This window comes from Aeromonas sp. TW 6 (assembly GCF_013168745.1).
In the GTDB taxonomy this organism is placed as follows: Bacteria; Pseudomonadota; Gammaproteobacteria; order Enterobacterales; family Aeromonadaceae; genus Aeromonas; species Aeromonas caviae.
In genome coordinates this window covers 56,340-101,878 of sequence record NZ_JABERS010000013.1, presented here as the reverse complement: position 1 = coordinate 101,878, position 45,539 = coordinate 56,340, and the positions used below count along the sequence as shown (strand labels likewise).

Here is a 45,539-nt window from a genome sequence, read left to right as displayed (position 1 = left end):
CAGAAGTGAAACGCTGTAGCGCCGATGGTAGTGTGGCATTCGCCATGAGAGAGTAGGACACTGCCAGGCACCCAATACAAGAAACCCCGCTCACTCGAGCGGGGTTTTTTATTGCCTGAAATTCAGCCCTCACTGGAGGGCAAGCGGGCACTATGGTGCTGTTCGTCGTTCACTTGTTGCCTGTACCGGAAAAAGTTGCGCCTGCTCTGGCCGCATTGAACCCACATGTTGGCTCTCTCCGTTTTCATCATTTTTCGCGTAATAACCCAGTCGGATCCGTTCTGTCTAAACCCGCCGCCCGCGCTGCGATTGGGGTTGTATCTGAATCATAACTCGGTAGAGTAAGGGGCATTCCGGGTTTGCCCGTGCCATGGTTTCGGTTTCTTTTTCTGGTATGGGACTCTCCGCCTGTTTTTATTCACCTTCACTCAGTGGTACCGATATGGAACAAGTAAACAAGTCAACCTTCAACGATGTGCTGGAATATGTGCGTATGTCCCGTCGTCAGAACAAGCTCAAGCGTGAAATCGCGGACAACGAGAAAAAGATCCGTGACAACCAGAAGCGGGTACTGTTGCTCGACAACCTGAGTGACTATATCAAGCCCGGCATGAGCATTGACGAGGTTCAGGCCATCATCGCCAACATGCGGACCGATTATGAAGAGCGCGTAGATGACCATATCATCAAAAATGCTGAGCTTTCCAAGGAGCGCAAGGAGCTGAGTACCAAGCTGAAGAGTATGAGCACCAGCAAATAATACCGCCCCGCTCTCGTCAACACCGGCCTCTGGCCGGTGTTTCATTTTCATGCCGCAGCTCGGATCTCTTGCCGCGTTGCAACAATCGGCTTCCCATTTTCACAATCGCCCTGTTAACATCGCTGCAAAGCGGTCAATAGATTTCAAGCCCTTGACTTGAAACGACTAAGCTTGATTGAAAGACAATAAATTGCGCAACCATGGTGGGGCTGATATGGGCGCATCAAAACAGACGGATTCAAATAAAGTGGCATCTCAGGATTCATCCGTACCTAATGCGGACGGGCAACAACAGCGTAAACGCCGACCCTGGTGGCGCTGGTTGTTCTGTTTTATCTTCTTGCTTTGCCTGGCTGCCGTGGTCGCCCTGGTGGGTTATGAAATGAAGACCTCCCGACTGCAGTCACAGGAGATCTCCCGCTATGCGGCCACCCTGACCTATCAGCTCGAACCCGGCCCCAGCAAGCAAATTGCCTTCCCCGACGACGGCCCGTTCGACAAGCGACTCGGTTATGTGCTGATGCCCATGATCCAGGAACGTCTCGTTCAGCGTGGCTACCAGGTGAGCGAACAGGTCCGTTTTTCCGATGCGCTCTACAACTACGCCAGCCACGGTTTCTTCGTGCCTTATACCGAGAAGGTCCAGGCAGGATTGACACTCTATGACTGCCGTGCCGAGCCTTTCTACCAGTACAAGTATCCGACTCATTACTATCCGGATTTCAATGCCATACCGCCCCTGGTCATCCAGTCTCTGCTGTTTATCGAGAACCGTGAACTCCTGAGCAACAAGGAACCGCTGGCCAACCCGGCCGTAGACTGGCCGCGATTTGCCAAGGCGGCGCTGTCTCAGGTGGGCAAGGCGCTGGATATGCAGGATCAATCTGCTGGCGGCAGCACTCTGGCGACCCAGGTGGAGAAGTATCGTCATTCTCCCGATGGACTGACCGTTTCGCCGACCGAGAAGATCCGCCAGATGGTCTCGGCCAGCGTTCGTGCCTATCGGCTGGGGCCCGAGACCCTGGAGGCCCGCAAGCTGGTTGCCTGGGCCTACCTCAACTCGGTCCCGCTCTCTGCAGCGCCCGGTTATGGCGAGGTGCACGGTCTCGGTGATGGCCTCTGGGTCTGGTTTGGCGCCAATGTTGATGAGGTGAATCGACTGCTGGATCCCGCTCGCAACCAGGATTCTACCCTGGCCGAGCAGGGGCTTGCCTTGCGCCAGGTTGTCTCCCTGATGATCGCCCACCGCCGTCCTTCCTATTACCTGGCGCAGGGTAGAGAAGCACTGTCTACCCTGACAGACAGCTATCTGCGACTCTTCGTGCAGGAGGGAATGATCACGCCCCCCCTGATGGAGTCGGCTCTCAAGGCCAAGCTGGTCTTCCGCGATTTCCTGCAGGCACCTGCCATCACTCGAGTCAACAACAACAAGGGACTGCAGGTGGCTCGCACTCGTCTCAGTCGTCAGCTCGGGGTGCAGCTTTATGATTTGGACCGCATGGATCTGACGGCCAACACCACCCTCAATATGCCGCTGCAGAACGAGGTGTCACGGTATCTGCAGCAACTGGCAGACCCTGCATTCGCAGCCCAGGTGGGTCTGTTTGGTGAGCGCCTGCTCTCGCCGGAGAAGACGGGTGATGTGAAGTACAGCTTTACCCTGTTCGAGAAGACGCCGGAAGGGGTCAAGGTGAGGGTGCAGACCGACAACACGGACCAGCCGTTCGACATCAATGAGGGTAGCAAGCTTGAACTGGGATCCACCGCCAAGTTGCGGGTACTGACGACCTATCTCGAAATTGTCACCGAGTTGCATGACAGCTACGGCAATATGCCGGTGGAGAGCCTGCGAAAGATCGAAGTGTCCGATCAGGACAACATCAGCCGCTGGGCCATCGCCTATCTGATGAGTGCCAAGGACAGAAGCCTGCCGGTGATGCTGGAGGCCGCACTGGACCGCAAGTATTCCGCGAGTCCCTATGAAGGCTTCTTTACCGGCGGTGGCATGCACACCTTCAACAACTTCCGCAAGGAAGACAACGGTCGCATCCCGCCCATTCGCGATGCGCTGCGGGAATCCATCAACCTGCCCTTCGTGCGCTTGATGCGGGACATCGTCCGCTACAGCCTCTACAAGGAGGGAAATCGTGCCCAGTTGTTGAAAGATGACAGGGATCCTCGCCGTACCGAGTATCTCGCCAAGTTTGCCGACAAGGAGGGGCAGACCTATCTGCTGAGGTTCTGGCGCAAATATCGTGGCAAGAGTGCAGAAGAGCAGCTCGATACCTTCCTCGATGGTCTCAAACCCAGCGCGGTGCGTCTCGCCGCGGTGCATCGCTATCTGATGCCGGAAGCCTCCCAGGCCGACTTTGCCGCTTTCCTGGCCAAGCGCCTGCCGCGGGAGAAATTGACCGAGAAGCGCATAGAGCAGCTCTATACCAATTACGGCCCCGGCAAATATTCTCTGCCGGATCAAGGTTATATCGCACGGGTGCATCCACTCGAGCTGTGGTTGCTTGCCTATCTCAAGGAGTTTGACAAGGCCACCTTTACCGAGGCGGTAACCGCCAGCCGTGACGAGCGTCAGGAGGTCTACAGCTGGCTGTTCAAGACCCGTCATCGCAGTGCCCGGGACAGCCGGATCCGCACCATGCTGGAGGTTGAGGCCTTCCTCGACATCCATCAGCGCTGGGCTCGCCTGGGTTACCCCTTCGATCACCTGGTTCCGTCCCTGGCGACTGCACTGGGCAGCTCGGGCGATCGTCCTGCTGCATTGGCCGAGCTGATGGGGATCATCCAGAACGGCGGCATTCGTGCACCGACCCTGCGCATCGAGCACCTCTCCTTTGCCAAGGGGACCCCCTTCGCCACCGTCTTTGAGCCGGCGAACACCCAGGGGGAACGGGTGATGCCTGCCGAGGTGGCCAACGCCTTGCGCAATGCACTCTCCAAGGTGGTGGAAGGGGGGACGGCGCGGCGCATCGCCGGGGCCTTCGCCTTGCAGGATGGTACTGTCCTGGCCCTGGGGGGCAAGACGGGGACCGGGGACAACCGGATCGAGACGGTCGGTCGCTACGGTAATGTGACCAGTTCACTGGCTCGCAACCGGACTGCGACTTTCGTCTTCTACATCGGGGATGATCACTTCGGCACGCTGACGGCTTATGTGCCCGGCAGCCAGTCCGACAAGTTCCGCTTCACGTCGGCGCTACCTGTACAGGTGCTCAAGGGGATGGCCCCCCTGCTGGTCCCCTATCTGCAACCCGCTACTCACACCCAGTGCATGGCGGGCAGCTGAGCGGAAATCGTATGAAAAAACGGGGCCATTTCGGCCCCGTTTGATTGTGTACTGCACGCCGCCATGAGGCGGACGTGAGTCATCACTTACAACAGATCTTCAATTTCACCGCGCAGGTACTGGTACATCTCGCGATAGGCTACCGGCGGCTTGTTCAGCTCCCGCTCCTTGTTGGCGGTGCGGATCAGCTGACGCAGCTTCTGGCGATCCAGCTCGTGGAACTGGGACATCAGCTCGTTGAGGGCGCTGTCGCCTTCGGTGATCAGCCGCTCGCGCCACTGTTCGAGGCGGTGCAGGCGGGCGTTCACGGTGGAGTGACGCATCTTGATGATGGAGAGGGCCTCTTCAATGGGGGCCACATCGCGGCTACGCATCAGACGGCCGATGAACTGGAGATGGCGACGGAAGGACTCATCCTTCTTCGGCTTGAGCTTGCGACCCAGCTCGACCGCTTCGGCGAGCTCTTCATCCAGGGGGATCTTCTCCAGCTCGCTGTGACTCAGGGAGACGATCTCTTCCCCCATCTTCTGCAAGGCCTCGGCATCACGCTTGAGCTGGCTCTTGCTGGGGCCCCAGTCTTCCCACTCGTTGTCGTCTTGATATTGACTCATCGGTCTCTGTATTCCTGTCATTCACGTTTGGCGGATATGTTACCAGCTTCTCCCGCTGGGCGCAGGGGTCTGATATGCTTAGCCCCTTTCCTTCCCTTCATACAGATGTGAGTTATGGACCAGCAAGATCAAATCCGCCAGGATCAATCCCATCTCGAGGCCGTGGTCGCCGAGGCCCTTGAGATAGCGAAAGGGCTGGGCGCCGGGCTTGCCGAAGTCTCCATCAGCAAACAGACCGGCCTCTCGGTGAACACCCGGGGCTGCGAGCTGGAAAGCATCGAATTCAACAAGGATGGCGCACTCGGCATCGCCGTCTATCGCGACGGTTGCAAGGGTTCCTCCTCCACCACGGATCTGACCAAGCCGGCCATTCGCGCCGCCGTGGAAGCGGCCATGGAGATCGCCCGCCACACCTCTCCCGATGACTGCGCCGGTCTTGCGGATGCGGATCTGCTGGCCTGGGATGCCCCGGACCTGCAACTGTGCCACCAAATCGAGCTGGATCCCCAGCGTGGCATCGCGTTGGCCATCGAGTGCGAGCGGCTGGCCCTGGGGCGTGATGCTCGCATCAAGCACTCCGACGGAGCCAGTTTCTCCAGCCACCTGGGCGTCAAGGTCTATGGCAACAGCCACGGCTTCGTCAAAGGCTATGCTGCATCGCGCAACTCCCTGAGCTGCGTACTGATCGGCGAGCAGGATGGCGACATGCAGCGCGACTACGGCTACTCCTCCAGCCGCTCCCTGGACGGGCTGTGGAGCCCCCAGCGCATCGCTGACGAGGCGGTGGAGCGCACTGTTTCCCGCCTGGGGGCTCGCAAGATCAGCACCCGCCATGCCCCTGTGCTGTTCCACCCTGATACCGCTGCCGGCCTGTGGGGCCATCTGGTGATGGCCATCAGCGGGGGGAACCTCTATCGCAAGTCGAGCTTCCTGCTGGACAAACTGGGCAAGCAGATCCTGCCCGAGTGGCTCACCATCCAGGAGTTCCCCCACTTGCCGGGAGGACTTGCCAGCTCCCCGTTCGACGGGGAAGGGGTTCGCACCCGCGACATGGACATCATCCGCAACGGCGAGCTGATGAGCTGGCTGCTCACCTCCTACTCCGCCCGCAAACTGGGCCTGACCACCACGGGCCACGCCGGGGGTATCCATAACTGGCAGGTTTCCAATACCGGCCAGGACTTCCAGGGCATGCTCAAGGAGATGGGTACCGGCCTGCTGGTGACCGAGCTGATGGGGCAGGGGGTCAACATCGTCAATGGTGATTACTCCCGCGGCGCAGCCGGTTTCTGGGTTGAAAATGGCGAGATCCTCTATCCGGTGGAGGAGATCACCATTGCAGGCAATCTGGCCGACATGTTCAGCCATATCGTGGCGGTGGGCAGTGATGAGGATGAGCGTTCCAGCCTCAAGACCGGCTCCGTACTGGTCGAGCAGATGAAACTGGCGGGGCACTGATCCCCTCCGTCCGATCTGGAATATGGTGTCTAGTCCTGAGATAGGTCTACACATTTTTAGCTAGCTTTTAGCACTCAGAACCCCCGATGCGTCACATCAGGGGTTCTGTATTTCAATGCCTGATGCGGTTGCTCCAGGTTATAAGTATCCACTGCCTTTCGCACTTTTCCCCGCCTGCGCCAGCCTCTGCAGGCTTTGCAGCAGTGACTCTCTTTTCAAGATCTCAGTGCATTTTGGTGACAGTTATGAGTATCTGTCATCAAGCATTTGACCCCGTGTTGTTCATGCAATGACTGATACAACCCCGAACAATACTGCACCTGGTGGTCCGAATGATGAATAAGCTCTCCGTGGTCACGTTGTTGCTTCAGTGTTTTCTCGATCACCATCGACTCGGCATTCATCTCTTAGTTGCCACTATTTTGCGTGAGCAGGTGTCCGTCACCTAGCTCAGGTAGAGCGGCCCTGAGTGTCATAACGCGTCTGCGTCTGTTTATAGGTGAGCTTGCCTTCTTCAATCTGCTCGACCAGGGCCAGTTTAAAAATCAGAGTAATTGTGTTGTGTTCGTTTACGCCCTGTCCCATCGAGATCTCCATCTATTCGGAGGAGAAGATGCAAACCATATTCAGGCAGATGCGCCGATCAGACGTCGGCCAGCTGCAATGCCTGGCGGTAATACTCGTTGGCCTTGTTGGTCAGCCGGCGCTTGTCCATCACCTGGCCGAGGGCGTGGTAGAGGGCGGCATCCGGCGCCTTTGCCACTTCCTGCTCCAGCAGGCGCTGGGCGTCGTCCAGCTGACCGGCCAGCAGGCAGACCCGAGCCAGCGCGGCTTCGGCGCCAGGCTGATCCTGGATCTTTCTGAGCAGGGTCAGCATGGGCTGGTAGTCGTCCAGTTTGAGCTTGGGCAGGCGGGCGAACAGCTCGGGGGAGGGATCCTTGCGCAGGGCCTCCAGCCAGAGATCGGCGGCTTCGGCATCGGCCCCCAATCGGCGCAGGCGATCCCCGTAACTGGCCAGCAACACGGGATCCTGGCGCTGTTTGCGGGGCAGTCCCTGCCAGACCGTGCGCAGGGTGTCGAGGGAGCCGCTGGCGGCCTCCAGACGACCGCACCACGCCTGGTGCAGCAGGGTCTCTTCCTGCTGGGCGGTCAGCTTGCCCACCTTGCGCAGGGCAGGGGCGAGATCGATGAGGGCCGCCCAGTCTTCACGGGCCAGATACACCTGACGCAGCTGATCCAGCACCATGGGGTGGCGCGGGTTGAGGGCATAGATGGACTCGAGGCGACCGAGGGCGCTGTCGTACTGGCCCTGCTCAATCTGCAACTGGGTCTGGATCAGGGTCAGTGCCAGCTCTGCCTTGGGGTTCTCTTCCTGAGCTTTCTGCAGGTAGTGATCCCGGCGCACATCATCGCCCCGGGCCTGGGCCACCCGGGCGGCGCTCAGGTAGTTGAGCAGCGGGGTGTCGCTGTTGTCGGCGCCCTTGATGAGGAGCTTCTCGGCCTGGTTGTAGTGCCCCTCTGCCATGGCCAGGGTGGCATTGACGGTTTGCAGGTTGGCCTTGCGGCGGCGGCGGGAGCCGAACCAGCCCTGGGTCTTGCGGCGCAGGCCGAACAGGCGGGCCAGCACCCATTCCACGATGAGTAGGGCGCCGTAGAACAGCACCGCCAGGATCACCGCGCTGGTGACCGAGGATTCCACCGTGTAGTTGCCCAGCGAGATGAGCACATAACCCTTGTTGCCGGAGGCTTCGGGACCGAAGATGAGGCCCGCCACCATCACGGCGACTATGACGATCAGACGAATCATGGTCTCCTCCTCAGTTGCCGGCCAGGATGCGTTGCAGGCGTTCGGTCAGCACCTGTTCCAGCATGGTCTGGGTCTTGAACTGATCCGGGTAGTCAAACTGGATCTGCTCGCCTTTGAGCTTGTCGAGCTCGGACTGCATGTACTGGGTGGCGCTGTTGTCGGCATCGAAATACTGGGCCAGCCAGCGCTGGGCCTTCTCCAGGCTGTCGACATAGAGGGACTGCTGTTCACGATAGACGGCGAGCTGGGCCTGCAGCAGCTTGGTCTTGAGGTTCTCCCGCAGGAAGATCTCCTGCTGCGGGGAGAGCAGGGCTTCCACGGCGCCATCGCGGCGACGAATGGTGATGAAGTTTTCGGTGAACTTGACCCAGTTCTTCTTCAGGTTGCTCTGCCACTCGTCCGGGTTGGTGCTGACGGTCTGGTCGGGCTCGCTCTTGGCTTCCGGCATGCTGACGGTGGAGAGGGGCAGCAGCTCGATCTGGTCCGAGAGGGCGGCCAGCTTCAGGGTCAACCCCTCGCGATCGACTCGCGGCATCCCCTTGAGCTTGGCGATGTCTTCCGCCAGCGCCTTGCGGATGGGCATCAGGCTGGGGTCGTTGAGCGCCTTGATGCGCTCGTCGGCGTTGCCGAGCAATGTGATGGCGGAGACGATGTCGTGTTCGAGCCACAGCTTGCGGCCCGCCATGCGCACCAGGTATTCGGATTCGGCCAACATCCAGTCATTGGGGCGCTTGTCGTCCAGATCCAGCACCTTGGTCTGCAAGGCGTCCAGCGCCTCCTGCAACTGCTGCTGGCTCTTGCCGAGGGCACCGATCTGTTCGGCATCCTTGCTGCTGCCCTGATCAATCCTGGTCATGGCGTCGGCCAGTTGCTGCTTGAGGGCTACCAGTTCGGCCTGCTGGGCAACGGCGTTCTGGTGTCCGTGCACATAGAGACCACCGGCCAGCCCCAGGGCCAGCAGGATGGCGATGCCGCCAAGCACGGTGCCAGAGCTGCCCTTCTTGCTCCCTGTCGTTCCGGGCGCGGGCTTGTTGTTGTCGGCCACGGTGGCCGCGGCACTCGGCTGGACTTCTTGCTGTTCAGTCATTCCATCTTCCTCAGTTCCAGGGCGGCCACCAGAGCCTGGTTGGATGCACCTTGGGCAATCACGATACGGGTAAAACCAGCCCCTTCTGCCATCTCGGCCACCCGGGAACTGGGCACCACCAGCAGGCGGTCATAAAGCCAGGGGTGCTGCGGGCCGGGCACCAGGGCCAGCAACCGCTGCAACAGTTCGCCACTGGTGATGAGCAGGCTGTCGAGCCCGGCTGCCTGCCAGTGGCGGGTCAATGCGTCCCCGTCAAGATCGGGGTAGTGGCGCTCGTAGGTGGCACAATAGTGCACCAGTGCGCCCCGTGAGGCCAGCGTCCGGGCGATGAGATCCCGCCCGTCATTGCCCCGCAGGATCAGCACCCGGCGGCCACTCACCCCTTGCAGTGCCGACAGGGCCAGCAGCCCTTCACTGCGGGGATCGGCCGGGCACAGGGCCTGGATGCCCGCCTCGGCGAAGGCATCCGCACTCGCCTGGCCGACTGCAAAGTAATCAATATGTGGCCAGGTCTGACCAGTTTGCAACAGAAAATGATGTGCAAAATGAATGGCATGCATGCTGACGGCGATAACGAGGTCCGCCTCACGCAGCATATCACCCAGGTGAGGGAGGTCGCATCCCGGCCGGGTTTCCAGCAACGGACAGCAGAGCGGTGCATGACCCAGCTGGCGCAGCATCTGCACCAGCTGGTTGGCCTGGGCGGCCGGGCGCACCACCAGGGGGACCATCAGGCGGCGCTCCGGGCAGATGACCGCGAACCGGTCCGTACTGCACTCATGCCCGGTAGACCTCGGCCAGGATGACGTCGGCGCCGGCGGCCAGCAGGCGCTGGGCCAGGGTGTGGCCCAGTGCCTCGCCTTCTGCCAGGGGGCCGCGGATCTCGTCGCGAATGACGCGGCTGCCATCCGGGCTGCCCACCAGGCCGCGCAGCCATACCTCTTCTCCCTGTACCAGGGCATAGGCCCCGATAGGCACCTGACAGCCCCCTTGCAGGGCGCGGTTCATGGCGCGCTCGGTCAGCACCCGGATGCGGGTCTCGGGGTGTTCGAGCGGCGCCAGCAGGGCGTGCAGCTCGTGATCGTCGAGGCGGCATTCGATGCCGACCGCCCCCTGGCCGTTGGCAGGCAGGCTCTGCTCGGGCTCGATGAAGGCGGCGATGCGATGGGCCATCTCCAGTCGTTTCAGGCCGGCGGCGGCCAGGATGATGGCGTCATATTCACCGGCATCCAGCTTGGCGAGGCGGGTGTTGACGTTGCCCCGCAGGTCGCGGATCACGAGATCAGGGCGGGCAGCGCGCAGCTGGCACTGACGGCGCAGGCTGGAGGTGCCGACCACGGCCCCTTGAGGCAGCTCGTCTATCTGGTTGAAATGGTTGGAAACAAAGGCATCACGCGGGTCTTCGCGCTCACAGATGGTGTGCAGGCCGAGTCCGTCGGGGAACTCCACGGGTACGTCTTTCATGGAGTGGACAGCGATGTCGGCACGCCCCTCCAGCATGGCAGTCTCCAGCTCCTTGACGAACAACCCCTTGCCGCCGACCTTGGCGAGGGGGGTGTCGAGGATCTTGTCACCCTGGGTGCTCATGGGCACCAGTTCGACCTGCAGATCCGGATGGAGTGCCTCCAGCCGATCTTTCACAAAATTGGCCTGCCACAGGGCCAGTGGGCTCTTTCGAGTGGCAATTCTCAGGGTTCGGGCTGCCATATCAATCAGTTGTTTCATCTTTTGAGAGGAAAACGATCTTACCACCCTTTGCAGGGGCTTTCATGGCGCAGCCCGCAAAAGCGGGGCCAAGCTCAAAAACGGGGGCTGAAAATTATTTTCATTCAGCCAACAATTGATTTTAACTCATTGAAAAAAGTCATTTTTATTGCTTTCCGATGATACCGTTACGAACGGGGTCAGAAATAATCCGGTGATTGTGTGCGGGCTTGTTTACCACTGCTGTTTGCATTGTTAACATGATCACACTTTTTTGACGTCTCCCCGTTTTGGTGCGTCATTTCTCTTCCCCATAGGTAGGGCATTGCTGGTTAAACTCGACACGCTGGTGGCGCGCTACGACGAACTCAATCGTCTCAAGACGCAACGAGCGCTGGATCTCATGAGTCGCTACGGGCAGCAGGTTTTCCACTTGCTGCCTGTCATGCTGCACTTCAATCACCCCCTGTTGCCCGGTTATGTGGCAGGGGATGTGCCTCATGGTATCTGGAGTTTTGTCGCCAACGAGGCCCAGCAGGCCTTCATCCAGGATCTCTGCCAGAACGCCAACTGCCAGGGCGGTCTCAGTACCCACGACAAGTCCATCCAGGGCCTCTACTCCATGGGGAGCACCTCCTCCATCGGTCAGTGCTGCCACTCGGATCTCGACATCTGGGTCTGTCACGTGGCCGGTCTGTCGAGCGAGCGCCTCGCCCTGCTGGAACAGAAGTGCCAGCACCTCTCCATGTGGGCGGAGCAGCGGGGGGTCGATCTCAACTTCTTCCTGATCCCCGAAGACAAGTTCCGCCAGCGCAACGATGCCCAGATGCAGGGGGAGAGCTGCGGCAGCGCCCAGCACCTGCTGCTGCTCGACGAGTTCTACCGCAGCGCCATGCACATCGCCGGCAAGCGGCTGCTCTGGTATCTGGTGCCGGCCGAATATGACGATCACTACGACGACTACGTCAACGGCCTGTTTGCCCACGGCAAGTTGAGCCAGGATGACTGGCTCGATCTGGGGGGCTTTGATCGCATTCCTGCCGAGGAGTATTTCGGCTCCGCCCTGTGGCAGCTCTACAAGGGGATCGACTCCCCCTACAAGGCGGTACTCAAGTCGGTGCTGATGGAGGCCTACTCCCACGAGTATCCCAACACCCGGCTGCTGTCGGTGACCAGTCGCGACTGGTTCCAGCACAACGAGGGGATGCACTACCGCCTCGACAACTACTGCCTGATGCTGGACAAGGTGACCAACTACCTCAAGTCCATCGGCGACATGCAGCGCCTCGATCTGGTGCGTCGCTGCTTCTATCTGAAGGTGTGCGACGGGCTGAGCCATCCCAAGGAAGATCACTCCCCGGACTGGCGTCGGGAGCAGATGGCCCAGCTGGTAGCCTACTGGGGCTGGAGTCCGGAGCGCCTTTACCACCTTGATCACCGCCAGGAGTGGAAGGTCGAGGACGTCAAGGTGGCCTACGCCGAGTTGCTGGAGGCTCTGATGCAGAGCTACCGCAACCTCATCCAGTTCGCCCGGCGCAATAACATCAGCGAGTCCATCAACCCGGAAGACATCGGCATCCTGTCGCGCAAGCTCTATGCCGCATTCGAGAGCCTGCCGGGCAAGGTGCAGCGCATCAACCTCAAGATTGCGCCGGATCTCGGCGAGCCGGATCTCAGCCTGGTACAGGTACCCCACGGCCGCCTGAATCGCGCCGGCTGGTATCTCTACAAGCATTCCCTCGAACCCGCCGACATCATCGGCCGGGCGCCGCTCGAATATAACGGCTACATCAGCAAGCTGGTGGCCTGGGCCTATTTCAACGGCCTGCTGACGCCCCAGTCCCGGGTACACCTGTTCAACCAGGGCTCGGATCTGCACATCGACAACCTGCATCAGTTCTGTCGCGATCTCTCCGGCACCTTCCCGGTCAAGTATCCCCGCGCGACCAACCTGGCCCTGAGCCGGCCATGCGAGATCCGCCAGCTCTCCATCTTCCTGAACCTGGAGACGGACCCGTCCAGCCACTGGGTGGGGCAGGTGATCGAGTTCGATGCCAACGCCGCGGACGTCTTCTCGTTCGGTCGCAACCAGGAGTGTCTGGTGGGATCCGTGGATCTCGTCTATCGCAACTCCTGGAGCGAGATCCGCACCCTGCACTTCGAGGGAGAGGAAGCCGTGGTGGACGCCCTCACCACCATCCTCGGCAAAATGCACCAGGACGCCGCGGCCCCCGAGATGATCGAGGTGTTCTGCTACAGCCAGCACTTCCGCTCCCTGGTGCGCACCCGCTTCCAGCAGCTTGTGGCTGAATGCATCGAGTTGCGTCTGGCCCGGGACAAGCAGCAGCTGGTCAAGACGCTGGCGCTCGGCAAGGAGAAGTACGGCATCTTCTTCGAGCGGCGCGGGGTGTCGGTCAAAAAGCTGGAAAACGCCATCGATTTTTACCGTCACATCTCCCACAACAAGCTGGATCACCTGCCGCTGCGCCTCGACAAGACTCACAGCCAGCACCTGCCCGGCATCGTCGACGCCTACGCCAGCGAAGGGCTGGTGCAGTTCTTCTTCGATACCCGGGATGCAGGCACCAACATCTATATCCTGGACGAGGCGAACCGGGTGGAGATCTACCAGCACTTCGCCGGCAACAAGGACGAACTGGTACAGGGGGTGAACCGGTTCTACACCTCGGGTCACGAGCGATTCAGCAATGCGGGTCAGTTCAGCAACTTCAACCTGCCCCAGTACTACGAAATCGTGCAGGTGGGTGACAAACTCGATGTGATCCCCTACCGCAGCCAGAGCCCGCAGCGGGACACCCCAGGAGCGGCGCGGGAAGTAGGATGATGCGCTGATAGCCGCACCGGCAAGATGGCAAACGGCCTGCATGATGCAGGCCGTTGTCGTATCCGTGGTGCGGGAATCTGGTGTGGAGGGGGCCGCGGCCAGTGGGGGATGCCGTCGAGCATCGCCGTCAGGGATGAAAGCAAACGGCCTGCTGATGCAGGCCGTTGTCTTACCCGTGATCCGACAATCAGGCGCCGAGGCGGGCCAGCAACCAGCTGCGAATGTCGCCCAGCTGGGGGCGGCAGATCTCGTGGCGCATGGGGTATTCGTGCCACTCGGGGCTGAGTCCCGCCGCTTCCAGCCGGTTCTTGGCGTCCCAGCCCATGGAGAGGTTCACCACGTCGTCATAGATGCCGTGCATGTAGCAGATGGGCAGGGCGCGGGCCGCCTCGCTCATCTCGCCGGGCAGGGCATCGGGTACCGCTAGATAGGTGGACATGCAGAGCAGGCCTGCCAGTGGCACCGAATGGCGCAGGGCGGTGAAGGAGGCGATGACGCCCCCCTGGGAGAAGCCGGCCAGCACGATGCGCTCGGGGGCGAAACCCTCGGCCACCAACTGTTCAATCAGCGAGGCGATACGGGCCGCTGACTCCCTGACATGGGACTCCACGGCGCGATCTGCCGGATCCTCGAAGCTCTTGATGTCGTACCAGCCGCGCATCCGGTAGCCCATGTTGATGGTGATGGGACGCTCGGGAGCATCCGGCAGCAGATGGCGGACGGGCAGGTCGGCGGGCAGGGCCAGCGCCTCCACCAGGGGGGCGAGGCCGGCGCCGGAGTCCCCCAGCCCGTGCAGCCAGATCACCGCATGGCGGGCACCTTCGGGATGCAGATCCGTCATGAGAAGACCACGGGCTCGCCGGCCTGGGTGGTGCAGGCCCGGGTCAGCAGGGCCTTGAGCTCGTCGCCGAAGCGGTTGTCGATCCAGCTGTCACCGCGCAGCTCGAAGTGGAAGCCGTTCTCCCGGGTAGCGACCCAGATCTGGTGCAGGGGCTCCTGCTTGTTGATGATGACCTTGGTCTTGTTCTCGAAGCTCAAGGTCAGCACCCCGCCTGCGCGTTCGCAGTCGATATCCGGATACCCCTCGTCGATGGTGTCTTCCACATACTGGAAAAAGGCGTCGGTCAGGGCGTGATACTCGTGATCCTTCATCGGTTTATCCTGTTGCTTTTAACAATGTGAGTGCGATTATAGAGGGCCAAAAATTTTTTCGCAGCGAACCATTATGATTACCCAGTTCACCAAGTGCCTGTTTGCCGCGTCGCTGTCGCTCGGGTTGGCCGCCTGTGGCCTGACGGGGCCGCTTTACATGCCGCCGGCCGCACAGCCCGCACCTGCAGAGCAGACACAGCCCAAGACAGAGAGTACACCGCAAGCCGCCTCGCCTGCGACCGCTACACCGGCCTCAGAGGCCGCGCCGCAATAATCTAGGAAGGAACCGCCCCCTTGGATCACTTTAACTACGACGCAGACGGTCAGCTTCAGGCCGAACAGCTTCCCCTGCAACAGCTTGCCGACCAGTACGGCACTCCGCTCTATGTCTACTCCCGCGCCACCCTGGAACGCCACTGGCATGCCTTCGACCAGGCGGCTGGCGACATTCCCCACCTGATCTGCTATGCGGTCAAGGCCAACTCCAACCTGGCCCTGCTCAATCTGCTGGCACGCCTCGGTTCGGGCTTTGACATCGTCTCCGGCGGCGAGCTGTCCCGGGTGCTGGCGGCGGGCGGTGATCCGGCCAAGGTGGTCTTCTCCGGCGTCGCCAAGAGCGAAGCCGAGATGCGCCTTGCGCTGGAAAAAGAGATCCTCTGCTTCAACCTGGAGTCCGAAGCCGAGCTGGAGCGCCTGAACCGGGTCGCAGGCAGCATGGGCAAGAAGGCGCGGGTCTCGGTGCGGGTCAACCCGGACATCGACGCAGGCACGCACCCCTATATCTCCACCGGCCTCAAGCAGAACAAGTTCGGCATCCCCATCGAACAGGCGCCCGCCATCTACCGCAAGGCAGCGGCCATGGCCCACATCGAGATCAAGGGGGTGGATTGCCACATCGGCTCGCAACTCACTGAATTGAATCCCTTTATGGAGGCGGCGGACAAGCTGCTCAAGCTCATCGACGAGCTGGCGGCGGAAGGCATCCACATCCATCACCTGGACGTGGGCGGCGGTCTGGGGGTCAACTACGGCGCCGAGCAGCCGCCGCACCCCACCGAGTATGCCGAGGCGCTCAAGCAGAAGCTGGCGGGCCGGGATCTGACCCTCTTGTTCGAACCGGGCCGCGCCATCGTCGCCAACGCCGGTGTGCTGTTGACCCGGGTCGAGTTCCTCAAACCCGGCGAGACTCGCAACTTCGCCCTGATCGACGCCGGCATGAACGATCTGCTGCGCCCCTCCCTCTACGGCGCCTGGATGAACATCATCGAGGTGGACAGCCGGGCGACCCACGAGAAGGCACTCTATGACGTGGTGGGCCCGGTGTGCGAGACCGGCGACTTCCTCGGCAAGGAGCGTACCCTGGCGATTGCCGAGGGCTCCCTGCTGGCGGTGCGTTCCGCTGGCGCCTACGGCTTTACCATGTCCTCCAACTACAACACCCGACCCCGTGCGGCCGAGGTGCTGGTGGACGGTGACCAGGCGCACCTCATCCGTGAGCGGGAGCAGTTGGCGGATCTCTGGCGTGGCGAGCACCTGCTGCCGTGATGGATGGATTTTCAGCGTTCCTCCATGTGAGAGCGTGATTAACGGTGAGACAGGAACGCGCGATGTTGATTGAGTTTTCCAAAATGCACGGCCTCGGTAACGACTTCATGGTGGTGGATGGCGTCACCCAGAAGGTGTTCTTCAGCAACGACATCATCAAGAAGCTGGCGGATCGTCACTTCGGTATCGGCTTCGACCAGCTGTTGCTGGTGGAGCCGCCCTATGACCCCGAGCTCGACTTCCATTACCGTATCTTCAATGCCGACGGCAGCGAGGTGGAACAGTGCGGCAACGGGGCCCGTTGCTTCGCCCGTTTCGTGCGTCTCAAGGGGTTGGTCAACCGGGATCGCATCGCGGTCAGTACCGCCCGGGGCCGCATCACTCTGCAGCTGGAAGGGGAGAACCAGGTCACGGTCAACATGGGGGTGCCCCAGTTTGAGCCGGGCAAGATCCCGTTCCGTGCCCAGAAGGCGGAGAAGACGTATCTGCTGCGGGCCCAGGATCACACCGTGATGTGCGGTGCCGTCTCCATGGGCAACCCTCACTGCGTCATCGAGGTGCCCTCGGTGGCCGATGCGCCGGTGGAGACCCTGGGACCCATCATGGAGCGCCACGAGCGCTTCCCCGAGCGGGTCAACGTCGGCTTCATGGAGATGGTCAACGCCAGCGAGATCAAGCTGCGGGTCTTCGAGCGCGGGGTGGGGGAGACCCTGGCCTGCGGTACCGGGGCCTGTGCGGCCGTGGTGATAGGCATCAGCCAGGGCAAGCTCAAGGAGCGGGTCACCGTCACCCTGCCGGGTGGCAAGCTGACCATCGCCTGGAAGGGACCGGGTCAGCCCGTCTACATGACGGGGCCGGCCGAGCACGTCTTTGACGGCCAGATAGAGTTGTAGACAAGGAGCGGGTGATCCCGCTCCATCAACGGATCATATCGGGGCCCTTGGCCCCTTTTTCGGATGGATCAACCAAGTTATGAGCGAACTCAAACGGCAGGAATCACTGGTGGATGAAGCCACAGTGCTGGAGTACCTGGCCCGTTATCCCGAGTTTTTCCTGCGTCACGGGGCCATGCTGGACAAGATCCGCATTCCCCATGGGCAAAAGGGCACCATCTCCCTGGTGGAGCGCCAGCTGGACCGTCAGCGGGAGCGCATCGAGCAGCTGGAGCAGGAGATCACCGAACTGATGGGGGTCGCCAGCGAGAACGAGCGGATCTTCCGGGTCTATGCGGATCTCTATGGGGAGATCTACGGCTGCCAGACCCTGTTCGAGCTGAGCGCCGTGATGGGCAAGGCCTTCGTCCAGCGGCTGCGACTCACCGGCCTGCGGCTCTGGCTCAATCCCAGGCATTTCCAGCTGAGCGGCCCCGAGCAGCGTTTCCTGGCGCAGGGCAAACAGCTCGAACAACTGCTGGGGCAGCGCCTGCCCGGCACGGACTACTATTTCGGCCGCCTCAACCAGAGCGAGAAGCAGGCGCTGTTTGGCAATGATGTGCTGGTCAACTCGGTGGCCCTGATGCGGCTCGGGGAGCTCGGCGTGCTGGCCTTCGCGAGCTCGGATCCCAGCCACTTCACCCCCCACAACGACACCCTGCTGCTGGGTCAGCTAGGGCGTCTGCTGCAGCTGCGTCTGCCCGAGCTGGCCCGTGGCTAAGGCAACGACCCGATCCCCTGTCAAGGTGCTCCCTGCCGCCGACCCTCTGCCGGTCGCACTGGTGGGGGAGCTGGACGCCTTTATCGAATACCTGAGGGTCGAGCGCCAGCTCAGCCCCCACACCCGCAGCAACTATCAGGCCCATCTGGAAGCCATGACCGCCGAGCTGGTGAAGCTCGGGGTCGACGACTGGGCCCGGCTCGAGGCGAGCCAGGTGCGCAGTCTGGTGACCCGGATGCACAAGGGGGGGTTGGCGCCCCGTTCCCTTGCCACCAAGGTGTCGGCCCTGCGCAGCTTCTGCGACTGGCAGGTGCGCCAGGGGCGGCTCACCGCCAACCCGGCGCGGGGCATCGTCACCCCCAAGCAGGGGCGGCCCCTGCCCAAGAACCTGGACGTGGACGAGATGTACCAGCTGCTCAACATCACCGACGAGCAGGATCCGCTGGCGGTGCGGGATCGCGCCATCATGGAGCTGATGTACTCCTCCGGCCTGCGCCTTGCCGAGCTGGTGGGGCTCAACCTCGCGGACGTGAAGCTCGACGAGCGCCAGCTCAGGGTGATCGGCAAGGGCTCGCGGGAGCGGGTGCTGCCCATCGGGCGGATGGCGGTGGAGTGGTTGCACAAGTGGCTCAAGGTACGCCCCCTGCTGGCCGGTGACGAGGGGGAGGCATTGTTCGTCTCCAAGCGCAGGCAGCGGCTCTCGGCCCGCTCGGTACAGGAGCGGCTCGACGGCTGGGGCAACAAGCAGGCTCTCAATGCCCACGTGCACCCCCACAAGCTGCGCCACAGCTTCGCCACCCACATGCTGGAATCCTCCGGCGACCTGCGGGCGGTGCAGGAGCTGCTGGGGCATGCGGATCTCTCCACTACCCAGATCTATACCCACCTCGACTTCCAGCATCTGGCCAAGGTATATGACAGTGCCCACCCGCGGGCGAAGCGGGATCCGGAAACGCCGGAGGATGAGTGATGTGGTGTGCGATCTGCGGGGATGACAATCTCCACGTCGCCCCGGTCAGGCGGGAGCTCGCAACGCCAGAGGATGAGGAGTAAAGAGGAACAGCCATGCAGTTTTACCGTCGCTGGCAGCCGGTGGCCGCCATCTCGTTCGATCTGGACGACACCCTCTATGACAACGGCCCCGCCATCGCGCGGGCGGAACAGTGGATGCTGGACCACCTGCGCAGCGAATACCTGGCTACCGCCATGCTGGACAAGCCGCGCTGGCTCGCGCTCAAGCGCCAGTTGCTGCTGGACCACCCGGCGCTGAGCCACGACGTTAGCCTGGCGCGCCAGCGTGGCATTCGCGAGGCCCTGGTGCAGGGGGGCATGGAGCCCGGGCTGGCGGAGCAGCAGGCCCGGGCGGTGTTCACCGGCTTCATGGCCGAGCGCTCTAAGATAGAGGTGAGCGAGGCGACTCACGCCCTGCTGGCTCGTCTGGCGGCGCGCTATCCGCTGGCGGTGATCACCAACGGCAACCTGGATCTGGAGCAGGCGGGTCTGGCTGGCTACTTCACCCTGGTCTGCAAGGCGGGAGCGGGAACCAGAATGAAACCGGCGCCCGACATGTTCGTGCAGGTGCAAGAGGCCCTGGGGCTGGCCCCCGGCCGCATCCTTCATGTGGGGGATCACCCGGTGACCGACGTGCTGGGGGCCAGGCTGCACGGCTTTCGGGCCGCCTGGCTCAACGAGAGCGGTCAGTCCTGGCAGTCGCTGTCGCTGCTGCCGGATGTGGAGCTGGGGCAGTTGCAGGATCTGGCCACCCTGCTGCTCTGAGCTGGGGATGAGGGACAGATTCCGTGATCTATATCTGGCAATAACAACAAGGGAGCAAGGGCGTGAAGGGAATGAAGGGTGTCATCTGGCTGGCGATCCCCGTGATGCTGGCGGGATGCGATCTGGTGCAAGACCGTTACCGGATGGAGTTCAGGGACGGATCCTGGCGGGAGATCGCCATCTCCCCGTTTTCCGACGAGGCGCGCTGGCGCGAGGGGTGTGCCACCGGCGAGATCCAGGTGGACATGACCCTGCCCCTGAAACGGGGCAAGGTGGTGAATGGCCGGGAGCAACTGCTCATCGGCGGCGAGCTGTTCGAGCTGGAGGATGCCCGTCTCTATCGCGGCAACGGCATGGTGCTCGGGCAGGCCCCGGACCATATCCAGCGGGGCCTCAAGGGGCTGGATGTCTGCCGTACCCTGCGCCCTGATCGCGGGGCCCTGCCCAAGCTCAAGGGCAAGGGATTTGGCGACTAGCGCTTCTGCTGCTTGAACGGGCAGGAGGCGTCGCCGAAAGCAGTGGGCAGCTTGATGGCGTGGGGGGGTCACAGGCCCGTCACGTCGGATGCCTCTGGGCAGCCCCCGATGTACGAGGCCCTGCCCAGGCTCAAGGGCAAGGGGTCGGCGACTAGCCGACCTGCTGCCTGAACCGGCGGCAGGCGTCGCCAAAGGCGGTGAAGAGTTTGATGGAGTGGGGGTTCTCGCTGGCCTTCCACTCCGGGTGCCACTGCACCGCCAGCAGGAAGGGGGAGAGGGCGGGAGCGTGGATCGCCTCGATCAGCCCGTCTTCGGCATGGGCCAGGGGGGCCAGCCCCTTGGCCAGCGTCTTGATCCCCTGCCCGTGGAGGGAGTTGACCGGAATCGACGGCTGCCCCATCAGCTCGGCCAGCCAGGTACCGGGCACCAGCTCGACCTGATGGCTCTCGCCATACTGCTCGTCCACCGGGTCATCCGCATCCTCCCGATGATCGTCATAACCCGGCTCGCAATAGACCTTCTGGTGAATGTCGCCTCCCAGGGCTACGTTGATTTCCTGCATGCCGCGGCAGATCCCGAGGATCGGCAGGCCACGGTCGAGGGCGGCGCGCACCAGGGGAATATCGAACAGATCCCTGTCCCTGTCCTGGGGCTTCTCCGGGGTGAGGTTCTCCTGGCCATAGAGGGCAGGATCGATGTTGGAGCCAGCACCGCTCAGATAGACCCCGTCGGCGAGGTCCAGATACTGCTCCAGATCCTCGGTGCCACAGCAGGTGGGCACCAGCAGCGGCACGCAGCCGCTGATCTCCACCAGAGGCTTGATGTATTTGTGGGTCATGACCTGGTAGGCGTGGCCACTGCGGGCCTGGGCCCCCATGGTCATCAGCACGACGGGTTTGTTATGGGCACTGGGGTTGGGCATAGGTCACCTTGGCTATCCTTGGCGGTCTCATCCTGCGCCTTGGGAAGGCCCTTGCCGCCTCGGCTCGCAAGGGCATGCCTCAAGGCATGGTCGTGGGATCAGGGTCGCGCCAGCGTGCCAGAATCGTCGGTCAGCCTTGGCAACGACAGCCTGGATCCTGCCTCCAGTCTGCCAAGGCCGTTCAATATGTCAAACAAAATGATGCAATTATGTTAACCGCTGATGTCGAGATGCGGCTGCGAGTCCCATTTAAAGGGGCTTGAGGGGGAATGCCTGGCGCGGCGAGCGATTTGATGGTGGATATATTAAACATCTGGCCGGGCGGCCGGATAGCAGAAGGGGCCCACAGGGCCCCTTGTCGACTCAGGCGTTCAGGATGAAACGTTCGATCACCTGGGCGACCCCGTCTTCATCGTTGCGCCCCGTGGTGTGCTGTGCCAGCGCCTTGATCTCGTCGGTGGCGTTGCCCATGGCGACCCCGAGTCCGGCGTAGGCGATCATGTGGTGATCGTTGCCCGCATCTCCCACCGCGATCACCTGGGAGGCATCCAGCTCCAGGTGCTCGGCCAGGGCGGCGACGCCGGTGCCCTTGTTGCTGCACTTGTTCATGAACTCGAGGAAATAGGGTGCGCTGCGCACCACGGTATAGCGCTCGTGGAGTTCGGCGGGCAGCTGGGCGATGGCACGGGAGAGCAGGGGCTCTGGGTCAATCATCATCACCTTCATGATCTGCTCGTCGTCGGGCAGGGTGGCGAAGTCCACCAGGTTGATGGGTTGACCGATGAGGCGGGATTCGTGCTCGGTGTAGGGGCTGATCCTGGGGCTGATGAGCCCCTGGCGGACGGAGAAGCCGTGGATGTTCACCCCCAGCTCACAGGCCAGGTGGGCGATGGCACGGGCGTCGCTGCCGGTCAGCAACTGGCTGCGGATGATGCGTTGCTCGGACACCTGCTGCACCAGGGCGCCGTTGTAGCAGATGACGTAGTCATCCTGGCCGGTGAGGCCCAGCTCGGTCAGGGCGGCGGTCATGCCTTCCAGCGGGCGGCCGGAGGCCAGCACCACGGTCACGCCCCTGGCGCGGGCTGCCGCGATGGCGGCCTGGGTGCGGGGGGAGATTCGGCCCTCTGGGGTCAGCAGGGTGCCATCCATATCCAATGCGATCAGCTTGTACATCTTCTCACTACCTGAGTCTGGCCGGCCCGCCCGATGGGGCCATGGGGAGGCCGAGTGTAGCGAAAATCGCCGCCGGGATCACGCCGCCTGCCGACGCGGGGGCACGTTGCCCCTCAGCGCTGGCCCTGGTAGGGGGTCAGTTGCAGCTGATCTTCCCGGATGGCGAAGTGGATGGGGCCGTGCTCGATGTCGACCCTGTTGTGGTGATGGGCCATCTCCACCTCGACGCCGGGGAAGAGGCGCTGGGTGGCGATGATGTCCATGTTGGCCATGAGCGCCTGCAGCTCCCGCTGCGCCTCGGCGAGCTGTTCGTCCAGGCTCTTGCTCTCGTCGAACTGGCGGGTGCGCAGCGCCTTGATCTTCTGCAGGGTCTCGGGATTGCGCTTGTCACGGGGCAGTTGCAGCAGCCGCAGGATGAGATCCTGCAGCTTGTCTATCTGCTCGGCGCAGGTCTGTTTGCGCTGGCGCAGCGCCAGCTCCTGCTCCTTCTGGCTGAAATAGCCACCGAGGATCTGCAACCGGGTCCGGTTGGCCGCCGAGGCTCCGAGCACCGGGGCCATGATGAGCCGGTTGGCGATGTTGATGCCGCCGATGAGGTGCCCCTTGCGCATGGCGCTGTCCCCCACCTTGAGATCCTGGCCGCTGCGGCAATAGCAGTGGCTGAGCTGGCTCAGGATATGGATGTCGCCATCGGCCTCCAGCCTGGCGTACTGGGCATAGCTGGCGTGGATCTCCCCCCCGGCGTTGAGGTGGCAGAGGTATTCGTCGTCCGCCAGCTTGCGCCCTATGATGCCGTTGCGCACCGTGATGGTGCCGCCGGATTCGATGTAGCCGCCCTCGACGAAGCCGCCGATCACCACGTCCCCGCTGGTCTTGACGCGCATGCCGGGCATGACGTCCCCGGTGACCAGCAGCGATCCCTCGAACTCGACGTGGCCGTGGCGGATGTCGACCTGCTTGACGTTGAGCACCTCGTCGACCCGCATCCCGGCACGCTCCTGACAGGGGAGCCCCGGGCGGGTCGCCAGCAGCAGGTCCGGATCCTCGGGGGAGAGGCAGGTGCCGTCACCCGGCGTCATGGGGCTCTCCTTGCCGTGGCGGGCGGTCAGGGTCTGGCCCGTCACGGTGAAGCCGTCGATGCCCTGGGTGGCGGGGTGCCTGCGCATCAGCAACGCCCCCGCCTTGACGGTGAGCAGGGTGCCGAGGTCGCGCATGTCCACCTTGCCGTGATCCCGCTCCTGGGGTTTGAGGATCCGCTCGGCTGCGGTCTCCACCAGCCGCTCCAGGCGGGTATCCAGGCCGTGCCTGGCGGCCTTGCCGAGGGCGATGACGGGATTGAGCTGGGCACCGGGTGCCGCCTCACCCGCTGCCTGGATGGCGGCGGCAAGCAGTCGCTCGCTCACCCCCTGCGTGACCGTGCTGGCCGCCAGGGCCTCCTGCAACCGGGCCAGGGTCAGGGGCTGGCCGCCCCAGTCCGCGGTGATCTGCGCCCTGGCGCTCATCTGGTCCTTGTCCACCTGGATGAGCAGCCTGGCATCCTGGCGCCGGGCAATGGGGACTGGCGGATGCGCGGGGGCATCCGGCTCTGCGATGAGGGCGTTGAGCAGGGTGACGGCTTCACGGATCCCCTCGCCGAGGGGTTCGTAGCGCCGGCAGTTGGAGAGTCGCAGCAGGGCGAGGACGTCGCTTTCCTGGATGGGCTCGGTGAGGCCCGGGGTGATGCGCAGGCAGACATAGCTCATGTCGGCCGACAGCTGAAACCACGCTTTGCTTAACACCGGGCCCTCCTTTGTTGTCCCTGTCCGGTTTGCCCCATGCCGGGGCCTCTCCTTGCCGGCATCCAATGCCGCCGGGGCGGATCCAACGCGCAGTATTCGGGTATTTTTCCTTCCGGGTCAACGATCTGAATGCAAATGGGTGAGCCGGGTTGAGGAAATATCGGCTGACGGGAGAGGGGCGGAGCCGGCCATGCCATGGTCTCCATTGCGGTTTTTTAGCGCAATATGCTGATGTTTTATGCTTTCGCTATCCAGAGTGTCCATCAAGTTGAGGGAGGCGATGCAAATCACCTTGCCAGGCAGGAAGAGAAGGATTTTAATCTGCCGCCGCCCCAGGGCGAGGACCCTGGTCGCCACCGATCAGCCCCTTTTTCTGTCCAACCGAACGAGCCCCATGACCGCCCAAGGCCACCTGCTGTTTTCCGTCACCTGCGTCCTGCTTGCCCACAAGGTCGAACTGACTCCGGCCCTGGCCGATGCCAGCCTGTGGCACATCGTCCCCATGGCCCTGGCGAGCGCCCTGCTGCCGGATCTCGATCACCCCCGTTCCCTGCTCGGGCGGCAACTGCCCTGGATCTCGGGGCCGCTCTCCCGGCTGTTCGGCCATCGCGGCTTCACCCACAGCCTGCTGGCGGTGGGGATGGGGGTCTGGGGGCTGGCCCAGGTAGAAGCCCCCTGGTTGCTGTCGGGGGCGGTGAAGGATGCCCTCATCGTGGGCTATCTCAGCCATCTGCTGGGGGACTGGCTCACCCCCATGGGCATTCCCCTGCTCTGGCCCTGGCGTCGGCGCTTTCGCCTGCCCGGCCTGCCCCTCAAGAGCGGCGGGGGTTACGAGAGGGCCTTCTGCCTGCTGACCCTGGCGCTCGCCGGGTACTGGGTCCATGGCGGTGCAGGCTTGGCTCACTTCTAGCCCCGGGCGCCCTCCTGGCACCTGGCCGTTCGGGTCAGGGTGAGGTAATCGGCGAGCACCGGCAGCCCCAGCAGGTGGCGGCGCAGCATGTCGAGGGCGGCGAAGGCGAGGATCCGGCGACCGCTCGCGGGATCCGGGTGGCTGACCCTGAGCGTCTGGCCGTGCAGTTGCCCGTCGGCGCAGAGCAGCAGCGGCACGCCGTCCGGTCCGGCACGGCCTATGGTGAGGCTCAGGGGGGCGGCGGGCACTGCCAGTTGAGTCAGATCGTCGCTCAGGGTGTGGCTGAAGCCGGCGGTCAGGGCCGGGTACCCGTGACACATGGTCAGCAGGGCGCCCCGGCTCTCCCCTTCCTGCAGGTGCAGCGACCGCTCCCCCAGCAGGGCCAGGATCTGGCTGGCAGGCGCCTCGTTGCCACGCCCCACCAGCCAGGGGGCGATGGCCGCAAGCAGCCTCGCCTCGGCGGCGTCCATGTCGGCGGTGCTGGCACCGTGGCCGATGAGCTTGAGCTCGATGAGGGGCATGGAGGAGCGGTAGCCCAGCTCGATGCCGGCAGGCCAGGGGGCCGCATCCAGCATGTCGCTGAGGGCGGACTCCGAGACGCCGAAGGTGTAGAAACGGCGCAGCTCGGTGTCGGTCTCTTCACCGGCCAGCGCCTTGAGGCGGGGCATGATCTGTTCGCGCACCATCTGCTGGAACTCGAACGGCACGCCCGGGGTGAAGAAGAGCCGGCTCTGGCCGTGGCTGGCCGGGTGGCGGACCACAAAGCCGCAGGCGGTGCCCACCGGGTTGTCGAGGATCTCGCAGTCCCGGGGCAGCCAGGCCTGCTTGGTGTTGCTCCGGGCCATGGTGCGGCCCCGACTGGCATAGCGTTCGGCCATGGTGGCGAGCCAGTCCGGGAACAGGGTCAGGGGCTGGTCAAACGCCTCGGCCGCGGCCTGGGCGGTGAGGTCGTCCGCCGTGGGGCCGAGCCCCCCGCACACCAGTACCACCTCGGCGCGGTTGGCGCTCTCCTGCAGCACGGCTGTCAGATCCGCGAGGTTGTCCCCCACGGTGGCGCGGCGGCGCACCTGCCAGCCCTGCTCCAGCAAGAGGGCACTTAGCCAGGCGGCATTGGTGTCCACCACCAGGCCGGTCACTATCTCGTCGCCTGTGCTGATGATCTCGATGCGCATGGGGACTCCTTGGGTGGGGCCAGCCCTCTCAGGGCTTGCCGTGTTCGAAGTAGTAGCTGATCCGGGTGCGGGGGTTGAGGTATTCGAACACCGCCGGGGGCAGGCGTTTGGGCTGGATCACCTTGGCGATGGTCAGCCCGGCCGCGTCGAGGTCGATGATGGCCGCCTCCTGGCGCGGAATGCGGGGGTCGTATACCAGCACGGCGGGGTAGAGCAGGCGGGAGGCGTTGACCGACATCACTAGCCCCACCTGGCCGTTGGAGAGCTGCACCACGCTACCCGGGGGGTAGACCCCCATCAGCCGGATCAGCATGCCGAGGTGATCGGCGTTGAACTGGGACTTGCGCTGCTTGTAGAGGCTGCCGAGGGCCGCGTAGGGCACCTTGGCCTCCAGGTGGCAGAGGTTGTCGTACTCGTTGATGAGGGAGACGATCTGGGTGAGGGGATCGAGCTGATCGCCCTTGAGCCCCTGGGGGCCGGTGCCGTCCAGGTACTCGTGGTGGTTCTGCACTATCTGCTTGGCTGCTTCCGGAAAATCGCTGACCAGCCCCAGCAGTTCCAGGCCGTAGCGGGGATGCTGGGCCATCAGGTTCTGCTCCGGCTTGGTCAGCGGCTCCGTCTTGCGCAGGATCTGGCTCGGGATCCTCAGCTTGCCGATGTCGTGGAACAGGGCCCCCATGCCGACCTGGCGGATCGCCTCGGCCGGCAACTTGCACTCCCGGGCGAGCAGCATGCTGAGCACGCTGACGTTGAGGGAGTGAAACTGCAGGCTGTTGCCATCATCGCTGTCGGAGACCAGGTGCAGCACCATCTCGTCCACCGAGAGGAGCTGCTCCGTCATGGCGTTGATCAGCTCCTGGGCCTCGCTGATGGCGTTGAGGGGGCGGGACTGGATCTTGCCCATGAGGTTGCGCACCTGGGCCAGGGATTGGCGGAACTGTTTCTCGCACTGCTGCAGGTCGCGGCGATAGCGCTGCAACTGCTCGATGCGCCGCAGTTTCTCCTGCTGCATCTCCTCCTGGCGGGCGACAAGACCCTCTCCTTCAACCTCATCCGCCTGGGACTGGGTTTGTCCGAGGGGCTTGGGCGGCGTGTCGCTCTTGTCGGGAATGATGGTCACCAGCTTGAGGCCAAGGCGACGAATGAGCTCGATCTCCTCCTCGCTCTTGAGCTTGAAGCTGGAGAACAGAAACGGGTGCTCACGCCATCCCAAAGGCAGGGAGACATAATTGCCGACTTGCAGCCGTTCTACGGAGATCTTGATTCCTGTCATGGGGTTGGGCACGAGGGACACACTGAGCCGTATGCTAGTCAAAGGGCGGGGTGAATACAAAAGGTATCTGATGACAGCGGGAGCGCTTTATTATAGGCTTCTAGATGTCCAGACATATTTACCGATGCAGTACAGGGAGTCAGCATGCCGATCAAGATCCCGGACCAGTTGCCCGCCGCCGAAGTGCTGGGGCAGGAGAACATCTTCGTGATGACGGAATCCCGGGCCGTCACCCAGAACATCCGCCCGCTGCGGGTGCTCATCCTCAATCTGATGCCCAAGAAGATAGAAACCGAGATCCAGCTGATGCGGATGCTCTCCAACTCGCCCTTGCAGGTGGACGTGGATCTGTTGCGCATCGACGATCGGGAGTCGAAAAACACGCCCCAGGCGCACCTGGAGAACTTCTATCACGATTTTGAGCAGGTGAGAGGCAACAACTACGACGGCATGATCATCACGGGGGCGCCGCTCGGGCTGGTGGAGTTCGAGGAGGTGGTCTATTGGCCCCGCATCGTCGAGATCATCGAGTGGTCCCATCAGCATGTCACCTCCACCCTCTTCCTCTGCTGGGCGGTGCAGGCGGCGCTGAAAGCCTTGTACGGCATGGAAAAGCAGACCCACGGCGAGAAGCTCTCCGGGGTCTATCGCCACCACCGCCTCGACGAGCACGAGGCGCTGCTGCGCGGCTTCGATGACGAATTCGTGGCGCCCCACTCCCGCTATGCGGCCTTCGACGGGGATCTCATTCGCGCCCACACTGATCTGCAGATCTTCGCCGAGTCGGAAGAGGCGGGCGTCTATCTGGCCGCCACCAAGGATTGTCGCCAGGTGTTCGTCACCGGCCATCCGGAATATGACGCTCTGACCCTGGATGGGGAATACCGGCGGGATCTGGCGGCCGGGCTCACCCCCGTCATTCCGGTCAACTATTACCCGAACAACGACCCAAGCCAGACCCCGCGCGCCACCTGGCGTAGCCACGGTCACCTGCTGTTTTCCAACTGGCTCAACTATTACGTCTACCAGTTGACCAGCTACAAGGTGGAAGACATCGGCAAGGTGTTTACCTACCAGCAGCCCAAGGGATAGAGCCCATCAGTCCGCCCCGGCCAGCCGCCGTCCACGGGTATCGAGCCAGTGACGGTGGCAGGCCAGGGTGAAGGCCCGTGGCCGTCTGGCCCGGATGAGGGTCATGGCCTCCTGCTGGGGCAGCCCCTGGGTCATCAGCAGCAGGGCGGCCGCCAGCCCGGTACGCCCGCTTCCTCCGTGGCAGTGAATGGCAAGGTGCCGTCCCTCGCGCAGCAGGGCGAGCAGTCGGGGTTGCACCCCGGGCCAGGCCTGTTCGAAGGCGGCATCCGGTGCCTCGTCATCCGCAATGGGCAGATGGAACCAGCTCATGCCTCTGGCCTGCACCAGCTGCCCGAGAGAGAGGGGCCCGCACAGGGCCAGCTCCTCCACCGTCATCAGGGTCAGCACCCCGCCGGCACCGGCCAGCTGCAACTGGGCAAGGGCGTCGGCCATGGGGACCTGCTGGCTGCCGGGGCAGGGGGTGAGCAGGAGCTGGCCGTCGAGCCGTGGAACGTCCAGGCTCCAGAAGGGATGGGCACTGAGCATGGGGTTCCTCGTGGTGGCCGGGATCAACGGGATCGGCATCCCGCGGGTGCGGCACAGCATAGAGGGGCCGGAGGCGATGTCAATCTGCGTTGTGTTCGGCCCGGTTTACGGGCAGAGTCTAAAAAAATCGAGCGATGCAAGGAGTAAAGATGAGAAACCTGGATCAACTGGACTTGGACATCCTGGCCCATCTGTTTCGCGATGCGGGCATGACCAACAAGGATTTGGCGGCCCTGGTCGGGGTGGCGCCGTCCACCTGTCTGGAGCGGGTGCGCAAGCTGCAGCAGGATGGCGTGCTCAAGGGGGCGCACTGCGAGGTGGATTACCAGGCCCTGGGCGGTCACATCCAGGCCATGGTCTCCCTGCAACTGGCCCGTCACAGCCGCCAGATCATCGATGCGTTTCGCGACGCCATCCTGGCCCTGCCCGAGGTGATCAGCCTGTTTCACATGGGCGGCAAGGATGATTTCCTGGTGCACCTGTGCGTCTCCGATACCGAACACCTGCGCAATTTCGTCTTCGATCACTTCACCTCCCGGGAAGAGGTGGTGCACCTCGAGACCTCCCTGGTGTTCGAGCACAGGTTCAGCCGCTCGCTTCCCTGCTTCCCCCACCCCTGACGGGGCGAGCCGCAAGAAAAAACCGCCCGAGGGCGGTTTTTTGTGGGCGGTTCCTCAGTTGAGAGCCAGCCGGCTGTCCTGCGCCGTCCGGTAGAGCCCCTGCTGATAGGCCAGGCTGCCCCACAGGACCAGCCCCAGGGCGGCATCTTTCATGGTGTCCGGCTGCTGCGCCGGGGTGAGCGTTTCAGTCGCATCCTCGTAGATGAAGCCTTCCGGCGCCCGCTCGGGCTGCAGGATCACCACATCCTTGCCACGCATCAGGGCGAAGTTCTTGTCGTACTGCATGATGGCGCGTCCCGGCCAGTCGGCGGGCATGCGGGTGAGATCCTTGCCCAGCATGGGGTAGTCGGCACTGATGCCCATGAGGGAGAGCAGGGTCGGGGCCATGTCGATCTGGCTGACGATGCGGGGATCCTTTCTCGGTGCTATGCCGTCCCCCAGGATGACCCCCGGGATGTGGAAGCGGGGGATGGGCACCAGGCTGGCTCCCCCGACCCGGCTGTCGTGATCGGCGATGACCAGGAACAGGGTGTCCTTCCAGTAGTCCGATGCCCTGGCCTTCTTGAAGAACTCGCCGACGGCGTAGTCCGCGTACTTGGCGGCGTTGTTGCGGGTCTGCTTGGGCTGCTCGTACAGGGCGATGCGGTTGTCGGGGAACTCGAAGGGATCGTGGTTGCTGGAGCTGAACACCAGGCTGAAGAAGGGTTTGCCCTCCTTGTGCAGCGCCGCGAAGGTCTCGTTGGCCTTGGCCATCAGATCTTCATCCGAGGCGCCCCAGGATCCCTCGAACACCGGGTTCTTGAAGTCCTTCTGCTCGACGATGGTGGTGAAGCCGTTGCCGAGGAAGAAGCTGCGCATGTTGTCGAAGTGGCTCTCGCCGCCATAGATGAAGCTGGTGTCATAGCCTCGCTGCTTGAGCAGGTCAGCGATGGTGAAGAAGTTGGTCTGGCTCTTGCCGAGCTTGACCACGGCCTGGGCCGGGGTCGGCGTGAAGCCGGTGAGCACCGCCTCGATGCCGCGTACCGAACGGGTACCGGTGGCGTAGAGCTGCTCGAACGCCCAACCCTCTTTCGACAAGGCATCGATGTTAGGGGTGAGCGGCAGGCCGCCGAGGGAGCCGACGAACTGGGCCCCCAGGCTCTCTTGCAGCAGGATCACCAGGTTTTTGGGCTTGCCCTGGTAGCTGGCCGTGTTGAAAGTCTGGCTCGGCAGATCGGCAGAGGTGAAATCGCCGAGAGGGCGACCGCTCTCCTCGCGGACTATGTCGAGTACCTGATGGTCAGCCATCTTGCCGTAAAACTGGCTGGCGTCCTCCTCGGCCCCCATCTGCTTGATGGCAAAGAAGAGGGAGTAGGCGGAGTTGACGGTGAGGGCGTTGACCAGGGGATCGTCCGCAAAGGCCACCATGGCCGGATTCAGGGCGCGATGGCCGAGACTGGAGCGGGCGCCGAGGAAGCCGACGGCGAGGATCAGCAGGGCGAAGGCGGGGCGCCAGTACCAGCGGGGGAAGCTTAGGTCACGCACCAGGCGGCCGCTCAGCCACCAGCCACCGCCCAGCACGGCGCCGCTGAAGATCACGGCCAGCAGCAGCTCGCCCTTGCGGCCAGCCCACAGCATGGAGAGCACCTCCTTCGGATAGATGAGGTACTCCACATAGAGGCGGTTGGGGCGTACCCCGTATTCGGTGACGAAGGCGGGAGTGGAGATCTCGAGAAAGAGCATCAGCCAGAGCCCCAGGGTGAGCCAGATCCGCATAAGCTGCATCCAGAGCCGCCCCGGCGCGTGGGGTCCGGCCAGCAACTGGGTCAAGACGGCGGGTACGCCCCAGACCCAGCAGAGAGTGGCGACGTCGACGCGAATGCCTTGCAGCAGCATCTCCTGCCAGCCAGAGACGGCATCCACCCGTTCCAGTTGCCAGAGCCCCAGGCCAAGGCGGCTGACGGTCAGGGAGATGAGCGCAATCAATGAAAAGACGGCGATGGGCCAAACCGGTCCCAGCCATTGTCTGATGGTGGTCATATTGTTCCTGCAAACCTGTTTGCGCCCAGTCCCCGGACGCATTGTTGTTATGGTGCAGGAGTATGACAGTGGCGCCTGGCAAAGGTTGCATGGGGGTGAGGTATAAATGGAGAAGTTGGCACGTTTTATGATTTTTTGTGACGGGATGCAGGGTTTGAAGAGAGCATAAAACGCTGGGGAAACTGTGATCCTGCTGGCACATCGAGACAATGGTCGTGCCTATAATGGCGCCGGATTTCTCAATCGGAGCCGAAGGGATGCCGGTCTTCATCGATGTGGAATATATGCAGGGCTGGTCTCTGTTCGTGGTGCTCTCCGACGGCACCACAGGCGTGCTGGATCTCACCCCCTGGCGCGGCCAGCCGCTGTTTGCGGCCATGGAGACCGAGCGTCGCTTCGCCCGTGTCTTCATCGATGATCGCCATCAACTGGCGTGGCCCTCGGGCTTCACCCTGGCGGCCCACGAGGTCTACCACCTGATCCTGCCCATCGACGAGCGCGCCGCCTTCCCCGATCGCAACATGCATCGTTTCTGACATGCTAACTCGTTGAGTCAGGTAACGTTTTCAGTCACAGACCCGCGTCGGTCAGGTCGTTATCATGACCCCAGTGCGGCGCTTTGGGCGCCCATCCACCACAGCGGGAACATAACAATGAAACAAGGAACGTTGCGTCGTGGCGGCCTCATCGGGGCCGCCCTGTTACTGACGGCTTGCGGCAGCGGGGGAGGCGGTGGCAGCAGTGACCCCCAGCCCCCGGTGGTCAATCCGCCCCCTGCGTCGGCCAGCCGCGCCTGCTACGGCAATGATCAGCCAGCCTGCAACCTGCGCACCTACCAGGTGATGGTGGAGTCCTTCGTCGACGGCGACGGTAGCGCCAACTACGGCGTCGGTTACGGCCCCTCCCGGCACAACGGCGATCTGCAGGGGATCATCGACAGCCTCGACCACATCAAGAGCCTCAACGTCAACGCCATCTGGCTCACGCCGGTGTTTGACTCCTGCGCCGGCCAGGCCGGGGACGACCGGCTGGATGCCACCGGCTACTTCGCCTGTGACTTCTTCAACGTGGATCCCAACTTCGGCAGCAACGCCCAGCTTAAAAAACTGGTGGACGGGGCGCACCAGCGCGGGCTCTATGTCTTCCTCGACGGGGTGTTCGGCCACGTCAACAAGGTGGGGGTGAGCAAGCCTTCACCAGAGGGGCGGCTGCCTGCCCTCAAGAGCGGCGGCGCAGGCTACCCGGGTCAGCTGGTGGATTACGGCCAGCCCGAGAGTCTGGCCTACTTCAAGGAGGTGGCCCGTTACTGGGTCGAGCAGTACGGCATCGACGGCTGGCGCCTCGATCAGGCTTATCAGTTGGGGCTGGATGACTGGCGCGCCATTCGCAGCGAGGTGGCCCAGGCCAGCGCGGCGCGCAAGGCCGCCGGCCAGCAGTGGGGCACCCTCGGCTACATGGTGGGGGAAGTGTGGAAGGGCGCCGACGAGATCCGCGCCCAGGCCTATGGCCCGAGCGACAACCCGGCGCTCTCTTCGGCGTTCGACTTCCCCCTGCGCTACGGTTTGGTACAGGCGCTGGCGGTGGAAGAGTCCGGCAAAGGCGGGCAGGGGGCCAGCGTGCTCGACGCCAGCTGGAACAAGGTGGAGAACTACCCGGACCACGCCATGCCCAACCTGATGCTGGGCAACCACGATCTGGTGCGCTTCGGCGATCTGCTGGAGCGGGGCAACTTCAATGGGGCGGATTACTGGCAGCGCCACAAGGCGGCCTTCAGCTTCATGGCCGCCCGCTCCGGTCCCATTACCTTCTACTATGGCGAGGAGTTTGGCGACGAGGTGCCTGGCTTTACCAGTCAGGTGGGGGGCGACTGTGCGGCCCAGGGGCTCTGCGATGATCACGTGGCCCGCAGCGATGGCAAGGTGCCCGGTGTCACCGGCTTCGTGCCGAGCAGCGAGCAGAGCGATCTGAAGCAGTGGCTCAGCCAGCTGCTGGCCCTGCGCGCCGCCCACCCCGCCCTCTATCAGGGGGAGCGGGTCAAGCTGGTGGCCGAGGGGAGCGTCTATGGCGACATCAAGCAGACGGCGGGCGAGCAAGTAGTCTACCTGCTCAATGTCTCCACCACGCCTCAGAGCTACGCCGTGCCGGTCGGCAAGCTGCGCAGCGGCAGCGCCCTGGTGGATCTGCAGAGCGGCGAGAACCTGGCCATCGGTGGCAGCAGCGTGACGGTGGACTTGCCACCCCTCACCGGCCGCTTCCTGCTGGTACGCTGAGGGAGGCGGGCAACAAAAAGGGCTCCATTATGGAGCCCTTTTTCATGGTGGCGGCTTACTTCTCGATGCCGCTGCCCAGATCGTCCCGGCGGGAAGAGACCGAGGGCTCGGCCCCGTGGCGCCAGTGTTCCAGCCGGTTGTGCACCCCGCGGCGCAGGCTCTTGAAGCTGGCTTCCAGGTAGTCCACCCCCACCAGGATGGAGAGGGTGACGACGGTGAGCAGCAGCGCCTGATGCAGCATGTCCATGCCGATGAGGGCGCCGAGGGCGGCCAGCATCCAGATGGCGGCGGCGGAGGTCACCCCCAGCACCTGACCATCCCGGGTCATCATGACCCCGGCCCCGAGAAAGCCGACCCCGGTGATGAGCTGACCCAGCACCCGCGCCTGATCGGCGCCCTGAGGACTGACGGCGGCGCCGATGGCGAGAAAACAGTAGGTGCCGAGCACGATGAGGGAAGAGGTGCGGATCCCCACCGGCTTGCCGCGAAGCTGCCGCTCCAGCCCCACCAGGGTGCCACACACCAGACATACCAGGATGTTCTCCCAGCCAAGGGGCGCGATGTCCCACCACTGCATTGTCATCATATCCACCTCTGCTCGCGATGCTTGTTATCCTGTCGCGCTCTGCCCCCGGTTCTCCAGCCGCTGGCGGAAGGCCCGGGCGAGGCGCTCGTAGAGGTCCTTTGCCTCCCTGTCTTCAATATCGCCACGTATCCAGGGGTTGTCGATGATTTCCAGCAACACGCAGCCCTGACCCTGCTGGCGCAGATCCACCCCGAACAGGCCGTTGCCGAGCTGGTGCACGGCGCGGCGGGCGGTTTGCAGCACCCGCTCCGGCACGTCGCTGAGGGGCAGCGCCTCGATGCGGCTCATGTCGAGGGGGTGTTTGCGGCGACGGATGCGGTTGCCGGGTTCGGGTCGGTAGCGGCGGCAGGCGAACAGCGGCGAGCCGTCGAGAAAGCCGATGCGCCAGTCGAACTCGGCAGGGATCCGGCTCTGGACCAGCAGCAGGGCGGAGCGGGCCAGCCCCTCGTCCAGCAGGCGGGCGAGCTGGATGTCATCGCTGGCCATGGCGAGGTCGCGCCCCTGGGCGCCGTCGGGGATCTTCACCATCAGCGGCAGACCGAGGCGCTGCACCAGTTCGTCCACATGCTGGCGGCCGCGGCGGGTCACGACGGTGGTGGGGGGCATGGGCACGCCGCTGCGCACCATCAGCTCGTAGAGATAGAGCTTGTTGCTGCAGGCGAGGATGGCACGGGAGCTGTCGATGACCGGCATCTTGAGCTGCTCGGCACGGCGGGCAAATTCGAAGGTGTAGTGGCCGACCGCGGTCTCGGCGCGCAGCCAGAGGGTGTCGAACTCCGGCAACCGCTCGATGGCCGAGGGAGGCAGGATCTCGGCCTGGATCCCCTGGGCAGCGGCCGCCTTGATGAAACGCTCCAGCGCCAGGGCATCGCTGCTGGCGCGGCCGTCGTTGGGGTCGACCAGGATGGCGAGCTGGTAGCGTGGCGCCGTCTGTTCCTCGTCCCCCGTGCCCACCAGCGCCTGGGCGTGCTGCACCATCAGCGCCTTCTCGCTCGGGCTCAGCGCCAGCGGTGACAGGCTCTCCTGCTGGCGCACCGACCAGCCGTGGCGACCGCGCTTGAGGGTCAGCTCCTGCAGCGGCAACTGGCTCAGGCCGTAGTAATAGCGGGCGAGCCCCGCCAGCTCGCTCTGTTCGCACTGGCCGAAGATGGCGCGCACCCGGATCCTGTCCTCGCTCTGCTGGGCCAGCCAGCCCTGCAATTTGCGCCACAGCTTGGCGGGAGGCTGCTGGGGTTGCAGCCTGCTGATGGCCTGCAATCCCGGCAGGCAGTGGTGGCCGCGGGCCTGGGCCAGCAGGGAGCAGTAATAACCGGCCCCCAGGTGTTCCAGGCTGCGGCAGAGGTTGATGATGCGCGGACGCCCCCCTGTGGTGGGCAGACCGTGTTGCAGGTAGGTGCGGGCGGTCAGCAGATAGTCGGCATGGCAGGGCCAGTCGCCCGGCTCCTCGACGATGACATAGGTACTCATATTTTCAGGCTCCACAGAAAGGACTGCCAGAAACGGCAGGATCCCCAGTGGGCTTCGATGCACCGACAAGCACGACAATGGCGCGAGGGGAAACAAGAGGTTACAGTGCCTAATATTCTGCCTTGGTAACTTGTGATACAAGTCGCATTTCTGGTGCTGAGGATAAATAACCGAACAAGGACTCCCCGTGTTGACCGTGCGCGCCGCCCGAGCCGATGATTTGGGCGCCATCGTGAAGCTGGAACGCTACTGTTTTCCCCCCGAGGTCGCCTTCGGCCGCAGCCGCTGGCACTATCTGCTCAATCAGGCCAAGGGGCGCACCCTGCTGCTGCAAGACGAGAAGGCGCAGGTGATGGGCTATGTGAGCGTGCTGGAGCACAAAGGCTGGGATCGTCTCATCATCCAGACCCTCGCCATCCGCTGGACCGTCCGCCGTCAGGGGTGGGCACGCCGCCTGCTGGAGCAGGTGATCCGGGAAGGGCGCGAGGCCGGCTGGGGGGCGATTCGCCTCGAGGTCGCCGACGCCAACCCAGAAGCCAGGACCCTCTATCAGGGGCTGGGGTTTCGCCCCGGGGTACGGCTGCCCGATTATTACGGGCCCGGCCAGCATGCCCACCGCCTGGTGCTGGCGCTGGGGAATGAGCGGCAGGCGCCATCATGAGTTGCGAAGATTGCCTGGCTACGGCCATCAGGGCCAAGCTCGGGCGCTGCCCGGTCTGTGCCGCCCAGACCTTTCTCATCGGGGTCGTCGGCTGGCTGGTCTGGTGGTGGTGCGGCGCCGATACCTCGGTCAACGCCCTGACCGGCCTGCTGTTTGCGCTGGGGGGCTCGGGTCTCTTCCTGCTGCATCTGGCGGTGTTCGCATGGCGAAAGCTGGGCAAACGCGACATATAACGTGCTGATTTTTCAAGAAGACAAATAACAATGGAGGTTCACATGATTGCAATGGTAACGGGCGCCTCGTCCGGCTTTGGTGAGGCCATCAGCCGCCTGCTGGTGAGCGCTGGCCACCGGGTGATCGGCACCGGGCGCCGCGGCGAACGGCTGGCCGCCCTGTCCGAGGATCTGGGCGAGCAGTTCCTGCCCCTGGTGTTCGACGTCCAGGACAAGGCTGCCACCCGCGCCGCCATCGAGGGGCTGCCGACCGAATGGCAACAGGTGGACCTGCTGGTCAACAACGCCGGCCTGGCACTGGGGCTGGAGCCTGCCCACAAGGCAGACCTTGAGGACTGGGAGCAGATGATCGCCACCAACATCAGCGGCCTGACCCTGATCACCCGGTTGCTGCTGCCGGGCATGGTGGCGCGCAACTGCGGCCACGTCATCAATATCGGCTCCATCGCAGGGACCTATCCCTATCCGGGCGGCAACGTCTACGGCGCGACCAAGGCGTTCGTGAAGCAGTTCAGCCTCAACCTGCGTGCGGATCTGGCGGGCACGGCGGTGCGTGTCACCAACGTGGAGCCCGGCCTGTGTGGCGGCACCGAGTTCTCCAACGTGCGCTTCCACGGCGACGACGCCAAGGCGGCCACCGTCTATCAGGGGGTGCAGGCCATCCTGCCGGAAGACATCGCCAATACCGTACTCTGGATCAGCGAGCAGCCTGCCCACGTCAACATCAACAGCATCGAGATCATGCCGGTGGCCCAGACCTTCGGTCCGCTCCACATCAGCCGTCGCTGATGTCATGACGAGCCGACTTCTGTCCACAAGAGGCGCCTTCGGGCGCCTTTTTTTGATGGGTCTGGTCGCACTCGTCATGGAGTGCAGAAGGAGGCGTGCTGCGACCCGTGCTGAACCATCGAAAGAGGGGGTACTCAAGTTGGCCTGCATTTTGCTGTCTCCGGCCCATGGCGGGGAAACCATCCCCGGAGCCGGCGAGGCCGGCAGTGAGCGTGGAGCCTTCATGGATATCAAACCCTATGGTCATCAACTCGCCCAGAGCGCGTCCCAGAACCGTGCCCTGGCGACCCTCAGCGACAGCGATGACAAGCAGAGCGGCTGGTCTCAGCAGGTCAGCCTCTCCAGTCAGGTGCTGACCGGCAAGGCGCAGCAGGCACTGACCTACGAGCATCTGGCCAGGAACGGCAAGAACACAGTCCTGACCGGTGGCGTCAAGGATGCGCGGGTGCAGCAGATGGTGGACAAGGCCCTGGGCTTTGATCGCAAAAAATTTGACGATCTCGAGCGTCAGCTCAAGGGGATAGCGGATGACAAGACGCTCTCTGCCGAGGAGCGCGAAACGCAGAGCAAGGACCTGGCCGCGCAGCGCGATGCCATGCTCAAGGAGGCCATGGATCGCCTCACCGGCAAATCCGCCTCCCAGGTATGACGTGATTCAAACGGAAATCTTTGGGCGTTAAAGGCAAGGGGTTGCCCCCTTGCCACGGGGCCGGCAGGCCGTGGGAGGCACGGCCTGACGTGGTCAGGGCTCAGGGACTCTGGGGGGCGATCCCGATGGCGATGGCGGTGGTCTGCACGGCCTTTATCTGGTCCCCCTTGGCGATGAGGGCGAACTGGGCCGGATCCTGCACCTTGAGGGTCAGGGTATGGTCGACCCCCTTGACCCGGATGGTCTGGTGCGCCTTGTCCACGTCGATGACGTCGGCATAGATGGTTACCTGCATGCCAGCGCCGGCAGCGGGTTTCTCCCCGGCGGCCGCCTTGCCCCCTTCCACTTCCACCACCCGTTTTCTCACCCCGGCGGTGCCCTTGAGCAGGGTCAGGTCCAGCAGTTGCAGATATCTCAGGGCCACGACATCTCCCACCTTGAGCTGGGGAAGGTTGGTCACCTCCTCCCCGGCGATCAGGTCCAGGGTCTGCCCTTCGGCATTTTTCAGGCTGACCTTGCGGGTGGCCAGGTCGATGGCGGTGACGGTTGCCCTGGCGGTCAGTTCTTCGGCCAGGCTGGCTTGTCCGGGGGCCACGGCCACATGGGTGGTGACCTCGGCGGCATAGAGCAGGGGAGGGGCACAGAGGGTGAGGACACCCGCAATCCAGGCGTGCTTCAGTTTCATGATAGAGACCCTGTGAGTGGGAAAGGGACCCCGGGAGGGGCTTGAGGGGGCGACGAACTCGTCTTCCCGCTATCACCATAGCAAAGCCGGGCAGGAGCGCCCGGCATCGGCAGGCTGGCATCGTATTTTTGACGACAGGCTCCCGTTTTTGACCTGATGGCACGGCAGGCGCACAATTCCCCGGCATGCAATCAACCGAGGGCTCTGCCGTGTACAACTTCCAATATGCCAATCCCACCCGCATCTGCTTTGGTGAAGGCCAGATCGCCAGGCTGCCCGAGCTGATCCCGGCCGGCAGCCGTCTGCTGGTGCTCTACGGGGGTGGCAGCATCAAGCAGAACGGGGTCTATGAGCAGTTGACCCAGGCGCTGGCGGGCCGGGAGTGGCTGGAGTTTCCCGGCATCGGCGCCAACCCCCAGTACGATCAGCTGATGGAGGCGGTGGCTCTGGTCAAGCGCGAGCGCATCGACTTCCTGCTGGCGGTGGGTGGCGGCTCCGTGGTGGATGGCACCAAGTTCGTGGCCGCCGCTGCCTGCTTCGAGGGGGACGATCCCTGGGAGATCCTGCGGGACAAGGCCCCCATCAAGGCAGCGCTGCCGCTGGGCTGCGTGTTGACCCTGCCGGCCACCGGCTCGGAGAGCAACCCCGCCGCCGTGGTGAGCCGGGGGGAGGCCAAGCTCTCCTTCTACAATCCGCTGGTGCAACCGGTGTTTGCGGTGCTGGATCCCGCCACCACCTACAGCCTTCCACCGCGCCAGGTGGGCAATGGCGTAGTGGATGCCTTCGTCCACATCCTCGAGCAGTACCTCACCTTCCCGGTGGGGGGCGAGGTGCAGGACCGGCTGGCGGAAGGGCTGCTGCAGGTGCTGGTGGACAACGGTCCGCGCGCGCTGGCGGAGCCCACCAACTACCAGGTGCGCGCCAACCTGATGTGGGCGGCCAGCCTGGCGCTCAACGGCCTTATCGGTCGCGGCGTGCCCCAGGACTGGTCCACCCACGCCATCGGTCACCAGCTCACCGCCCTGCACGGGCTGGATCATGCCCAGAGCCTGGCTGTGGTGTTGCCCTCCCTGCTGCGGGAGCAATCGGCCCAGAAGCAGGAGAAGCTGGCGCAGTTCGCCGAGCGGGTATGGCACTCCAGCCGCGAGGACAAGGCGCTGCGCATCGAGGAGGCCATCATCCGCACCGAGCAGTTCTTCCAGCAGATGGGGGTGGGTACCCGGCTTGCCGACTACGGGCTGAGCGAGAGCTGCATCCCCGGTATCTGCTCCAACCTCAAGCGTTTCGGGCTGACCGCCCTCGGGGAGCAGCAGGACATTGATCCCGACAAGGTAGCCAGGATCCTGTCCCACGCGCTGTAAGTCATCCTGGCAACCATAGTGGCGCGGATCCTTTCCCTCGCCCTCTGATCACCGGCTGGCCAACGGAAAAGAAAGCGCCCCGATCATCGCAATGCTGTTCAGATAAGCACTTTTTTGACTGATTATTCATAAATTGGATTTGAGTTGAGGGGGCAAGGCTGTGTCCAGTCGATCTTCCTCCAGCCTTTATCCAGCGGGGCTTGCAATAGAAAGAGGGAGGCATCATGCCTCCCTCGATTTTTTGTCCTGATACTACGTGGACTGGAACTCAAATTCTCTTAAGTGAACAGCATTGCCCCGATCATCGAGGCGTTTTGCGTGGTGTCGCCGGGCACTGCCGTTTATTCGGCGCTGCGGTCCAGCTCGCGCTCCAGCGCCGCCGCCTTCTGGCGGGCCGGATGGGTATTGAGGCGCTGCCAGTAGGCTTGCAGATGCGGGAACTGGGCCAGCTGGCCGCTCTGGGCCAGCAGATCCACCAGGAAGGAGTTCAGGATGTCGGCGCCGGTGAGGCGATCGGCCACCAGGTAACGGCGGCTTGCCAGCACCTCATCGAGGTAGCCCAGCACCTTGGTACACTCGGCTTTGGCGTAGTCCGGCAGGAAGCGCATCGGGCTGCCATCCTTGCGCACGAACATATCGAGCAGCAGCGGCAGAATACCGGAGCTCTCGGCGAAGTGGAGCCACTGTAGGTATTCGGGATACTCCGGGCTGTCAGTGGCCGGTGCCAGCCGTTCCGGAGCGTGGCGGGCGATCAGGTATTCGGTGATGGCACCGGATTCCGCCAGCACCCGGCCGTCAAACTCGATGACCGGCGACTTGCCGAGGGGGTGGACGGCCTTGAGCTCGGGCGGCGCCAGGAAGGTGGCGGCATCGCGCTGGTAGGCCTTGATCTGGTAGGGCAGGCCCAGCTCTTCAAGCAGCCAGATGATGCGCTGGGAGCGGGATTTGTTCAGGTGGTGCAGGACTATCATGGAAACCTCGACGCAGTGACGGAAGGCGGTGATACGCAGCGCCCCGGCAGCAGGTTCACTTATGGATGAAAAAGAGCGGGCGTGGTGCCCGCTCCTTCGTCGATTGACTCAGGCCTCCAGCGCCTGATCCAGATCCGCCAGTATGTCCTCGATGGCTTCGATCCCCACCGACAGCCGGATCATCTCAGGTTTCACTCCAGCCTTGGCCTGCTCCTCTTCGCTCAACTGGCGATGGGTGGTAGAGGCGGGGTGGCAGGCCAGGGACTTGGCGTCGCCGATGTTGACCAGCCGCTTGAAGATCTTGAGGGCATCGTAGAAGCGCACGCCCGCCTCGTAGCCGTCCTTCAGGCCGAAGGAGAGGATGGCCGAGGGGCGACCGGCCATGTACTTCTCCGCCAGCGGGTAGTGGGGGTGACCCGGCAGACCGGCGTAGCTGACCCAGGCCACCTTGGGGTGGTGCTTGAGGTGGTGGGCCACCCGCAGAGCGTTGTCCACGTGGCGCTCCATGCGCAGGCTAAGGGTTTCCAGCCCTTGCAGTAGCAGGAAGGCGTTCATCGGCGCCAGCGCCGCCCCGGTATTGCGCAGCGGCACGGTGCGCACCCGGCCGATGAAGGCAGCCGGGCCGAAGGCCTCGGTGTAGACCACCCCGTGATAAGAAGGCTCGGGTTGGGTCAGCTGGGGGAAGCGCTCGGCGTGATCCGCCCAGGGGAACTTGCCCGAGTCGACGATGACGCCCCCCAGGGAGTTGCCGTGGCCGCCGACATATTTGGTCAGGCTGTGCACCACGATGTCGGCGCCGTGTTCGATGGGTTTGCACAAGACCGGAGTGGCGACCGTGTTGTCGACGATGAGCGGCACGCCGCGGGCGTGGGCGGCCTTGGCCAGGGCGGCGATGTCGACGATGTTGCCGGCCGGGTTGCCGATGCTCTCGCAGTAGACCGCCTTGGTTTTGTCATCGATGAGGGCGGCGATGGCCTCGGCGCTGTCATCCTTGGCGAAGCGTACCTCGACCCCGAAGCTCGGCAGCATGTGGGCGAACAAGGTGTAGGTGCCGCCATAGAGTTGGGGGGTGGAGACGATGTTGTCACCGGCGGCGGTCAGCGCCTGGATGGCGTAGGTGATGGCGGCGGAGCCCGCCGAGACCACCAGGCCGGCGATGCCCCCTTCCAGCGCGGCCATCCGCTGCTCCAGCACATCGTTGGTGGGGTTCATGATGCGGGTGTAGATGTTCCCCGGCACCGCCAGATTGAACAAGTCCGCCCCGTGCTGGGCGCTCTCGAACTCGTAGGCCACCGTCTGGTAGATGGGCACGGCCACCGCCTTGGTGGCGGGATCGTTGGCAAAGCCGTGGTGCAGGGCCAGGGTCGCATCTTTCATCACACACTCCTTGTTGGATGTCACCATTATGGATGGATAGACGTCCAATCTAGCAGTCCTGGCGCCGATGTAAACCACCCATTCCGGCAAAGCAATGCCGGGGGATGGGGGTGACCGGATGGCGTCGGTGACGGCAACCTCAGAGACGGCGGCGATACTCCCTGTCGTCTATCTGGTGCATGTCCCACTGCATCAGGCGGTTGAGCTGCACCATGGGATCTTCGACCAGCGTCAGAGGGCGGGGCAGGATCCTCAGGAAGTAGCGACGAAGGGTTTGCTGGATCCGGTTCGGTTTGAGGGGGGTGGCATGGCTCATGATGGTGCTCCTGTGCTGTGGTTCTCACGTTCGCCAGCAGTATTGAGCTAAAATGCGGAAGTAAAAACTGATGACTTTCAGCTACAGGATTTCCTCTTTTATGCCTACCACCCGCCTTTATCAGCAATTTCAACGGCTCGCCCAGCAGCTTGGCTGCGACGAGCGGGAGATCAGCCTCGCCGAGGTGGCGGATCTGCTCTGCTGCACCCCCCGCAATGCCCGCCTGCTGCTGCGCCGCATGGAAGGGCAGGGCTGGCTGTGCTGGACGGCAGAAGCAGGGCGGGGGCGGCGCTCCCGCCTCACCCTGCTCGACAACCAGGAGAGCCTGACCCGGCGCCGATTGCGGGTTCTGCTGAGTCAGGGCCAGCTGGCGCAGGCGGTGAGGCTGGCCGAAGATCGCCTGGATCTGCTCACCCCGCTGCTCATCGAGCAGCTCGGCCAGGCCACCCGGGAGGGGCGCCAGATCCTGCGGGTGCCCTACTACCGGCCCCTGCCCGGTCTGTTGCCCACCGCGCCCTTGCGCCGCTCCGAAATTCACCTGAGCCGCCAAATCTTCAACGGTCTGACCCGGCGAAACGAGGAAAATGGGGAAATCGAGGGGGATCTCGCCCACCACTGGGAGTGTCTGGCCCCCTGTCACTGGCGCTTCTATCTGCGCCCCGTGGTGCGCTTTCACCATGGCCGCGAACTGGTGGTGGAGGATGTGATGGAGAGCCTGCAGGCCTTGCGGGATCGCCCGCTGTTCGCCCATCTGGCACGGCTGGAGAGCCGCTGGCCGCGCACCCTGGACATCCATCTCGACAGCCCGGATCCTCTGCTGCCGCACCTGCTGGCCGAGCCGGTGGCGGCCATCCTGCCGCGGGAGCTCAAGGAGGAGGCGAATTTCGCCCTGCAGCCGGTGGGCACCGGCCCCTATCGGGTGAGCGCCAACGACCCGCTGCACCTGTGCCTCGAAGCATTTGACGACTATTTCGGGCTGCGGGCCCTGCTCGACGAGATCGACATCTGGATGCTGCCGGAGCTGGCGGAGCGGCTGGAGAGCCACGTCAGGCTGGGCAGCGACACCCCGGAGCTTGGCTCCATGCGCGGGGAGTCAGAACTGGAATCCGGCTGCTACTTCCTGCTGCAGGACGACAGATCGGCCCCCCTGCAGGACCCGGCCCTGCGCCAGTGGCTGACCCGGCTGCTCAACCCCATCGCCCTGATGGCCCGGGTGGCGCCCGAGCTGCAGCGGGGCTGGACCAGCGCGCTGGGTCTCCTGCCCCACTGGCGCGAGAGCCTGCCTCTTCCCGAGTCCGGCCCGGTCAGCCTGCCAGCGCGGCTGGTACTGGCCTGCTTCAACCAGCATCTGGAGTTCAACGAGTGCGCCAGCGCCATGAGCAGCCTGTTGGCAGAGCAGGGGATCCAGCTCGAGGTGCGTACCCTGGACTACGGGCGCTGGGTGAGCGGGGAGGATGAAGATGTGGATCTCTGGTTCGGCACCCTCAACCTGGAGCATGAGCACGCCTTCGCCCCTTACGCCTGGCTTCAGGGCACCCCCTTGCTGCGCCGGGTGTGGGGCGGCCAGCAGGCCCTGTGGCAGGGATTGACGCAGTGGCGCGCCCATGGTGAAGAGCCCGGCCCCCGCGCCCTGCTGGCCGAGGTGCAGCGCCAGAGCTGGTTCGTGCCGCTGTTTCACCACTGGCTAGAGCTGGAGAGCCGGGTCGGCGTGCACGGTGTGCGCATGACGGCCCTTGGCTGGTTCGATTTTCGCAGCGCCTGGTTAAAGCCCGAGCAGGTGGCGCAGGAGCCGGAAACCGGCGGTGGCTCTCACCCCCAGGCAGGGACGCTTGAGTCGGACGGGTTGGCGCGCTAGCCTGTGCGCGGTCCTACGACAAGGAGTCGACATCCATGCTGGAAATGCAGATCCAACCCCGTTTTCAAGAGACGGACGCCCTCGGCCACATCAACAACACGGTGCCGGCGGTCTGGTTTGAATCGGCCCGTGATCCCCTGTTTCGCCTCTTCTCGCCCGAGCTGGATGTGCATGACTGGCATCTGATCATCGCGGGCTACACGGTGCAATTCAAACGGGAGCTGTTCTATGGCCAGATGGTGTCGATCAAGACCGGCGTGCGGCGTATCGGTACCAGCTCCTTCACGCTCTGGCAGGAAGCCTGGCAGGGCGGCGAGCTGGCGGTGACCGCCGAGACGACCCTGATCCATTTTGACTACCGGACCCGGCAGTCCATCCCTTTGAGCGAGGCTCACCGGGAGGGACTGAGGACCTGGCTGGTAGAGAGTTAATCCGGCCTTCGGGCCTACCACAGGACACTTATGCGCACAACCGCGATCGCCCTGAGCCTCGGCTTGGGACTGGGACTCTGCTCCCTGCCTTCATTTGCCGCCTCCCTGGCCGAGCAGTTCACCCTGATGGAGAAGGGGGCCGACAGCGCCCTCGATACCCGCTTGTTCAGCCACGATGGCGCTGACATCAAGGCCTGGGTCGACGGCACGCCCGTCATCATCGCCGTGCCCA

45 protein-coding genes and 1 pseudogene (1 of these 46 only partly in view) are annotated in these 45,539 nt (G+C 63.6%); 24 read left to right on the top strand and 22 right to left on the bottom strand.

From position 1 onward, the window contains the following. The first annotated feature begins 442 nt into the window (after positions 1-442). Positions 443-760: a PTS system regulator TmaR gene (gene tmaR, locus HKD46_RS08875; RefSeq protein WP_010672687.1), complete on the top strand. Its 318-nt coding sequence runs from the start codon at positions 443-445 to the stop codon at positions 758-760. A 214-nt stretch (positions 761-974) separates the two neighbouring features. Continuing rightward, positions 975-4,058 (top strand): transglycosylase domain-containing protein, encoded by a 3,084-nt coding sequence (locus HKD46_RS08870; protein WP_171865292.1) that lies wholly within the window; start codon positions 975-977, stop codon positions 4,056-4,058. 86 nt (positions 4,059-4,144) lie between these two features. Here the strand turns inward: HKD46_RS08870 and yjgA are convergent, their stop codons facing one another. Continuing rightward, on the bottom strand, positions 4,145-4,669 hold the full coding sequence (gene yjgA / locus HKD46_RS08865; protein WP_010672689.1) for a ribosome biogenesis factor YjgA: 525 nt from the start codon (positions 4,667-4,669) through the stop codon (positions 4,145-4,147). 114 nt (positions 4,670-4,783) lie between these two features. On the opposite strand from yjgA, the gene pmbA reads away from it, so the two are divergent. Next, positions 4,784-6,127 (top strand): metalloprotease PmbA, encoded by a 1,344-nt coding sequence (gene pmbA / locus HKD46_RS08860; protein WP_171865290.1) that lies wholly within the window; start codon positions 4,784-4,786, stop codon positions 6,125-6,127. 74 nt (positions 6,128-6,201) lie between these two features. Here the strand turns inward: pmbA and HKD46_RS21325 are convergent. From HKD46_RS21325 to hemC, 6 genes and pseudogenes are all read right to left on the bottom strand, one after another. Then, positions 6,202-6,596: pseudogene (locus tag HKD46_RS21325) on the bottom strand (integrase core domain-containing protein); the annotation flags it as partial. After that, positions 6,578-6,712 (bottom strand): hypothetical protein, encoded by a 135-nt coding sequence (locus HKD46_RS21320; RefSeq protein WP_010672691.1) that lies wholly within the window; start codon positions 6,710-6,712, stop codon positions 6,578-6,580. The pseudogene HKD46_RS21325 and the gene HKD46_RS21320, both read right to left, overlap by 19 nt. Before the next feature lie 58 nt (positions 6,713-6,770). Then, positions 6,771-7,934, bottom strand: coding sequence for a heme biosynthesis HemY N-terminal domain-containing protein (locus HKD46_RS08855; RefSeq protein WP_069785406.1), 1,164 nt, complete (start codon positions 7,932-7,934; stop codon positions 6,771-6,773). 10 nt (positions 7,935-7,944) lie between these two features. Further along, the gene (locus HKD46_RS08850; RefSeq protein ID WP_171865288.1) at positions 7,945-9,021 is read right to left on the bottom strand and encodes a uroporphyrinogen-III C-methyltransferase; all 1,077 of its coding nucleotides are present in this window, start codon (positions 9,019-9,021) and stop codon (positions 7,945-7,947) included. Then, entirely contained in the window at positions 9,018-9,752 is a 735-nt protein-coding gene (locus HKD46_RS08845) for a uroporphyrinogen-III synthase (RefSeq protein ID WP_171865286.1), read from the bottom strand. Before HKD46_RS08845 ends, HKD46_RS08850 begins: the two co-directional genes overlap by 4 nt. Before the next feature lie 46 nt (positions 9,753-9,798). Next, positions 9,799-10,728, bottom strand: a complete 930-nt coding sequence (gene hemC / locus HKD46_RS08840; protein ID WP_171865284.1) for a hydroxymethylbilane synthase — start codon at positions 10,726-10,728, stop codon at positions 9,799-9,801. Between the two features lie 322 nt (positions 10,729-11,050). Between hemC and HKD46_RS08835 the strand changes: the two genes are divergently transcribed. Further along, a complete protein-coding gene (locus HKD46_RS08835) occupies positions 11,051-13,570 on the top strand; it encodes a class I adenylate cyclase (RefSeq protein WP_042879398.1) in 2,520 nt (839 codons plus the stop codon). A gap of 187 nt (positions 13,571-13,757) precedes the next feature. On the opposite strand, the gene HKD46_RS08830 is transcribed toward HKD46_RS08835, so the two are convergent. Both HKD46_RS08830 and cyaY read right to left on the bottom strand, forming a co-directional pair. Beyond that, positions 13,758-14,411 carry an alpha/beta hydrolase gene (locus HKD46_RS08830; RefSeq protein WP_171865282.1) on the bottom strand — a complete coding sequence of 218 codons (654 nt, stop codon included), beginning with the start codon at positions 14,409-14,411 and terminating at the stop codon, positions 13,758-13,760. Next, the gene (gene cyaY / locus HKD46_RS08825; protein ID WP_010672698.1) at positions 14,408-14,722 is read right to left on the bottom strand and encodes an iron donor protein CyaY; all 315 of its coding nucleotides are present in this window, start codon (positions 14,720-14,722) and stop codon (positions 14,408-14,410) included. The genes HKD46_RS08830 and cyaY overlap by 4 nt, the downstream gene beginning before the upstream one ends. Before the next feature lie 73 nt (positions 14,723-14,795). Between cyaY and lptM the strand changes: the two genes are divergently transcribed. From lptM to HKD46_RS08790, 7 genes are all read left to right on the top strand, one after another. Next, positions 14,796-14,996: an LPS translocon maturation chaperone LptM gene (gene lptM, locus HKD46_RS08820; RefSeq protein ID WP_171865280.1), complete on the top strand. Its 201-nt coding sequence runs from the start codon at positions 14,796-14,798 to the stop codon at positions 14,994-14,996. A gap of 20 nt (positions 14,997-15,016) precedes the next feature. Continuing rightward, complete coding sequence (lysA, locus tag HKD46_RS08815) at positions 15,017-16,267, top strand: diaminopimelate decarboxylase (RefSeq protein ID WP_039039806.1); 1,251 nt, start codon at positions 15,017-15,019, stop codon at positions 16,265-16,267. 62 nt (positions 16,268-16,329) lie between these two features. Next, the gene (gene dapF, locus HKD46_RS08810; protein WP_029313578.1) at positions 16,330-17,160 is read left to right on the top strand and encodes a diaminopimelate epimerase; all 831 of its coding nucleotides are present in this window, start codon (positions 16,330-16,332) and stop codon (positions 17,158-17,160) included. Between the two features lie 79 nt (positions 17,161-17,239). After that, positions 17,240-17,920, top strand: coding sequence for a DUF484 family protein (locus tag HKD46_RS08805; RefSeq protein ID WP_041212252.1), 681 nt, complete (start codon positions 17,240-17,242; stop codon positions 17,918-17,920). Continuing rightward, positions 17,913-18,890: a tyrosine recombinase XerC gene (gene xerC / locus HKD46_RS08800; RefSeq protein ID WP_161470158.1), complete on the top strand. Its 978-nt coding sequence runs from the start codon at positions 17,913-17,915 to the stop codon at positions 18,888-18,890. The genes HKD46_RS08805 and xerC overlap by 8 nt, the downstream gene beginning before the upstream one ends. Before the next feature lie 95 nt (positions 18,891-18,985). Continuing rightward, a complete protein-coding gene (locus HKD46_RS08795; RefSeq protein ID WP_171865278.1) occupies positions 18,986-19,696 on the top strand; it encodes an HAD-IA family hydrolase in 711 nt (236 codons plus the stop codon). A 71-nt stretch (positions 19,697-19,767) separates the two neighbouring features. Then, complete coding sequence (locus tag HKD46_RS08790; protein WP_010672705.1) at positions 19,768-20,172, top strand: hypothetical protein; 405 nt, start codon at positions 19,768-19,770, stop codon at positions 20,170-20,172. A 151-nt stretch (positions 20,173-20,323) separates the two neighbouring features. Here HKD46_RS08790 and HKD46_RS08785 read toward each other — a convergent pair whose 3' ends face one another. From HKD46_RS08785 to HKD46_RS08775, 3 genes are all read right to left on the bottom strand, one after another. After that, positions 20,324-21,094 (bottom strand): gamma-glutamyl-gamma-aminobutyrate hydrolase family protein, encoded by a 771-nt coding sequence (locus HKD46_RS08785; protein ID WP_039039802.1) that lies wholly within the window; start codon positions 21,092-21,094, stop codon positions 20,324-20,326. Between the two features lie 363 nt (positions 21,095-21,457). Then, positions 21,458-22,267 carry a sugar-phosphatase gene (gene yidA, locus HKD46_RS08780; RefSeq protein ID WP_171865276.1) on the bottom strand — a complete coding sequence of 270 codons (810 nt, stop codon included), beginning with the start codon at positions 22,265-22,267 and terminating at the stop codon, positions 21,458-21,460. Positions 22,268-22,380: 113 nt separating this feature from the next. Then, complete coding sequence (locus HKD46_RS08775) at positions 22,381-24,045, bottom strand: DUF342 domain-containing protein (protein ID WP_311698277.1); 1,665 nt, start codon at positions 24,043-24,045, stop codon at positions 22,381-22,383. A gap of 394 nt (positions 24,046-24,439) precedes the next feature. Here HKD46_RS08775 and HKD46_RS08770 point away from each other — a divergent pair, with 394 nt between their 5' ends. Next, the gene (locus HKD46_RS08770; protein WP_010672710.1) at positions 24,440-24,955 is read left to right on the top strand and encodes a metal-dependent hydrolase; all 516 of its coding nucleotides are present in this window, start codon (positions 24,440-24,442) and stop codon (positions 24,953-24,955) included. On the opposite strand, the gene HKD46_RS08765 is transcribed toward HKD46_RS08770, so the two are convergent. Together HKD46_RS08765 and HKD46_RS08760 are read right to left on the bottom strand one after the other, a co-directional pair. After that, positions 24,952-26,127, bottom strand: a complete 1,176-nt coding sequence (locus tag HKD46_RS08765; protein WP_161470162.1) for a molybdopterin-binding protein — start codon at positions 26,125-26,127, stop codon at positions 24,952-24,954. The genes HKD46_RS08770 and HKD46_RS08765 overlap by 4 nt on opposite strands. Before the next feature lie 28 nt (positions 26,128-26,155). Further along, positions 26,156-27,400, bottom strand: a complete 1,245-nt coding sequence (locus tag HKD46_RS08760) for an HD-GYP domain-containing protein (protein WP_041212363.1) — start codon at positions 27,398-27,400, stop codon at positions 26,156-26,158. 144 nt (positions 27,401-27,544) lie between these two features. On the opposite strand from HKD46_RS08760, the gene metA reads away from it, so the two are divergent. Further along, positions 27,545-28,492: a homoserine O-succinyltransferase gene (gene metA / locus HKD46_RS08755; protein WP_010672713.1), complete on the top strand. Its 948-nt coding sequence runs from the start codon at positions 27,545-27,547 to the stop codon at positions 28,490-28,492. Positions 28,493-28,498: 6 nt separating this feature from the next. Here the strand turns inward: metA and HKD46_RS08750 are convergent, their stop codons facing one another. Continuing rightward, complete coding sequence (locus HKD46_RS08750) at positions 28,499-29,017, bottom strand: tyrosine-protein phosphatase (RefSeq protein ID WP_010672714.1); 519 nt, start codon at positions 29,015-29,017, stop codon at positions 28,499-28,501. A gap of 149 nt (positions 29,018-29,166) precedes the next feature. On the opposite strand from HKD46_RS08750, the gene HKD46_RS08745 reads away from it, so the two are divergent. Then, positions 29,167-29,637 (top strand): Lrp/AsnC family transcriptional regulator, encoded by a 471-nt coding sequence (locus tag HKD46_RS08745; RefSeq protein ID WP_010672715.1) that lies wholly within the window; start codon positions 29,167-29,169, stop codon positions 29,635-29,637. A 54-nt stretch (positions 29,638-29,691) separates the two neighbouring features. Here the strand turns inward: HKD46_RS08745 and HKD46_RS08740 are convergent, their stop codons facing one another. Beyond that, positions 29,692-31,656 carry an LTA synthase family protein gene (locus tag HKD46_RS08740; RefSeq protein ID WP_171865274.1) on the bottom strand — a complete coding sequence of 655 codons (1,965 nt, stop codon included), beginning with the start codon at positions 31,654-31,656 and terminating at the stop codon, positions 29,692-29,694. Between the two features lie 257 nt (positions 31,657-31,913). Between HKD46_RS08740 and HKD46_RS08735 the strand changes: the two genes are divergently transcribed. Together HKD46_RS08735 and HKD46_RS08730 are read left to right on the top strand one after the other, a co-directional pair. Beyond that, a complete protein-coding gene (locus HKD46_RS08735) occupies positions 31,914-32,192 on the top strand; it encodes a DUF2442 domain-containing protein (RefSeq protein WP_039039795.1) in 279 nt (92 codons plus the stop codon). 117 nt (positions 32,193-32,309) lie between these two features. Continuing rightward, positions 32,310-33,926, top strand: coding sequence for an alpha-amylase family protein (locus tag HKD46_RS08730; protein WP_171865272.1), 1,617 nt, complete (start codon positions 32,310-32,312; stop codon positions 33,924-33,926). Between the two features lie 55 nt (positions 33,927-33,981). Here HKD46_RS08730 and HKD46_RS08725 read toward each other — a convergent pair whose 3' ends face one another. Continuing rightward, positions 33,982-34,512: an MgtC/SapB family protein gene (locus tag HKD46_RS08725; protein WP_039039793.1), complete on the bottom strand. Its 531-nt coding sequence runs from the start codon at positions 34,510-34,512 to the stop codon at positions 33,982-33,984. 24 nt (positions 34,513-34,536) lie between these two features. Next, entirely contained in the window at positions 34,537-35,979 is a 1,443-nt protein-coding gene (locus HKD46_RS08720; RefSeq protein ID WP_010672720.1) for a RimK family alpha-L-glutamate ligase, read from the bottom strand. Between the two features lie 187 nt (positions 35,980-36,166). Here HKD46_RS08720 and HKD46_RS08715 point away from each other — a divergent pair, with 187 nt between their 5' ends. From HKD46_RS08715 to HKD46_RS08700, 4 genes are all read left to right on the top strand, one after another. Then, positions 36,167-36,640, top strand: a complete 474-nt coding sequence (locus HKD46_RS08715) for a GNAT family N-acetyltransferase (RefSeq protein ID WP_171865270.1) — start codon at positions 36,167-36,169, stop codon at positions 36,638-36,640. Beyond that, positions 36,637-36,873 carry a DUF3624 domain-containing protein gene (locus HKD46_RS08710; RefSeq protein ID WP_041212265.1) on the top strand — a complete coding sequence of 79 codons (237 nt, stop codon included), beginning with the start codon at positions 36,637-36,639 and terminating at the stop codon, positions 36,871-36,873. The genes HKD46_RS08715 and HKD46_RS08710 overlap by 4 nt, the downstream gene beginning before the upstream one ends. A gap of 42 nt (positions 36,874-36,915) precedes the next feature. Beyond that, on the top strand, positions 36,916-37,662 hold the full coding sequence (locus HKD46_RS08705; protein ID WP_052815614.1) for an SDR family oxidoreductase: 747 nt from the start codon (positions 36,916-36,918) through the stop codon (positions 37,660-37,662). A 223-nt stretch (positions 37,663-37,885) separates the two neighbouring features. Continuing rightward, positions 37,886-38,311, top strand: a complete 426-nt coding sequence (locus HKD46_RS08700; RefSeq protein WP_104456047.1) for a hypothetical protein — start codon at positions 37,886-37,888, stop codon at positions 38,309-38,311. A 100-nt stretch (positions 38,312-38,411) separates the two neighbouring features. Here HKD46_RS08700 and HKD46_RS08695 read toward each other — a convergent pair whose 3' ends face one another. Continuing rightward, a complete protein-coding gene (locus HKD46_RS08695) occupies positions 38,412-38,996 on the bottom strand; it encodes a hypothetical protein (RefSeq protein WP_052815615.1) in 585 nt (194 codons plus the stop codon). A 185-nt stretch (positions 38,997-39,181) separates the two neighbouring features. Here HKD46_RS08695 and HKD46_RS08690 point away from each other — a divergent pair, with 185 nt between their 5' ends. Next, a complete protein-coding gene (locus HKD46_RS08690; RefSeq protein WP_080989986.1) occupies positions 39,182-40,357 on the top strand; it encodes an iron-containing alcohol dehydrogenase in 1,176 nt (391 codons plus the stop codon). Positions 40,358-40,698: 341 nt separating this feature from the next. Here HKD46_RS08690 and HKD46_RS08685 read toward each other — a convergent pair whose 3' ends face one another. From HKD46_RS08685 to HKD46_RS08675, 3 genes are all read right to left on the bottom strand, one after another. Continuing rightward, the gene (locus HKD46_RS08685; RefSeq protein WP_052815618.1) at positions 40,699-41,328 is read right to left on the bottom strand and encodes a glutathione S-transferase family protein; all 630 of its coding nucleotides are present in this window, start codon (positions 41,326-41,328) and stop codon (positions 40,699-40,701) included. A gap of 108 nt (positions 41,329-41,436) precedes the next feature. Further along, complete coding sequence (locus HKD46_RS08680; protein WP_171865268.1) at positions 41,437-42,705, bottom strand: O-acetylhomoserine aminocarboxypropyltransferase/cysteine synthase family protein; 1,269 nt, start codon at positions 42,703-42,705, stop codon at positions 41,437-41,439. Between the two features lie 139 nt (positions 42,706-42,844). Then, positions 42,845-43,021, bottom strand: a complete 177-nt coding sequence (locus tag HKD46_RS08675; protein WP_080767934.1) for a hypothetical protein — start codon at positions 43,019-43,021, stop codon at positions 42,845-42,847. A 100-nt stretch (positions 43,022-43,121) separates the two neighbouring features. Between HKD46_RS08675 and sgrR the strand changes: the two genes are divergently transcribed. The 3 genes in view from sgrR to HKD46_RS08660 are tightly spaced (at most 35 nt apart) and all read left to right on the top strand, a layout consistent with a single transcriptional unit that may run on beyond the window. Beyond that, a complete protein-coding gene (gene sgrR / locus HKD46_RS08670) occupies positions 43,122-44,876 on the top strand; it encodes an HTH-type transcriptional regulator SgrR (RefSeq protein ID WP_128313194.1) in 1,755 nt (584 codons plus the stop codon). Positions 44,877-44,911: 35 nt separating this feature from the next. Further along, complete coding sequence (locus HKD46_RS08665) at positions 44,912-45,307, top strand: thioesterase family protein (protein WP_052815623.1); 396 nt, start codon at positions 44,912-44,914, stop codon at positions 45,305-45,307. A gap of 30 nt (positions 45,308-45,337) precedes the next feature. Beyond that, a protein-coding gene (locus HKD46_RS08660) for a hypothetical protein (protein WP_171865266.1) crosses the window boundary here: on the top strand, positions 45,338-45,539 show its 5' portion. It continues 509 nt past the right edge of the window; 202 of the gene's 711 nt are visible here — the first part of the coding sequence; the start codon lies at positions 45,338-45,340; its stop codon lies off the right edge, out of view.

Excerpts from the sequence above, each read along its gene's own strand:
- tmaR (WP_010672687.1), top strand. The coding sequence starts at position 443 with ATGGAACAAGTAAACAAGTCAACCTTCAACGATGTGCTGGAATATGTG.
- HKD46_RS08870 (WP_171865292.1), top strand. The coding sequence starts at position 975 with ATGGGCGCATCAAAACAGACGGATTCAAATAAAGTGGCATCTCAGGAT.
- yjgA (WP_010672689.1), bottom strand. The coding sequence starts at position 4,669 with ATGAGTCAATATCAAGACGACAACGAGTGGGAAGACTGGGGCCCCAGC.
- pmbA (WP_171865290.1), top strand. The coding sequence starts at position 4,784 with ATGGACCAGCAAGATCAAATCCGCCAGGATCAATCCCATCTCGAGGCC.
- HKD46_RS21320 (WP_010672691.1), bottom strand. The coding sequence starts at position 6,712 with ATGGGACAGGGCGTAAACGAACACAACACAATTACTCTGATTTTTAAA.
- HKD46_RS08855 (WP_069785406.1), bottom strand. The coding sequence starts at position 7,934 with ATGATTCGTCTGATCGTCATAGTCGCCGTGATGGTGGCGGGCCTCATC.
- HKD46_RS08850 (WP_171865288.1), bottom strand. The coding sequence starts at position 9,021 with ATGACTGAACAGCAAGAAGTCCAGCCGAGTGCCGCGGCCACCGTGGCC.
- HKD46_RS08845 (WP_171865286.1), bottom strand. The coding sequence starts at position 9,752 with ATGGTCCCCCTGGTGGTGCGCCCGGCCGCCCAGGCCAACCAGCTGGTG.
- hemC (WP_171865284.1), bottom strand. The coding sequence starts at position 10,728 with ATGGCAGCCCGAACCCTGAGAATTGCCACTCGAAAGAGCCCACTGGCC.
- HKD46_RS08830 (WP_171865282.1), bottom strand. The coding sequence starts at position 14,411 with ATGACGGATCTGCATCCCGAAGGTGCCCGCCATGCGGTGATCTGGCTG.
- cyaY (WP_010672698.1), bottom strand. The coding sequence starts at position 14,722 with ATGAAGGATCACGAGTATCACGCCCTGACCGACGCCTTTTTCCAGTAT.
- lptM (WP_171865280.1), top strand. The coding sequence starts at position 14,796 with ATGATTACCCAGTTCACCAAGTGCCTGTTTGCCGCGTCGCTGTCGCTC.
- dapF (WP_029313578.1), top strand. The coding sequence starts at position 16,330 with ATGTTGATTGAGTTTTCCAAAATGCACGGCCTCGGTAACGACTTCATG.
- HKD46_RS08805 (WP_041212252.1), top strand. The coding sequence starts at position 17,240 with ATGAGCGAACTCAAACGGCAGGAATCACTGGTGGATGAAGCCACAGTG.
- HKD46_RS08795 (WP_171865278.1), top strand. The coding sequence starts at position 18,986 with ATGCAGTTTTACCGTCGCTGGCAGCCGGTGGCCGCCATCTCGTTCGAT.
- HKD46_RS08790 (WP_010672705.1), top strand. The coding sequence starts at position 19,768 with ATGAAGGGTGTCATCTGGCTGGCGATCCCCGTGATGCTGGCGGGATGC.
- HKD46_RS08785 (WP_039039802.1), bottom strand. The coding sequence starts at position 21,094 with ATGCCCAACCCCAGTGCCCATAACAAACCCGTCGTGCTGATGACCATG.
- yidA (WP_171865276.1), bottom strand. The coding sequence starts at position 22,267 with ATGTACAAGCTGATCGCATTGGATATGGATGGCACCCTGCTGACCCCA.
- HKD46_RS08770 (WP_010672710.1), top strand. The coding sequence starts at position 24,440 with ATGACCGCCCAAGGCCACCTGCTGTTTTCCGTCACCTGCGTCCTGCTT.
- HKD46_RS08765 (WP_161470162.1), bottom strand. The coding sequence starts at position 26,127 with ATGCGCATCGAGATCATCAGCACAGGCGACGAGATAGTGACCGGCCTG.
- HKD46_RS08760 (WP_041212363.1), bottom strand. The coding sequence starts at position 27,400 with ATGACAGGAATCAAGATCTCCGTAGAACGGCTGCAAGTCGGCAATTAT.
- metA (WP_010672713.1), top strand. The coding sequence starts at position 27,545 with ATGCCGATCAAGATCCCGGACCAGTTGCCCGCCGCCGAAGTGCTGGGG.
- HKD46_RS08750 (WP_010672714.1), bottom strand. The coding sequence starts at position 29,017 with ATGCTCAGTGCCCATCCCTTCTGGAGCCTGGACGTTCCACGGCTCGAC.
- HKD46_RS08745 (WP_010672715.1), top strand. The coding sequence starts at position 29,167 with ATGAGAAACCTGGATCAACTGGACTTGGACATCCTGGCCCATCTGTTT.
- HKD46_RS08740 (WP_171865274.1), bottom strand. The coding sequence starts at position 31,656 with ATGACCACCATCAGACAATGGCTGGGACCGGTTTGGCCCATCGCCGTC.
- HKD46_RS08735 (WP_039039795.1), top strand. The coding sequence starts at position 31,914 with ATGCCGGTCTTCATCGATGTGGAATATATGCAGGGCTGGTCTCTGTTC.
- HKD46_RS08730 (WP_171865272.1), top strand. The coding sequence starts at position 32,310 with ATGAAACAAGGAACGTTGCGTCGTGGCGGCCTCATCGGGGCCGCCCTG.
- HKD46_RS08725 (WP_039039793.1), bottom strand. The coding sequence starts at position 34,512 with ATGATGACAATGCAGTGGTGGGACATCGCGCCCCTTGGCTGGGAGAAC.
- HKD46_RS08720 (WP_010672720.1), bottom strand. The coding sequence starts at position 35,979 with ATGAGTACCTATGTCATCGTCGAGGAGCCGGGCGACTGGCCCTGCCAT.
- HKD46_RS08710 (WP_041212265.1), top strand. The coding sequence starts at position 36,637 with ATGAGTTGCGAAGATTGCCTGGCTACGGCCATCAGGGCCAAGCTCGGG.
- HKD46_RS08705 (WP_052815614.1), top strand. The coding sequence starts at position 36,916 with ATGATTGCAATGGTAACGGGCGCCTCGTCCGGCTTTGGTGAGGCCATC.
- HKD46_RS08700 (WP_104456047.1), top strand. The coding sequence starts at position 37,886 with ATGGATATCAAACCCTATGGTCATCAACTCGCCCAGAGCGCGTCCCAG.
- HKD46_RS08695 (WP_052815615.1), bottom strand. The coding sequence starts at position 38,996 with ATGAAACTGAAGCACGCCTGGATTGCGGGTGTCCTCACCCTCTGTGCC.
- HKD46_RS08690 (WP_080989986.1), top strand. The coding sequence starts at position 39,182 with ATGCAATCAACCGAGGGCTCTGCCGTGTACAACTTCCAATATGCCAAT.
- HKD46_RS08685 (WP_052815618.1), bottom strand. The coding sequence starts at position 41,328 with ATGATAGTCCTGCACCACCTGAACAAATCCCGCTCCCAGCGCATCATC.
- HKD46_RS08680 (WP_171865268.1), bottom strand. The coding sequence starts at position 42,705 with ATGAAAGATGCGACCCTGGCCCTGCACCACGGCTTTGCCAACGATCCC.
- HKD46_RS08675 (WP_080767934.1), bottom strand. The coding sequence starts at position 43,021 with ATGAGCCATGCCACCCCCCTCAAACCGAACCGGATCCAGCAAACCCTT.
- sgrR (WP_128313194.1), top strand. The coding sequence starts at position 43,122 with ATGCCTACCACCCGCCTTTATCAGCAATTTCAACGGCTCGCCCAGCAG.
- HKD46_RS08665 (WP_052815623.1), top strand. The coding sequence starts at position 44,912 with ATGCTGGAAATGCAGATCCAACCCCGTTTTCAAGAGACGGACGCCCTC.